The 57,671-nt window shown below is 41.7% G+C and carries 53 protein-coding genes (2 of these 53 cut by a window edge); 20 read left to right on the top strand and 33 right to left on the bottom strand.

Annotation, left to right across the window (positions count from 1 at the left end; translation table 11 throughout):
- From JIG37_RS15865 to JIG37_RS15850, 4 genes are all read right to left on the bottom strand, one after another.
- Window positions 1–680 carry the 5' portion of an IscS subfamily cysteine desulfurase gene (locus JIG37_RS15865; RefSeq protein ID WP_199529802.1) on the bottom strand. The gene continues 538 nt to the left of window position 1, outside the view, so the window shows 680 of its 1,218 coding nt (coding positions 1–680); the start codon lies at window positions 678–680; its stop codon lies beyond the left edge, outside the window.
- A gap of 22 nt (window positions 681–702) precedes the next feature.
- Window positions 703–1,194 carry a Fe-S cluster assembly transcriptional regulator IscR gene (gene iscR / locus JIG37_RS15860; protein WP_054552499.1) on the bottom strand — a complete coding sequence of 164 codons (492 nt, stop codon included), beginning with the start codon at window positions 1,192–1,194 and terminating at the stop codon, window positions 703–705.
- 192 nt (window positions 1,195–1,386) lie between these two features.
- A complete protein-coding gene (gene trmJ / locus JIG37_RS15855) occupies window positions 1,387–2,109 on the bottom strand; it encodes a tRNA (cytosine(32)/uridine(32)-2'-O)-methyltransferase TrmJ (RefSeq protein WP_062566066.1) in 723 nt (240 codons plus the stop codon).
- Window positions 2,110–2,209: 100 nt separating this feature from the next.
- Complete coding sequence (locus JIG37_RS15850; RefSeq protein ID WP_199529801.1) at window positions 2,210–2,557, bottom strand: four helix bundle protein; 348 nt, start codon at window positions 2,555–2,557, stop codon at window positions 2,210–2,212.
- A 278-nt stretch (window positions 2,558–2,835) separates the two neighbouring features.
- Between JIG37_RS15850 and suhB the strand changes: the two genes are divergently transcribed.
- Complete coding sequence (gene suhB, locus JIG37_RS15845; RefSeq protein ID WP_054552496.1) at window positions 2,836–3,639, top strand: inositol-1-monophosphatase; 804 nt, start codon at window positions 2,836–2,838, stop codon at window positions 3,637–3,639.
- Between the two features lie 33 nt (window positions 3,640–3,672).
- On the opposite strand, the gene JIG37_RS15840 is transcribed toward suhB, so the two are convergent.
- The 5 genes from JIG37_RS15840 to JIG37_RS15820 all read right to left on the bottom strand — a co-directional run bounded on the left by JIG37_RS15840 (window position 3,673) and on the right by JIG37_RS15820 (window position 9,675).
- Window positions 3,673–4,503 (bottom strand): transporter substrate-binding domain-containing protein, encoded by an 831-nt coding sequence (locus JIG37_RS15840; protein WP_199529800.1) that lies wholly within the window; start codon window positions 4,501–4,503, stop codon window positions 3,673–3,675.
- Window positions 4,504–4,586: 83 nt separating this feature from the next.
- The gene (locus tag JIG37_RS15835) at window positions 4,587–6,377 is read right to left on the bottom strand and encodes a GGDEF domain-containing protein (protein WP_054552494.1); all 1,791 of its coding nucleotides are present in this window, start codon (window positions 6,375–6,377) and stop codon (window positions 4,587–4,589) included.
- A gap of 87 nt (window positions 6,378–6,464) precedes the next feature.
- Window positions 6,465–7,013, bottom strand: coding sequence for a hypothetical protein (locus tag JIG37_RS15830; protein ID WP_199529799.1), 549 nt, complete (start codon window positions 7,011–7,013; stop codon window positions 6,465–6,467).
- Window positions 7,014–7,112: 99 nt separating this feature from the next.
- Entirely contained in the window at window positions 7,113–8,069 is a 957-nt protein-coding gene (locus tag JIG37_RS15825; protein ID WP_138616872.1) for a sugar-binding transcriptional regulator, read from the bottom strand.
- 256 nt (window positions 8,070–8,325) lie between these two features.
- Window positions 8,326–9,675: a carbohydrate porin gene (locus JIG37_RS15820; protein ID WP_199529798.1), complete on the bottom strand. Its 1,350-nt coding sequence runs from the start codon at window positions 9,673–9,675 to the stop codon at window positions 8,326–8,328.
- Window positions 9,676–10,271: 596 nt separating this feature from the next.
- On the opposite strand from JIG37_RS15820, the gene JIG37_RS15815 reads away from it, so the two are divergent.
- Together JIG37_RS15815 and JIG37_RS15810 are read left to right on the top strand one after the other, a co-directional pair.
- On the top strand, window positions 10,272–11,984 hold the full coding sequence (locus JIG37_RS15815; RefSeq protein ID WP_138600197.1) for a hypothetical protein: 1,713 nt from the start codon (window positions 10,272–10,274) through the stop codon (window positions 11,982–11,984).
- 17 nt (window positions 11,985–12,001) lie between these two features.
- Window positions 12,002–13,498, top strand: a complete 1,497-nt coding sequence (locus JIG37_RS15810; RefSeq protein ID WP_199529797.1) for a mannitol dehydrogenase family protein — start codon at window positions 12,002–12,004, stop codon at window positions 13,496–13,498.
- A gap of 65 nt (window positions 13,499–13,563) precedes the next feature.
- On the opposite strand, the gene secF is transcribed toward JIG37_RS15810, so the two are convergent.
- From secF to queA, 5 genes are all read right to left on the bottom strand, one after another.
- Complete coding sequence (secF, locus tag JIG37_RS15805; RefSeq protein ID WP_054552488.1) at window positions 13,564–14,511, bottom strand: protein translocase subunit SecF; 948 nt, start codon at window positions 14,509–14,511, stop codon at window positions 13,564–13,566.
- An 8-nt stretch (window positions 14,512–14,519) separates the two neighbouring features.
- Complete coding sequence (gene secD, locus JIG37_RS15800) at window positions 14,520–16,379, bottom strand: protein translocase subunit SecD (RefSeq protein ID WP_166339885.1); 1,860 nt, start codon at window positions 16,377–16,379, stop codon at window positions 14,520–14,522.
- Window positions 16,380–16,401: 22 nt separating this feature from the next.
- Entirely contained in the window at window positions 16,402–16,740 is a 339-nt protein-coding gene (gene yajC / locus JIG37_RS15795) for a preprotein translocase subunit YajC (RefSeq protein WP_036973302.1), read from the bottom strand.
- Window positions 16,741–16,769: 29 nt separating this feature from the next.
- Window positions 16,770–17,897: a tRNA guanosine(34) transglycosylase Tgt gene (tgt, locus tag JIG37_RS15790; RefSeq protein WP_058583935.1), complete on the bottom strand. Its 1,128-nt coding sequence runs from the start codon at window positions 17,895–17,897 to the stop codon at window positions 16,770–16,772.
- A gap of 138 nt (window positions 17,898–18,035) precedes the next feature.
- Window positions 18,036–19,067 carry a tRNA preQ1(34) S-adenosylmethionine ribosyltransferase-isomerase QueA gene (queA, locus tag JIG37_RS15785; RefSeq protein ID WP_054552485.1) on the bottom strand — a complete coding sequence of 344 codons (1,032 nt, stop codon included), beginning with the start codon at window positions 19,065–19,067 and terminating at the stop codon, window positions 18,036–18,038.
- Between the two features lie 214 nt (window positions 19,068–19,281).
- Between queA and JIG37_RS15780 the strand changes: the two genes are divergently transcribed.
- On the top strand, window positions 19,282–21,792 hold the full coding sequence (locus JIG37_RS15780) for an EAL domain-containing protein (RefSeq protein WP_199529796.1): 2,511 nt from the start codon (window positions 19,282–19,284) through the stop codon (window positions 21,790–21,792).
- A 233-nt stretch (window positions 21,793–22,025) separates the two neighbouring features.
- On the top strand, window positions 22,026–22,229 hold the full coding sequence (locus tag JIG37_RS15775; RefSeq protein WP_054552483.1) for a hypothetical protein: 204 nt from the start codon (window positions 22,026–22,028) through the stop codon (window positions 22,227–22,229).
- A 23-nt stretch (window positions 22,230–22,252) separates the two neighbouring features.
- Here JIG37_RS15775 and JIG37_RS15770 read toward each other — a convergent pair whose 3' ends face one another.
- From JIG37_RS15770 to JIG37_RS15725, 10 genes are all read right to left on the bottom strand, one after another.
- On the bottom strand, window positions 22,253–23,161 hold the full coding sequence (locus JIG37_RS15770) for a hypothetical protein (protein WP_199529795.1): 909 nt from the start codon (window positions 23,159–23,161) through the stop codon (window positions 22,253–22,255).
- A 1-nt stretch (window position 23,162) separates the two neighbouring features.
- Window positions 23,163–23,762 carry a hypothetical protein gene (locus JIG37_RS15765; protein WP_054552481.1) on the bottom strand — a complete coding sequence of 200 codons (600 nt, stop codon included), beginning with the start codon at window positions 23,760–23,762 and terminating at the stop codon, window positions 23,163–23,165.
- Entirely contained in the window at window positions 23,755–24,297 is a 543-nt protein-coding gene (locus JIG37_RS15760; RefSeq protein ID WP_166339876.1) for an RNA polymerase sigma factor, read from the bottom strand. The genes JIG37_RS15765 and JIG37_RS15760 overlap by 8 nt, the downstream gene beginning before the upstream one ends.
- Before the next feature lie 130 nt (window positions 24,298–24,427).
- Complete coding sequence (locus JIG37_RS15755; RefSeq protein ID WP_199529794.1) at window positions 24,428–25,357, bottom strand: hydrogen peroxide-inducible genes activator; 930 nt, start codon at window positions 25,355–25,357, stop codon at window positions 24,428–24,430.
- 76 nt (window positions 25,358–25,433) lie between these two features.
- The gene (locus tag JIG37_RS15750) at window positions 25,434–26,702 is read right to left on the bottom strand and encodes an inorganic phosphate transporter (protein WP_054552478.1); all 1,269 of its coding nucleotides are present in this window, start codon (window positions 26,700–26,702) and stop codon (window positions 25,434–25,436) included.
- A gap of 43 nt (window positions 26,703–26,745) precedes the next feature.
- Window positions 26,746–27,423 (bottom strand): TIGR00153 family protein, encoded by a 678-nt coding sequence (locus JIG37_RS15745; protein WP_054552477.1) that lies wholly within the window; start codon window positions 27,421–27,423, stop codon window positions 26,746–26,748.
- Window positions 27,424–27,573: 150 nt separating this feature from the next.
- Entirely contained in the window at window positions 27,574–28,275 is a 702-nt protein-coding gene (gene phoU, locus JIG37_RS15740) for a phosphate signaling complex protein PhoU (RefSeq protein WP_054552476.1), read from the bottom strand.
- A gap of 47 nt (window positions 28,276–28,322) precedes the next feature.
- Entirely contained in the window at window positions 28,323–29,150 is an 828-nt protein-coding gene (gene pstB / locus JIG37_RS15735; protein WP_054552475.1) for a phosphate ABC transporter ATP-binding protein PstB, read from the bottom strand.
- Between the two features lie 26 nt (window positions 29,151–29,176).
- On the bottom strand, window positions 29,177–30,826 hold the full coding sequence (pstA, locus tag JIG37_RS15730; protein ID WP_054552474.1) for a phosphate ABC transporter permease PstA: 1,650 nt from the start codon (window positions 30,824–30,826) through the stop codon (window positions 29,177–29,179).
- A gap of 15 nt (window positions 30,827–30,841) precedes the next feature.
- Window positions 30,842–33,076, bottom strand: coding sequence for an ABC transporter permease subunit (locus JIG37_RS15725; RefSeq protein WP_194442158.1), 2,235 nt, complete (start codon window positions 33,074–33,076; stop codon window positions 30,842–30,844).
- A 348-nt stretch (window positions 33,077–33,424) separates the two neighbouring features.
- Between JIG37_RS15725 and JIG37_RS15720 the strand changes: the two genes are divergently transcribed.
- The 3 genes from JIG37_RS15720 to ppx all read left to right on the top strand — a co-directional run bounded on the left by JIG37_RS15720 (window position 33,425) and on the right by ppx (window position 37,613).
- Window positions 33,425–33,931 (top strand): ACT domain-containing protein, encoded by a 507-nt coding sequence (locus JIG37_RS15720; RefSeq protein WP_187489490.1) that lies wholly within the window; start codon window positions 33,425–33,427, stop codon window positions 33,929–33,931.
- A 120-nt stretch (window positions 33,932–34,051) separates the two neighbouring features.
- A complete protein-coding gene (gene ppk1 / locus JIG37_RS15715; RefSeq protein ID WP_199529793.1) occupies window positions 34,052–36,133 on the top strand; it encodes a polyphosphate kinase 1 in 2,082 nt (693 codons plus the stop codon).
- Window positions 36,126–37,613, top strand: coding sequence for an exopolyphosphatase (gene ppx, locus JIG37_RS15710; RefSeq protein WP_187489492.1), 1,488 nt, complete (start codon window positions 36,126–36,128; stop codon window positions 37,611–37,613). Before ppk1 ends, ppx begins: the two co-directional genes overlap by 8 nt.
- A gap of 29 nt (window positions 37,614–37,642) precedes the next feature.
- Here the strand turns inward: ppx and JIG37_RS15705 are convergent, their stop codons facing one another.
- From JIG37_RS15705 to JIG37_RS15675, 7 genes are all read right to left on the bottom strand, one after another.
- A complete protein-coding gene (locus JIG37_RS15705) occupies window positions 37,643–38,098 on the bottom strand; it encodes a hypothetical protein (RefSeq protein WP_054563522.1) in 456 nt (151 codons plus the stop codon).
- Between the two features lie 142 nt (window positions 38,099–38,240).
- The gene (locus JIG37_RS15700) at window positions 38,241–41,345 is read right to left on the bottom strand and encodes an efflux RND transporter permease subunit (protein ID WP_199529792.1); all 3,105 of its coding nucleotides are present in this window, start codon (window positions 41,343–41,345) and stop codon (window positions 38,241–38,243) included.
- On the bottom strand, window positions 41,342–42,799 hold the full coding sequence (locus JIG37_RS15695; protein WP_199529791.1) for an efflux RND transporter periplasmic adaptor subunit: 1,458 nt from the start codon (window positions 42,797–42,799) through the stop codon (window positions 41,342–41,344). The genes JIG37_RS15700 and JIG37_RS15695 overlap by 4 nt, the downstream gene beginning before the upstream one ends.
- Window positions 42,792–44,114: a TolC family protein gene (locus tag JIG37_RS15690; protein ID WP_199529790.1), complete on the bottom strand. Its 1,323-nt coding sequence runs from the start codon at window positions 44,112–44,114 to the stop codon at window positions 42,792–42,794. Before JIG37_RS15690 ends, JIG37_RS15695 begins: the two co-directional genes overlap by 8 nt.
- Before the next feature lie 104 nt (window positions 44,115–44,218).
- Window positions 44,219–44,572 (bottom strand): hypothetical protein, encoded by a 354-nt coding sequence (locus tag JIG37_RS15685; RefSeq protein WP_199529789.1) that lies wholly within the window; start codon window positions 44,570–44,572, stop codon window positions 44,219–44,221.
- A gap of 43 nt (window positions 44,573–44,615) precedes the next feature.
- Entirely contained in the window at window positions 44,616–45,230 is a 615-nt protein-coding gene (locus JIG37_RS15680) for a paraquat-inducible protein A (protein WP_138600179.1), read from the bottom strand.
- Window positions 45,231–45,284: 54 nt separating this feature from the next.
- Window positions 45,285–46,562 carry an HDOD domain-containing protein gene (locus tag JIG37_RS15675; protein WP_228290600.1) on the bottom strand — a complete coding sequence of 426 codons (1,278 nt, stop codon included), beginning with the start codon at window positions 46,560–46,562 and terminating at the stop codon, window positions 45,285–45,287.
- 104 nt (window positions 46,563–46,666) lie between these two features.
- Between JIG37_RS15675 and JIG37_RS15670 the strand changes: the two genes are divergently transcribed.
- The 3 genes from JIG37_RS15670 (at window position 46,667) to JIG37_RS15660 (ending at window position 49,044) form a co-directional block, all read left to right on the top strand.
- A complete protein-coding gene (locus JIG37_RS15670) occupies window positions 46,667–47,431 on the top strand; it encodes a transporter substrate-binding domain-containing protein (RefSeq protein WP_199529788.1) in 765 nt (254 codons plus the stop codon).
- A gap of 80 nt (window positions 47,432–47,511) precedes the next feature.
- Entirely contained in the window at window positions 47,512–48,078 is a 567-nt protein-coding gene (locus JIG37_RS15665; protein WP_054552461.1) for an alkylphosphonate utilization protein, read from the top strand.
- 156 nt (window positions 48,079–48,234) lie between these two features.
- On the top strand, window positions 48,235–49,044 hold the full coding sequence (locus JIG37_RS15660; RefSeq protein ID WP_199529787.1) for an META domain-containing protein: 810 nt from the start codon (window positions 48,235–48,237) through the stop codon (window positions 49,042–49,044).
- A 55-nt stretch (window positions 49,045–49,099) separates the two neighbouring features.
- On the opposite strand, the gene rlmJ is transcribed toward JIG37_RS15660, so the two are convergent.
- Entirely contained in the window at window positions 49,100–49,939 is an 840-nt protein-coding gene (rlmJ, locus tag JIG37_RS15655; RefSeq protein WP_054552459.1) for a 23S rRNA (adenine(2030)-N(6))-methyltransferase RlmJ, read from the bottom strand.
- 240 nt (window positions 49,940–50,179) lie between these two features.
- On the opposite strand from rlmJ, the gene JIG37_RS15650 reads away from it, so the two are divergent.
- The 9 genes from JIG37_RS15650 (at window position 50,180) to JIG37_RS15610 (ending at window position 57,381) form a co-directional block, all read left to right on the top strand.
- On the top strand, window positions 50,180–50,410 hold the full coding sequence (locus JIG37_RS15650) for a hypothetical protein (RefSeq protein ID WP_054552458.1): 231 nt from the start codon (window positions 50,180–50,182) through the stop codon (window positions 50,408–50,410).
- Complete coding sequence (locus tag JIG37_RS15645; protein WP_054552457.1) at window positions 50,410–50,697, top strand: cell division protein ZapA; 288 nt, start codon at window positions 50,410–50,412, stop codon at window positions 50,695–50,697. The genes JIG37_RS15650 and JIG37_RS15645 overlap by 1 nt, the downstream gene beginning before the upstream one ends.
- Before the next feature lie 68 nt (window positions 50,698–50,765).
- Window positions 50,766–51,752, top strand: coding sequence for an MBL fold metallo-hydrolase (locus JIG37_RS15640; RefSeq protein WP_199529786.1), 987 nt, complete (start codon window positions 50,766–50,768; stop codon window positions 51,750–51,752).
- A gap of 28 nt (window positions 51,753–51,780) precedes the next feature.
- Window positions 51,781–53,277, top strand: a complete 1,497-nt coding sequence (locus tag JIG37_RS15635; protein WP_199529785.1) for a LysM peptidoglycan-binding domain-containing protein — start codon at window positions 51,781–51,783, stop codon at window positions 53,275–53,277.
- Window positions 53,278–53,340: 63 nt separating this feature from the next.
- Window positions 53,341–53,829, top strand: coding sequence for a peptidylprolyl isomerase (locus tag JIG37_RS15630; protein ID WP_054552455.1), 489 nt, complete (start codon window positions 53,341–53,343; stop codon window positions 53,827–53,829).
- 9 nt (window positions 53,830–53,838) lie between these two features.
- Window positions 53,839–54,564: an SDR family oxidoreductase gene (locus JIG37_RS15625; RefSeq protein ID WP_199529784.1), complete on the top strand. Its 726-nt coding sequence runs from the start codon at window positions 53,839–53,841 to the stop codon at window positions 54,562–54,564.
- A complete protein-coding gene (locus tag JIG37_RS15620; protein WP_199529783.1) occupies window positions 54,561–55,403 on the top strand; it encodes an amidohydrolase family protein in 843 nt (280 codons plus the stop codon). The genes JIG37_RS15625 and JIG37_RS15620 overlap by 4 nt, the downstream gene beginning before the upstream one ends.
- A gap of 46 nt (window positions 55,404–55,449) precedes the next feature.
- Window positions 55,450–56,997 carry a S41 family peptidase gene (locus JIG37_RS15615; RefSeq protein WP_199529782.1) on the top strand — a complete coding sequence of 516 codons (1,548 nt, stop codon included), beginning with the start codon at window positions 55,450–55,452 and terminating at the stop codon, window positions 56,995–56,997.
- Window positions 56,998–57,006: 9 nt separating this feature from the next.
- A complete protein-coding gene (locus JIG37_RS15610; protein WP_054552451.1) occupies window positions 57,007–57,381 on the top strand; it encodes a hypothetical protein in 375 nt (124 codons plus the stop codon).
- Between the two features lie 66 nt (window positions 57,382–57,447).
- Here JIG37_RS15610 and JIG37_RS15605 read toward each other — a convergent pair whose 3' ends face one another.
- On the bottom strand, window positions 57,448–57,671 hold the final stretch of the coding sequence (locus JIG37_RS15605) for a mandelate racemase/muconate lactonizing enzyme family protein (protein WP_054552450.1). The gene runs 952 nt beyond the window's last position; 224 of the gene's 1,176 nt are visible here — the last part of the coding sequence; its start codon lies beyond the right edge, outside the window; the stop codon is at window positions 57,448–57,450.

Here is a 57,671-nt window from a genome sequence, read left to right as displayed (position 1 = left end):
TCTAAACGTGCGCGAGGCTTACGACGAACATAAAGTGCGCCTACACCTTTCGGGCCATATACTTTGTGGCCAGAGAACGACATGAAATCTACTTTTAACTGTTGCACGTCGATAAGTACTTTACCTGCGCTTTGTGCAGCATCTACGTGGAACATAATTTTGCGCTCACGGCACATTTCGCCGATTGTCGCGATATCTTGGATAACACCTAGCTCGTTATTTACGTGCATTACGCTCACAAGTACTGTGTCGTCACGCATTGCAGCTTCAAGCTTTTTAAGGTCAAGTAAACCGTTTTCTTCAACTTCCATATAGGTTACTTCGAAACCTTGACGCTCTAGTTCACGACACGTATCAAGCACTGCTTTGTGCTCTGTTTTAACAGTGATAACGTGCTTGCCTTTCTTCTTATAGAACTGCGCAGCACCTTTAATTGCTAGGTTGTTTGATTCTGTAGCACCTGAAGTGAAAACAATTTCACGCGGGTCAGCGTTGATCAGATCAGCAATATCTGTACGCGCTTGATCAACTGCTTCTTCTGCTTGCCAACCAAAACGGTGTGAGCGTGATGCAGGGTTACCAAAATTACCGTCCATAGTCAGGCATTGCATCATTTCTTTTGCCACACGTTCATCAACAGGCGTGGTTGCTGCGTAATCTAAATAAATCGGTAACTTCATTTCTCTCTCCGCTTTCGTCAAGCTACAGTTGACAGCTTACTTGAATGTTTTCCAGTTGCTTAATTGCATTGTTGATGCTGTTATCTTGGCGCGATGCGACTTCTTTCACATCTGACTTTTCCACCAATTCAGCAAGGGTAATACTATTTAAAAACTCTTCGATACGTGCGCTTAAGTCCGACCATAAGGTATGAGTCAAACAACGCATGCCGCTTTGGCAGCCACCCGTTGCATTGTGGCAACGTGTTGCATCAACAGACTCATCAACGGCGTTAATCACATCGCCGACAGAAATTTCGTTCGCTTCTCGACCTAGTAAATATCCGCCACCTGGGCCACGCACAGAGGTCACAAGGCCGTTTTTACGTAAACGGGCGAATAGTTGTTCAAGGTAAGATAACGAAATCTCTTGGCGTTCAGAAATATCGGCAAGAGGCACTGCACCCACATTTGTATGTAGTGCAACATCCAACATGGCGGTTACTGCGTATCTGCCTTTTGATGTTAACTTCATGGAGCCCCCGATGTTACTGCACGCTAAGGTGTGCAAATTTTAATTACCAGACCAAAATAGTCAAGTATTATCACTTGATAAAAATTGATACTTGCCATTGATAAAACCGAATACTTGACAAAAACAGTCAAGTACTGGGTACATTGTAATTACCTGAGTAATTTAGTCAAGTATTATACTTATAACCTGTGATTATTTAATAGACTTATTAATAGAGGTAAGAATACCGCGTAAAATGTTCATCTCAGCTTCTTCTGGACGTGCGCGGTTAAATAAGCGACGTAGTTTAGTCATCACCATGCCAGGGTGTTGTTTGATGATAAAACCTGTGTCGTTTAGCGTTTGCTCTAAGTGCTCGTAGAACAGCTCAGTTTGCTTTGCATTTGGGTAGGTTGCTTCGTCTTCTTCTTGTACTTTTGGCTGTTTATTTAAATATGCCATACGTGTTTCATAACACAGTGTTTGCACGGCCATCGCGAGATTTAACGAGCTGTACTCAGGATTTGCAGGAATACATACGTGGTAGTTACATTGTTGTAGTTCTTCGTTCGTTAAACCACTATTTTCGCGACCAAATACGAGTGCAACAGGACCCTGTTCAGCCTCAGCCACTAACTTTTCACCACATTCACGCGGCTCAACCATTGGCCAAGATAAAGTACGTGAGCGTGCGCTAGTACCAATTGTTAAACCACAATCAGCAATCGCATCTGCCAGTGTATCAACAACCACTGTTTTACCTAAAACATCAGTTGCACCAGCTGCAAGCGCACTCGCATGACTGTCAATTTCACAAGCAGGATCAACAAGATATAAATTTGATAAGCCCATCGTTTTCATAGCACGTGCCGCTGAGCCAATATTACCAGAATGTGATGTGTTAACTAATACGATACGAATATCATCAAGTGTCATTGCGTTGTTACTTACTGAAAGTCAAAAATTGCCGGGATTATAACATAGCTATCAGCTATCAGCTATCAGCTATCAGCTATCAGCTATCAGCTATCAGCTATCAGCTATCAGCTTCGATCCTATGCATAAGAGATGTCAACATTTTTGATAGCTCTTCCGTTTCACTTACCCAAGCTCTACCTATGGCGGCATCGATATATTTAATCTCAATTCCGATATAAATTTGAGTTCGTGTTTCTGCTATTGACGATCTTGATATATCTAAAAAACGTACCCGCTCTTTTTTGCTGACTCTCGCCATACCTTCTGCGATATTACTCGGTATTGATAAACCAGAACGTGTGAGCTGATTGCGAAAGCCAAAATCATTTAGATCTGTCGTTTCTTTGTAGATGTCAGCACTTAATCTTGCTGAACGCTTCCATACCTCTAATTTTTCAAAATTCATACTTGCATCCTTTTAAGTATAAAAACTTTATATAGGCACGAATTTTTCAGAATGCAAATTTCAAACTGACGGCTGACGGCTCAACGATATCTAACTTCTGACAACTAACCACTTCTTCAGACCACTAACCCCTTCTTCTTAAATTAAATCAATAACAAAATCAGAATCGTACAAAAAACAACCTAATTTATTCGAGTTTATTGTTTACTTTACGCTAGAAATCGCTAGAATACGCCGGCTTAAATATATTCGTTCTTTTACAACCCAAAGGTAATGCTATGCATCCAATGTTAAACATTGCGGTTCGCGCTGCGCGTAACGCAGGCAAAATTTTACTTCGCGCAAGTGAAGACTTATCAAAAGTTGATGTACAACAAAAAGGCACTAACGACTTAGTGACTAACATCGACAAAGAAGCTGAAGCCGCAATTCGTGACACTATTTTAAAATCTTACCCAGATCACACTATCGTAGGTGAAGAGCTTGGTGAGCATAAAGGTAAAGATGCAGATTACCAATGGATTGTAGACCCACTTGATGGCACAACTAACTTCATCAAGGGTATCCCTCATTTCGCAGTATCTATTGCACTTAAAGTTAAAGGTCGTTTAGATCAAGCTGTTATCTATGATCCAATCCGCGGTGAATTATTCACGGCTTCTCGTGGTCAAGGCGCACAGCTTAACAGCAAGCGTTTACGCGTAACTAAAACTAACGAATTAGCAGGTTCTGTACTCGCAACTGGTTTCCCATTCAAACAAAAGCACCACTTAGACGCATACTCTGAAGCGTTTAAAGCACTTTTCGTGCACACTGCTGATATCCGCCGTGCAGGTTCTGCTGCATTAGATATGGCTTATGTTGCAGCGGGTCGTGTTGATGGTTTCTTTGAAATTGGCCTTAAGCCATGGGACACAGCAGCAGGCGAGCTTTTAGTTAAAGAAGCTGGCGGTATGGTTGTTGATTTCGCAGGTGGTATTAACTATAACCAAAGCGGCAACATCATTTGTGGTGCACCTAAGTTAACTCAAGCGATCATTCGTGAAATTCGCCCAGTGTTAACTGAGTCACTACTTCGCTAATAGCGGTTGTAATGTAAAAATGCAAAAAAGGAGCTAAGGCTCCTTTTTTTGTGGCTGAAAATAATCGTTGTCGAGTTTTATCTCTATGACTTCACCTTCTTTAAATGGCAACTTAGCTAAGTCTTCAGCAAAGTAACTGGCAAATAATTGCTCAAATTCGCCCGAGCTTTTCATCGTGTTGAGCCCTTTTAATAATACCTCAGCTAGTTCAGGCTTGTGGTTACTGACAAAAAAGTAAAATGCTGTTGGATAAGTAATATAAAGGTTAGGCACTATAACCAGCTCGTCACTTTTGATTTGTTCCATTTCAGACATGACTTCAATAAACGAACGTGGAAAATAATCTACTCGCCCTCTAATCACTAAGTTAAACATCGCTTGATAATTTGCCAGTGGCCTGACTGTTAAGCCGTTTTGCGCAAGGATTTTTGTATCAGGCCAATCATGGCCTTGAATGGCACTAAACTGCGCTAAATCTTGTTTCGTTTTTACATCTTTAAAACGCGGTAGAAACGCTCGTTTAGTGAGTAATGCGCGTTTACCAATGTAGCCTTTAAACAGAGGTACTTTGACTGCTATTGCAAGGTGTTCTCGCTCGGGGCTTGTCATACTCCAAAACACATCGGCCTGCTTTTCATCGAGCATCAGCAAAGTGCGCTGTTGATGAGGGTGAACCAGAACTTCGTTGATTTCTGCTTGATAATTACTGGCGCGTAAAGCCGCTGCCAGCAATTCATGAAGGTAATAATCGCGTTTATAAAGTGGGCGTTGTTCAATCGCTAAATTGACCACATTTTTAGCTTCTGTGGTAAGGCTGTATCCTAGGCTTAGCAATACTAGGATTGCACTACATAGTCGCTTCATTGTTATTTTGTTTATTGTGTTTTTTTTAAGCTACACCCAGTTAAACAGGGACACAAGTAAAATTAAGCAAACTTAAAATTTCTTCATGAGCGGGCAGATATCGCTTCATCTTTATGGCTGCTTAAACGTACCACTGCGGGGGCTGGTCGGCTACGTTTACATACAAACAAGTGGCTACTCTGATAACGTTTGGCCTCTTTTTTCGCATCAGTTGCCAGCGCTGCGACTTGGTGGCTGTTAATACATAGCTCTAAATCAGGCTTAACTAAACCGATTGATAATGTAAGCAGTGGCACAAACTGCTTTTTACCTTCTCGATTGCTTGCCCAATAACCCCCTTGCTCAATATGTTCTGGTGTGAAAAAGGCCCGAGACTGCAGCTCAAACTTACTAATAATGTTATGGCAAACTTGCTCTGCATCATTTTTATCAAACACCACCATAAAGTCATCACCGCCAATGTGCCCGACAAACCCTTTGCTAGTACTACAGGCCTCGACGATGACTTCAGCAAGTAATTTTATAACGCTGTCACCACTGGCATAACCGTACAGGTCATTGAATTGTTTGAAGTGGTTTAAATCAACGTATGCGAGTGAGAACGGATAGTTATTACGAAGTCTCAGCTCAATTGCTTCGTTAATCGCGACATTACCCGGCAGCATAGTCAGCGGGTTGGCATGTTGTGCATGGCGGATTTTTTCTTCGGTAATGTGTTTTAAGATATTACGCAATGGCGCCAAACCTAAGTATTCACCATTTCGAGTGATCACAATATGGCGTCGAATATCAAACTCAAACTCGGTAATTTGCTGACTCACCGTATCGAGTAACTCGTTTTCGTCAACGATTAACGGCTGTTTATCCATTAAAGAAGTAACTGGCTGCTTATCATAAAGTGCATGGCCATAGGGAGCAGCAAACACTTCAGTGAGTTGATCTCGGTGTAATAAACCAACAGGAATATTGTGCTCTAATACGGCAAGACTAGTTAGCGTTTTATCTTGCTCAAAGATACTGTGGGCATCTTTACAGCGGGTTGTTGCTTCTATGCTGGCGTGCTCGACCGCCAACCAACCAATCGCCATAGACTGCTCAAAAGTATTGCTATTATCTGATGACTCTAAGTGCTTTAAGCAGTGAATATTTATTTCGTAACTTGGCTGTAAGCTCGGCCTTTCAAGTAAAAAGCCTTGTGCATGTTGCACACCTAAGCTTTCGAGTAAACGAAGCTCCTCTGCCCGTTCTATGCCTTCTGCGATAACTTGCGTATTGGTGGCTTTTGCAAGCTCTATAATTGACTTTAAAAACTCTTTTTTAACCACACTCTGATCGCAGTGGTCGATAAAGTAGCGGTCTATTTTTACAAACTCAGGACATAACTCAGACCATTGCTTTAAGCCAGAATAGCCAGCCCCTAAGTCATCAATAGCAATCGAAAAACCTAACTCACGATAATGAGCAATGGTTTTTAACAATAAAAAACCATCATCGACTTTTTCTTGTTCTGTAACCTCAATAACGACCCGATTGGTTGCAAGGCCAAAGTGTTCAACTAGGTGTAATGTTTCACCTTTAGGGTGGCAAGGGTCGAGTAAGGTTTTAGGGCTTACATTTAAGAATAACTTGCCTTGTAAATTGAGTTTCACAAAGTTCTCAATTGCTCTACTGCGGCAAAGTAGCTCCAATTCAGAGATCTTATGGCAAGCAATTGCTGCGCTGAATAATGCACTCGGCATTTCTAATTCAGACCCTTTTGGGCCGCGGCTTAATGCCTCATAGCCCAAAATATGTTGATTAGAAATATCAAAGATAGGTTGAAACAAGGTCTCAATTGCACTGTTATCTAAGATCTGCTGTAGTTGTGCGTTCACCTTACACCTAGCGTTAGTAATACAAATAGGTGGGTAAATTATCAACCTTGTATGACAATTTTATGGCAAGGCTATTACGAGTGCAGACTACTCAATAGCGGTGATGAGCTCAAGTTGCTTAATGCGGGCAAAACTATCAGTCATTTTTAATTTAGCATTTTGGTAATCACTCGTAGCTAAATCAGCTTGTTGCGCTAATTTATAAACTGCAAGTGGATTAAGTAATAACTGCTGTGCGTGATAACAGCTTGGCGCCGCAAACTCAGGTAGTTCAGGATCTACATTTATTGTCATTTCATTCTGCAATGCATCTGCGTCATCACTTTGTTGTTGAAACTCAGTTGCGTCTGCCAGCGCATGCAAACTTGCCTCACACTCTGGCAATTGTGCTTTTAGGTTTAAAAACAAACCTGTTGATGAAGTAATTAACTTGAACGTCAGGTCTTGTAATTGCTGAGCAGCTGATTGGTTTTGTAGTGCCTCTACAACTTGCCAAGCTAAACCTTGGTAGCTGTCGAACTGCTGCTGAAGTGTTACCTCAGGTGTTTGCTGTACTTCTGTCTGTTCTGGCTCAAGCTTATCGTCACAAGCACTGAGCATTAAAAGTATAAACACGCTAAACATCAGGTGTTTCATAATGTCTCCGAGAGTATAGTTAGACTCGTTTTTAAAAATCATAAACAGCTGTAAAACTGTCACTTGTTACCAAATTAGTAAACTTAATAATACCAAGACTTACCTCAGCAACAGTGCTTCTGCTGTTAGTTCATTTGTAATGAGACTATTGATCATTCCTGATTCGATCGCTCCTGCAATGGCTGGCACTTTACTGTCACCCGCAGCAATCCCAATAACACGTTTATCATTTGATGGAGAAAGCACCGCACTCGTCACGCGATTATTTATTTCTGATTCGACGAGATGACCTTCACTATCGAAAATCCAGCTAATTACTTCACCTGTTGCACCAATAGCGTCAAGCGCAGCTAGTTCATGCCGAGTAACAAAGCCGTCTAAATGAAGGGGAGAATTTATTCCTAAATCTCCAACACCAACAAAAGAAACATCCGCTTGTGATGCCAGTTGATGTACATTTTTAACATGCGTTAATTGCTGCCAACCTGCTTTATCAGCTTCAGATTCTGCTATAACTGGAACTGGCATAGGGAAATGTTGCGCACCAACCCTTTCTGCAACATGAATAGCTACTTCATAGCGACTTGCTGAGCCATCCTGAGCAATATTTCCAACTAAAGATACAATACGATGGTGTGGGCATTGCATCGTAGGTAGCTCTTCTGCGCATGCGCGCAACACTCTTCCAGTACCAAACGCAATGATTTTTGCATGGCGCTGCTTTAGTTGTCTTTCAATTTCTGCGGCACCCGCTTGAGCCAAGCCAATGGTAGAATTAATATCGTTACTCTCGCTAGGCACCACTTCACAACTAAGCAAACCGTATCGATTTTGTAGCGCATCAGCAAGCTCCATACAGCGTCGAATTGGATGTTCTAATCGTACTTTTATTAACCCTTGAGATACTGCTAAAGCAACAAGCCTTTGCGCAGATTGGCGAGACGTATTAAGTTGCTTAGCTATTTCATCTTGTGTTTTACCAGCAACATAGTAGAGCCAGCCAGCCCTCGCTGCTTCCTCTAATTTTTGATTATCATTGCTAGGAATTGAAGCCATTTTATACGCCTGTTTGAACAATAAATGAGGTAAATGATTAGAAAAATCAGCTATTCAGCGGCTATTCTATACATAATCTGTCATGAATAACAATTTTAGGGTTCACACTCTAAACTAACAAGACACCTTACTAAATTTTGTTAAATATTAGTGAGGTGCCTATGTATTTCACAAAGAGACAATAACCGCAAGCCCTTCTCAGCGGCACAACAAAAGTCGTGCACTCGCTGCCAAATAACGTCGGTTTAAGCTTTAACTAAAAATTTAAACTTAGCTGCAAACCTGCAATCATTGCATTCTCAGCATCATTATCACCATTAGGGTCGATGATATACTGAATACTAGGCATTAACTGTATTGCTGGGGTAGCAACATAGTTATAATTTAACTCAATCGGGTACTCATGATCCCTTACGAGTACTTCATCATCTGAAAAATTCGTATTATAAAAGCGCTGAGCGTCACTAAGCTCATTACTGACACTGTTTCGGCCCACAGCAAAACCAATACGGTCGTGTGGTCTACTAACAAAAGGTGCATCAATATATCCGCCAAAAGCCAAAACTTCGCCTATAGCGCTGACACTTTGATCTGCGTGAATCATACTCGCAAAGATACGTAAGCCACCTCCAGAACTATTTCGAGTTAGCTGTTGTTCAATATTAAAATAAAATGCATTATCAGTATCTTCTATAGCGACCATATCACTTGTCGTGCCAGCAGGGTAACCCGCATTATTGACTAATTTAGTTTTATCTAAACTGCTGCGGACAACGCCAAATCGATAATCTCCATCTAACCCATTCTTGTATTGGCGTTTATATTCCAACTCACCTACCAAGGTCGTGCCCTTAACCTCTCCTGATGTTGTTAATTTCAATCCTTGATTTAATGACATAGTTGCAGGGTTTGCATCATAACTGCCTAGTTTAAAAAGCAAATTATCAGTGACTTTGTATGTTAGTTGCACACCTAGTGCACTAAGGGGGTCACCATACCAACTACTACTCAAATAATTGGATGAGCCACCACTGCAAAATGTCAGGTGCTGAAAGGCACAACTCATGGCAAAAAAATCAGCACTTGGGTAAATTCGACCCACTTTAATGCTAAGTTGATCTTCAAATAAATGCTGAGTTAGAGAGAATTGAGTTAAACGCGTTACATTGCCACGACCATAAATTTGTTGCGACTGCAGCAAAACTGGCAGGTTTGCTTTTTCATTAATAAGCTCGCCATTACGGTTGGTAAGCTCCACCTTAAATTCGGCACCCGACCAATTAAGCAATTTTTCTAAATTAAAGTAGCCACCGGCAAAAAACTGATCGGCATAAGCCGTTTCTGTACTTTCTCCCCCTTTTAAGTTGTGAGCTGTTTGACTAAAGTAGCCTAAGCGAACATCCACACCTTGCTCTGCTAGCTTATCTCTTGCCCCTAGCCATTCGCCACTTAGATGGCTGTGAACATCAAAACTATCATCTGCATAACCTGACTGAGAATACAGCAACATAATGGCTGCGATAGATTTAAGCCGAGCGACGTTTAAATAGCGTTCACTTTCCCCTTTCCATGTACGACAAAACTTTGGTTGTTGATTTGTGTTCATATGCGTGTTCTCCATTTTAATTTGCCCTAGCTGATCAACATCTTAGTATTCAACGCCCAGGAAAGAGCAAATGACGTAAACATGAGCATATTCCTAACACAAAATATATTTGTCAACATCAAAAAATAGAGCTCAAATTCTAATTAAAAGAAATTAGAATCTGTGAAAGAGAAATTAAAATGGATAAAACTAATCCTCTTTCATGTGAACACCATTTCAGGAAAAATTAACAACCCCCATAAACAGTTAAAAAATAACAACTTTATCAAGATTGATTTAATGAAGTTTTAATTTCAGAACAAGAGCAATTACTTCGACTTATTAATGACAATCAGCCGATTAAATAGACTGATTCATTAACATTGACAAACAGCAACCAAAATAGGATTATGCCCACGTACAACCCATTTGCCCAAGCAGGAAGATTTACTTTATGTAAATACTCAATGACAACAATCATGGGCGTGTTGATTTTTGAAATTTTCTATTTATCTAATAAAAAGTTTTAGTGTTAAACAATGAACACACAAATAAAGATGCAGTTAAGCTATTTGCTTACAAATCAGCATGCCTAAAAAGTACTGGGATCGTTACTTATGAATACTAATCATAAAGACCTAAACCATATAGAAGAAGAGCAATTACCTATTGCAAAACATAAGCTCAAAGGATGGAGACATTTTTTAGGTTTATACGCAGGAGAGCATGTTGCTGCTACTGAATTTGTATTTGGCGCAACCTTTGTCGCACTTGGCGCAACCATGACGGATATTCTGCTTGGCTTGCTAATTGGTAATATTCTCGCCGTGCTAAGCTGGACACTAATCACCACCCCAATTGCTGTTGAAACACGCCTGAGTCTATATACGTACCTTCAAAAAATAGCAGGAAACTCAATGACCCGGTTATATAACTGGGCGAACGTCATAATCTTTACGGTTATTTCTGCTGCTATGATCACCGTTTCTGCAACGGCTGTTCGCTTTGCACTTGATATTCCCGCGCAATTAAATTGGTATCCAACAAACGCATGGTTTGTCATGGTCGTTCTTGCCGTAGGCATTATCGTTGTATTGGTTGCTATGTATGGTTTTAACGCTGTATCGCAATTCTCAGGTATTTGTGCTCCGTGGTTATTTGTTATGTTCATCAGCGGTCCATTAGTACTCATGCCTGAACTTGCCAATTCGGTCATTGGTGAAACCTCTGTCTCGAGTTGGGGAGACTTCATGCACATTGGCAGTGTCTCTGTATGGACTGGGTTAGATGCCAATGGTGAGCCAGGCATAGGACTATTAGAAGTCATTGGTTTCTCTTGGGCAGCAAACACCATCACTCACTTTGGTTTAATAGACATGGCTCTGCTGCGTTACGCGAAGAAAAAAAGCTATGGCTTATGCACATCAGCCGGTATGTTATTTGGTCACTATATCGCTTGGATCTCTGCAGGCATTATGGGTGCGGGTACAGCAGTTTTGGTGAAAAAGTCGATTACTGAGCTAGATCCTGGCGATGTTGCGTTCCATGCACTTGGGTTATCTGGGTTAGTTATTGTTATTGTTGCAGGTTGGACTACAGCAAATGCAAACTTATACCGAGCTGGTCTTGCTGCACAAGCTATATTTAGTAACCTTTCGCGTACCAGAACGACATTTTTAGTGGGCATTGTTACTGTTTTAATTGCTTGCTTTCCATTTGTATTTACTAAGCTACTGCCACTTCTTACATACGCAGGACTTTTAGTCGTACCTGTTGGCGCTATCGTTTTTGCTGAACATTTTTTATTTCCAAAGATAGGTCTAACTCGTTATTGGGTCACCTACAAAAAGCTTGAGCATAGCTCTGCGGCTGTTATTGCGTGGGCACTTGGCCTAGTGTTCGGATTTACACTAAACGCGATCAATATAATCCCATTCTACTACCTTTTCTTACCAACTTGGGTATTCAGTATTGTCGTATATATTTTATTAGCAAAACGAAATGGCGCTGCGCAGAAGTATCCTGAAGAAGAAGCAGAGCTAGCTAATTTTGATAAAAAAGTAGAAAGATTTCACGCCGAACAAGCAGCCAATGAGCCAGCATTTATTCTTGATCAGCGCCTGTTAACCAAAGTACTCACTGCGGTTGCTTGGTTAAGTCTAGGTGTTACTGTGGTGCTAGCAGCAAATGCCATGTTCAACTCACCAGATGTTGCTTCCTATGAACACAATAGAACGTTATTTTTCAATAGTGGATTCGCTTGTACCATCATTTACTTCGCGAGTGCGTATTGGGCTATGCAGCGTAAAAAACAATTTTCAGCCGTTTAACTGCTCGGGGGCAAAACATGAGCGCACTTTCTTTAAATAACTCAACACTGAGCTCTTTTCCTACATCTATATCAGTGCCGCGTTATAACCGACAATCACTAAAAGCTGGGATTGTCCATGTTGGTGTGGGCGGGTTTCACCGCTCTCATCAAGCTTTCTATAATGATAACTACATCAACCATACTGGCGATCTAAGTTGGGGCATTTGCGGTATAGGCTTACGCGAGGCTGATCGGGCTATAAAGCAATCTTTAGAAGCACAAGATTATCTGTACTCCCTATTGGTAAAGCACCCAAATGGCAAAACTGATACGCAAATAATTGGCTGTTTAACCGATTTTCTCTTAGCGCCGGATGATCCAGAAGCTGTTATAAGTAAAATGGCCGCTGAAGAAACCCAGATTGTTTCATTAACAATAACCGAAGGCGGTTATAATTATGATCCATCTACCGGCGAGTTCGATTTTTCAAACCCAGATATACAACATGATTTAGCAAACCCAAACAAGCCAAAGCTGATTTTTGGCTACCTTGCTGCAGCTTTAGATCGCCGCAGAAAGAGTGGGCAAAAACCGTTTACAGTTCAGTCTTGTGATAATGTTCAACACAACGGTGATGTCATACGAAAAATGTTAGTTACTTACATTAGTTCATATGACTCAGAGCTTGCTGATTGGGTCGCAAATCAAGTTAGCTTTCCTAATGCAATGGTCGACCGTATTACGCCTGCAACCACAGATAAAGATATTGCTCTAGCAGAACAGCTGGGAGTGATTGATTCATGGCCTGTCACGTGTGAGCCTTTTCACCAATGGGTCATCGAGGATAAATTTTGTCAACAACGCCCAGCTTGGGAGAAAGTAGGTGCGCAAATAGTCAATGATGTAACGCCTTATGAAACCATGAAAATTCGCTTATTAAATGCAAGCCATACTGTTATGGGAATACTCGGATCTTTGCGTGGCTATCAAACCATAGAGCAAACAATTTCAGATCCCTTATTTGCTACAGTGGTAAGCAACTTCATGGATAACGAAGTAACACCGATTTTAGATGACGTACCTGGTATTGATCTAAGTGATTATAAGCGAACACTGATAGCTCGATTTGCAAACCCTAACATCAAGGATAGCCTTGCACGAATTTGCTCTCAAAGCGCAAGTAAAGTCTCCACCTTTTTAGTACCTACGATAGTAGAGAACCTTAAAATTGGTGGAAATAGTGCGATTGCTAATTTAATAATTGCAGCTTGGTGCTTATACAGCGACACGCATTCGTCTCAACAAGGTCAGCCTTTAGAGGTTATCGATGATATGGCTGAAACATTACAGCAGGCTGCTCATGCATCACGCATTTCACCACTTGCTTTTCTTGAGCAACCGAGCATTTTCGGCTCAATTATTGAGAACGAGTCATTTTGTAATGAATATAAATATTACATCAGCCAACTCTATGCGGGAGTGGCAATTGAGCAGATTATGGAGGCGGTGTTAAGTAGTTATAAGGCCAAGTAGTATCAGGCAGAGTAAGTTTAAAAATAAAAAAACCGCCCTAGGGCGGTTTCTTTTTGTATCACTGATTAAGGCATAGGATCGAGATCCGCGCCTTCTTTTTCAATTACTTCAGGAATTAAGTCTTCTTTACTTACACCCATTGCAATTGCAACAGCTGAAGCAACATAAACAGATGAATAAGTACCGATGAACACACCAAATAGTAATGCAGTTGCGAAACCGTGGATCGTTTGACCACCCCAGCCAAATAACGCAATCAATACTAGGATAGTGGTGATTGATGTTACTAGGGTACGGTTTAACGTTTGCGTTAATGAAATATCGATAATTTCAATCGTGTCATCAATGCGCACTTTACGGAAGTTTTCACGGATACGGTCAGATACAACGATGGTATCGTTGAGTGAGTAACCTATTACCGCCAAAATCGCCGCAAGAATCGTTAAGTCAAACTCTAGGCCTAGTACTGAGAATAGGCCTAATGTAATGATAACGTCGTGTAATAGTGCTGATACAGCACCTACCGCAAAACGCCATTCAAAACGAAACGCAACGTAAATTAAGATACAGATAAGCGCAGTTAACATGGCAAGGCCACCCTGCTCTTTTAGATCTTCACCAACACTTGGGCCAACAAATTCGATACGACGCATTTCTACTGTCGACTCAACTTTTTGTAATGCCGTAATGATTTGGTTGCCAATTACTTCTGCTTTTACGCCAGCACCTTGCGGAGCAAGACGCACTAGAATTTCTTTACTTGAGCCAAACAGTTGCACTGAGAAATCTTCAAAGCCACTTTCAGTGATTGCATCACGTACTTCTTTAAGATCAGGTGCTTGTGTAAAGCCTACCTCAACAGCGGTACCGCCAGTGAAGTCGAGACCAAAATTTAAGCCTTTAGTAAAAAACGACACGAAAGAAGCCAAAATCAACAAAGTTGATAATGTCATGGCAAACTTTCTTAACTTCATAAACGGGAGTGTTTTACCACCGAGTTTTAAAATTTGCATGCTGACTCCTAAATCGACAACTTATCAATACGCTTACCGCCAATGAATAAGTTGATTACCGCACGGGTACCAACAATGGCTGTAAACATAGAGGTGATAATACCAATCGCTAGCGTTACTGCGAAACCAGCAATAGGACCAGTACCCACTGCAAATAGGATCACTGCTGCGATAAGTGTTGTGATATTAGCATCTAAAATGGTGCTAAACGCGCTGTCGTAACCAAAATGAACGGCTTGTTGTGGACTACGGCCATCAGCAAGTTCTTCACGAATACGTTCGAAGATAAGTACATTGGCATCAACCGCCATACCGACGGTTAATACGATACCTGCAATACCCGGTAACGTTAACGCAGCACCCGGAATAAGCGACATCACACCAACAATTAATACTAGGTTGGCACCCAGAGCGATATTCGCCACCATGCCGAAACCTTTGTAGTAAATAAGCATAAATACCAGTACAAACACGAAACCAAGCACAACGGCAGTCATACCCGCTTCGATGTTCTCTTGACCTAGGCTTGGACCTACCGTGCGCTCTTCAACGATTTGAATTGGCGCAACCAGTGCACCAGCACGAAGTAATAGGCTAAGGTTATGTGCTTCAGCTGGGTTATCGATACCTGTAATACGGAATGAACGGTCAAGACGCGCTTGAATGGTCGCCACGTTAATCACTTCTTCCACTTTAATTGGCGGAAGTGCTTTACCGTTTTCATCTGTTTTACCTGATGGCTTGTATTCGATAAATACTGTAGCCATGCGTTTACCGATAGCACGCTTAGTGAACGCATTCATTTTTGCGCCACCTTTGCTATCTAGCGTAATACTAACTTGTGGACGTTGATACTCATCCATACCTGATTGCGCGCCAGTGATGTGGCTACCTTCAAGAATGATGCGCTGCTTAAGAACCACTGGGTAACCTTCACGCGCCATGATCATTTCTGTACCAGGCGGTAAACGGCCTTGAAGCGCTGCACTTGCATCTGCGTTTTCGTCAACTTCACGGAATTCTAGAGTTGCTGTTGCACCTAGAATCTCTTTAGCACGCGCTGTATCTTGTACACCCGGAAGTTGCACGATGATACGCTCAGCACCTTGGCGCTGTACGTTAGGCTCTGCAACACCGATTTGGTTAATACGGTTACGGATAATCGTTTCGTTTTGCTTGATAGCGTAGTCACGAATTTCTTTTAGCTTTTGCTCGCTCATGCTGGCATAAAAAGCATTGTCGCTGCTGCTATCATCAACGTAAACGTTTAATGGGTAACGAGTTGATAAGAAACGCTCTGCTGCGTCTTTATCTTCTTCGTTACGCATTTCAACACGTAATCGCTCGCTGTTCGCTACACGGCGAATAGTGCGATAACGTAGTTTTTCTTCACGTAAGTCACTTTTGAAATCTTGTTCCATTTGCTCAAGCTGAGTATCAACCGCCGTCGCCATGTCGATTTCCATAGTAAAGTGAACACCACCGCTTAAATCTAGGCCTAGTTTCATTGGGTTACCACCCAGTGACTTTAACCACTCTGGTTGAGCAGGTGCCATATTGATTGCAGAGATATAATCTTCACTAAGGGAATCACGCAGTAGATCTTGCGCTTTTAGTTGGTCTTCAACATTCTTAAAACGAACGAGGATTTGTCCATCTTCAAGTTTGCTTGATTTAACAGTAACGTTATGTTCTTTGAGAGTCGCATTTACTTTATCGAGTACGCTGAGGTCAGCATCAGTACCTTTAGTGCCCGATACTTGTATGGCCGGGTCTCGGCCATACAAGTTAGGAGAGGCATATAAAATACCAACGACTAACACTACAAGAACAAGTAAATACTTCCATAATGGAAACTTGTTTAACACGTGTGAGTCCTTATTTTTATTGTTATAGCGACTTCATAGTGCCTTTTGGCAATACTGCAGAAACAGCTGATTTTTGTACTGTTACTTCTGCTTGGTCGTTTAATGAAATCACGATGAAGTCTTTGTCATCAGCGATTTTAGCAATCTTACCTACTAAACCACCTTGCGTTAGTACTTCGTCGCCTTTCGCCATTGCGCTCATTAGGGCTTTATGCTCTTTTACACGCTTAGCTTGTGGACGGTAGATTAAGAAATAAAATACCAGACCGAAAATACCCAACATGATTAGCATTTCCATGCCACCACCTGCTGGTGCTGCACCTGCCGCACTTGCGTGGGCGTTTGAGATGAATAAACTCATTTCACTTCCTCTTTAATTTTTCTAAAAATTTAATCTGATGTATCTGCAAGCTCTGGCACTTCTTGGCCGCGGCGTGCATAAAAATCTGCAACAAATTCGTCTAGTTTGCCATTACTGATGGCATTACGTAAGCCTTCCATCACGCGTTGATAATAACGTAAGTTGTGAATCGTGTTTAGACGTGCGCCTAAGATTTCATTACATTTATCAAGATGATGCAAGTATGCACGTGAATAGTTTTTACACGTATGACAATCACACTCAGGATCCAATGGACCGGTGTCTGTTTTATGTACTGCATTACGAATTTTAACAATGCCGCCAGTTACGAATAAATGACCATTACGGGCGTTACGCGTAGGCATCACACAGTCAAACATATCGATACCACGGCGAACCGCTTCAACTAAGTCTTCTGGTTTACCAACGCCCATTAAGTAACGAGGCTTGTCTTCAGGCATTTTGTAAGCACAGTGGTCAAGAATGTTGATCATCTCGTTTTTCGGCTCACCAACCGATAAACCACCTAATGCATAACCATCAAAGCCGATTTCTTCTAGGCCTTTTTGCGATTGTGCACGAAGCTCAGGGTACATACCACCTTGGATAATACCAAACAGCGCAGCTGGGTTATCACCATGACCTTCTTTTGAGCGTTTAGCCCAACGAAGTGACAACTCCATAGAATCTTTCGCTTCTTTTTCAGTCGCAGGGTATGGCGTACATTCGTCAAAGATCATCACGATGTCAGAGCCTAGATCACGCTGAACTTGCATCGCTTTTTCTGGCGAAAGCATGATTTTTTCACCATTAACTGGTGAGCTGAACATCACGCCTTCTTCTGTGATTTTACGCATTGCGCCTAAGCTGAATACTTGGAAACCGCCTGAATCAGTTAGGATTGGACGATCCCAATTCATAAAGTCGTGTAAGTCACCGTGCTGCTTAATGATTTCTGTACCAGGACGCAGCATTAAGTGGAAAGTGTTACCTAGGCAAATTTGTGCACCAGTATCTTTCACTTCGTCAGGCGTCATACCTTTTACAGTACCGTAAGTACCTACCGGCATAAATGCTGGCGTTTCTACAACACCACGTTCAAAAATCAAGCGGCCACGGCGCGCTTTACCGTCAGTGCGGTCTAATTCAAATTTCATATTATCCTCAGTGTCGGAAAAACAGTCCAACAAGCTATAATTTAACCGCTCGATTCTACCCTGTTTGCAGGTTTATTACTATTAATTGAGCTAAATTCGAAAATAAAAAGCCCAGTTCAAAAACTGGGCTTTTTAACGTTATTTGCGCGTTAAGAACATCGCATCACCATAACTAAAGAAGCGATACTTCTGCTCAATAGCCGTATGGTAAGCACCCATTATGTTCTCTTGACCTGCAAAGGCACTTACTAACATGATTAACGTTGATTCAGGTAAATGGAAGTTTGTCACCATGGCATCAACCACATTGAACTGATAACCCGGATAAATAAAGATATCGGTATCGCCAAAGTAAGTATCTAGTTTGCCGCCGTGCACTTTAGCTGCTGACTCTAATGAGCGGACTGATGTAGTCCCTACAGCGATTACACGACCACCTTTTGCTTTCGTTTCGGCTACCGCTTTAACCACTTCATCTGGTACTTCGATGTACTCTGAGTGCATAACATGCTCATCAACTGAGTCAACGCGCACAGGCTGGAATGTACCAGCGCCCACGTGCAAGGTCACAAAGGCCATGTTAATGCCCTTGTCTTTTAAGGCTGCCATTAATTTATCATCAAAATGCAGGCCAGCTGTTGGCGCGGCTACGGCACCTGGCTTTTCACCATAAACAGTTTGATAACGCTCACGATCTGACTCATTATCAGGGCGGTCAATATAAGGTGGTAATGGCATATGACCGATGTCGTTTAGGATATCGAGTACATTTTCGTCTTTGGCAAATTCAAGCTCAAAAAGCTCGCCATGACGCGCAACCATGGTTGCTTCTGCTTTACCTTCTAGAATGATTTTTGAGCCTGGTTTTGGCGATTTACTAGCTCGTACATGCGCAAGCACACGGTGTTCGTCAAGTACACGCTCTACTAACACCTCAAGCTTACCGCCTGATTCTTTTTGCCCAAACATGCGAGCAGGGATCACTTTGGTGTTATTGAAAACTAATAAGTCATTTTCATTAACGAGCGATAAAATATCACTAAATACTTTATGCTCAACTTGCCCTGATGGGCCATCAAGCGTCAGTAAACGACTGCTAGTTCGATCTGCTTTCGGAAAACGAGCAATTAATTCATCAGGAAGGTCAAAGCTAAAATCAGCTACGCGCATAGAGCATATCTCTCATTAATAAAAACGCGCCAAGTTTACTCTGATACGCCTACTACCTCAAGCAAAGCCCTAGACCAAGTTAATGGCCGTTTACAGGTTTACACACTTAAGTGCTTATTAACCGCTTTTAGGTAAAGTTTGCTTGTAGATTAGGCAAAATGTCATTATTCTAGCCTATTCAATAAACATGGGTTAGGTAAGAGGTAGTAGCGCCATGGCAAAGCAGTTGAAACTGCTAATTTTAAACGCAAGCGTTGCTGAGCGTGAAACAATTAAGACCACATTAAACAAACTTAATGTCTTCACGTTTATCGAAGCCAGTGACTCTCAAGATGCGCTAAAAATTCTTAAAAGCCACCCAGTGGATATTATCATTACCGGTCTTGAGGTTGGTAAGATTGATGGTTGGCGTTTTTCGCGCATGATCCGTTCAGGGTTATTAAAAACACCAAAAAACACACCTATTTTACTTACTCCACCAATTTATTGTGAACGTATAGCCGAAACCACGGCTCGCAGCTATGGCATTGATGCCGTATTGCCATTTGAGCGCCAAGATATGCTGCCGCAAATGTTAGCCAACGTGTTATCAACCCATCTTGAAAAAAGTAGCCGCCTCAATTTATTGCTACTTGAAACCGATAGTCGCAAAGCAAAAGATATTAGCGAGCAGCTTAAACTCAGTTTTGCTATTACTCACACCACGTCTACAAAAGCGACGCTAGCTACTTTTTTACAACAAAAATTTGCCATTGTATTGATTGACGCCACCGAGTCTCATTCTGATACCGCAGCTGGGTTAATTAGCGAAATATTACAACACAACCCAAAACAAGCGATTGTAACCATCATTGATAACAATGATGCAGATTACGCGGAGCAGTTGTTACTTTCTGGCGTTACTGATTTTATTCGCGCCCCTTACGATCACTCGTTATTAAGCAAAGTGTGTGACCACGCTGCTCGTCGTGAAGATTTCATGGTGAGCTACGCAGAGTTTGCACAAAAAGTAGAACAACTAAGCCAAAGTCAAAGCCGTTATAAAGAGCTGTTTTCTGCCCACCAACGTATTTTATTACACCTAAATACGGTGGTGCTTGAGTTTAACCAAGAGGGTAATATTCGCTTTATTAACCCAGCTTGGGAGCATTTAACGGGCTATGGCATAAAATCTAGTTTAGCAAAGTCACTAACAGACTTTTGCTTACCGGAGTGCAAAACAAAGCTACAAGATACCATTCAGCGTATTTTGCTTGGTGGTGAGCAACAGCAACAGGTAGAGATCCAGCTAAAACATAAAAATGGTAATGCCATTTGGGTTGAATGTCGCTTACAACTAATAAAAAATAGCCAAAACTCAGCGACTATTACCGCCACTATCGATAACATTCATGAGCGTAAACAGGCAGAGCTACAACTTCGTCATTTAGCCTTGCACGATACGCTCACAGAGCTGCATAACCGTTATTACTTTGACCAACAATTACAACGTATTTGTAAAGCCAAGTACACCAGTAACGATACAGAGCATGCCCTGATTTATATCGACTTAGATCACTTTAAAATCATCAACGACAGTAAAGGTCACCAACAAGGCGACATCGTTCTAAAAGAAGTTGCTCAGTTATTTACAGCGAATATCAGTGATGAGCACTTAGTGTGCCGCATCGGTGGTGATGAATTCGCCGTGATCTTAAAAAATACGAACCTACTCGATGCACACTTGGTTGCAGAAAGCATTTGCATGGCGATTGAAAAACACCGTTTTCATTCAGAAGGCCAAGAGTACTCAATTAGCTGTTCAATTGGTTTAACACAAATCACTGAGCAAAATAACGATCCAAGTGAATGCTTAAAACAAGCTGATATCGCTCTTTATGTAGCAAAAAGCTTAGGACGTAACCTCGTTCATTGCTACTCTAAAGAAGACTCCAGCCACAATAGCTTACAAGCGGGTTTAGAGTGGGGGCACAGTATTCGTCAGGCATTACAGCACGATGCTATCGAGCTTCACTATCAGCCTATTTGGGACTTTAAGCGCGGCCATGTTGCCTATTTTGAAGCGCTATTACGCTTAAAATTAAACGATGAAATTGTTTACCCAAATCAATTTATCCCAGCTCTTGAACTTCTAAACGATACATTTTTAATGGATCAATGTGTTATTCGTAATGCAATTAAGAGTGTTGCCGAGTACCCGGAGCTCAATCAAATAGCAATTAACTTATCAGCACAGTCGTTTTTAGATGAACGCTTACTGCCTCATATAGAGTCGAGCTTAAAAGAATATGCTGTTGAACCAACACGTATCATTTTTGAGATCACAGAGTCTGCGAGTATTAATAACCTCGTTGCAACCCGTGCCATGATCGAGCGTTTGAACGGCTTAGGGTGTCACTTCTCAATTGATGACTTTGGTACAGGCTTTAGTACCTTCAACTACCTTAAACAATTACCGGCTCAACATGTAAAAATTGATGGTTCATTTGTTCGCGACATGCTGAACGACCCAATCGATTTAGCGCTTGTAAAAGCGATTAATGATATTAGCCGTTCGCTTGATAAGCGCTCTGTTGCTGAATATGTTGAAAACAAAGAAATATTCTTAGCACTAAAAGATATCGGCGTAGATTATGGGCAAGGTTACTTCATTGCTCGCCCGATGCCTGTTGAAAAAATAACGGCTGAACTTAAAAAAATATCTGAAAATAATCTGTTTAACTAACAATTATCTAGCCTATTTAGAGCAAAGCTTGATACATTTTTAAACATTTTTTCTAAGAAATTTTGCTTCCATACTGACAATACTCATCTATACTTAAATCCATAGCAAGGTTAAATGTCGTGTTTTTATGGTGATTATCTATAATAAACATGACATTACTTATTATATTAAACATACTAAGCATAGCTTAACATCGTTAAGTCCATGTATTGGCGGTATAATGGAGAAAAGTGATGACACAACTAATCGTTTTGTTGCTGATTGTAAATCTAGGGATAGCGTATCAATGTTACCGTAATGCGAGCTTAAAAGGGTATCCGGTAAAAACCTTTACAGGGTTAGGTTTAGTACCTTACTTTAACTTAGTCGTGTGGGTTTACTTGTTGTTTTTACCCGACTTAAAACCATTTTCAATGAATGAAAAGCAGCCACTTTAGGCTGCTTTTTTAGTTGGGAGAATTTAAAAACTATAACTTGATGCTTTTTCGAGTAATTGCGCGGCTTTTATATCGCCAACCACACACTTTTTAATGTCAGACTTTTTAAACACTTTTACTTGTTCAGTTTTACCTTCGCTAACACCACGGATGATAAAGCTCACATGTTCATCGTTAGGTAAACTTCTTAAACCGCTACCATAATCACATAGAGTCAGAGATAAGCTTTTATCTACTTGCTGTGCTAGGGCTGCTAGCTGTTGCTTTTGCTCTTTTACGCGGGCTTGTTTTTTCTCAGCTAACTCTTTGCGCATTTGCTGCTGCTTTTGTGATAACTTTAGCTGTTGCTTTTCAAGCTCTTTAATCGATGCTTGTAATGCTTGTTTACGTTTTTCGAGCTCTTGCTCTTTGGCATCTTTATCGTGGCGACGATCAAATTCAAGGTCGCGCTTTTCACGTTCAAGATCACGAATTTCACGGCTTACATCGCGCTCTTGCTCAGCCACTTCACGTACTCGCTCTGCACTTTCGCGCATCACTTCCATAGCTTGTTGGTAGGCTTCTTGCGTTTTCACGACTACTGCATCGCTGATCACTTGCACATGCTCGCCTAGTACTTCAATTTCAGTGAGTTCTTCAAAATCAATATCAGGCATTGGTGGCAACGGCGCATCGGGCACAGAGGCAAACACTGTAGACCAGCGTGAACTGCCTCGTACATCAAAACTAAACACCACGCCTTGATGCTGCAAATAACTCGAAGAGACATTCCTTACCTTGTTATCAGTATCTTGTTTTAACGCCGCTGAGAGAATCTTTTCCATAATCCCGACTTCACGCTGGATTTTATCCAATTCATCATTTGCTTGTGCTTGCACACTTACTGCTGCGCAAAGCAATAATGCAGTCGTAGTTGATTTGTATTTTGACATCTTAATACTCCAAATTGTTGGCAACGGTTGGCAATGGTCCGCCTTCCACTTGCTCTGCTAAATCATTTAACTGCATACGTAAGTACGCTTGGTCTTGGGCACGCTGTGTTTTGATATAAGCCAGCACGCTGGCAATATCTTCTTGGCGCTCTACTCGCCCGGTTTTAATCGCTTCTTTGGCCAGTTGGTACATCTGCTGTTGCTGCACTTCGTTTTGCGCAGTAATGATATTTTGTAACTGATCAATTTGCTTTTGTTGTGACTCTAATAAATTGGTTTGCTTGGCCACTTGCTCTAGTAACTGCTGGTTTCCTTGCTGTGGATTACTAACAAAAACCCACGCGCAAAATACTATTGACGCAGCCACTGCCCACACCCCAGCACCAAAAAACAGACTTTGTTTTTGTACTTTGGGCATCGTAGATTCTCGATCCCAATTTGGTACGGGTACCGTTTCATAATGTTGACTTTGTTGTTGCCACTGCATTGCATTGTTCATCATTGATGCATACTCAGCATTGGCTTGTAGCAACGCAATTTGCTCATCAGTTAGGCTTTCGCCCTCTAACCATGCGGTAAATAATGAATCTAAATTAGCCATCTAGGGCCTCCAAATGCACTTTTAACTTGCCTAGAGCACTGTATAGTCTTGATTTAGCTGTATTGGTCGAAATACCTAATTGCTCAGCGATTTCTTCAAATGTACAGTGCTGAAAAAACTTTAACTCCACCACCAAGCGTTGCTCCCAGGGTAAATTGTTCATCATTGCTTTGAGTTCATGATGCTGCTCAGATTGCAGTTGATTGGTTTCTAACTCACTATGCTCGCAGCTTTCTTCTGGTATATCGTCTAAACCTTGATGCAGCTTACGGCGGCGGTAATATTCAACACTACGCCGGTGCACAATTTGATAGAGCCAAGTATTAAAACTCGATTCACCACGAAAGCTCGGTAAGCTTTTATAAACAGAAATAAACACTTCTTGCATTAAATCCATTGCATCATCAGGGTGACTTAACATCCTTAGGCAATAGTTATATACCTGTGTTTCGTGCTGCTTGACTAATTTCAACCACGCCCGTTTATTGCCCTGTTGCGCTTTAGCAATTAGTGTTTCAAGTGATTGAAAAAACAAACTAGCCTCGTCATCTGATCTGCCTTTAATGGTTTTGTTATTATGTTAGTCGAGGGAAGGAAAAAAATAGTTTGCTTAAATAATAAAAAACCCCAAATATTTTTTATTTGGGGTTCTTTATTTAGAGGTTTTATTCGTTGTCACACTGACCGTCTAAGCTACATTGCTTATTGAGAAACAGCTCTAGCTGCTGGCTAAATAGCCTAAAGTCTCTGATCCGGCCCGTGGTTTTACGCCACACGATACCAATATCTCGATATGCATCATTTTGCGATGGTGTTGCGACCATCTCTTTTTTATCTAAAATGCCTGCATTGATAGCCATTTGTGGTAAAAAAGTAACACCAAGCTGGTGTTCAACCATACTTAATAGCGTATGTAAGCTTGCCGCTTCAAATGGGTTAATACAACTTGAGCGATTCAAGTGGCAAGCACTTAGTGCATGGCCAGTCATGCAGTGCTCACGTTCTAGTAAGAACACACTCGCATCCGGTAAAAGATTAAAATCTTCCACACCATCTGCTGGAGTATAATCTTTATGATGCACTAGGCTGAAGTGATCTTTAGCAAGTACTTGTGTATGAAACTTTTCCGTGTCATACGGTAAAGCGAGTAATGCCATATCAATTTGGCCATGTTCAAGTTTGTCGAGCAGTTTGTCACTGGTGTCTTCAACTAGCACTAGCTCTAACTCGGTAAAGGTCTGTTTGCAGAAATGATATAAAGGCGCAGCAATAAAGCTGGCAATCGTCGGGATCACACCAAGCGTGAGAGTGCCACTCAAAGGCGTTAAAAAACTCTTTGTCAGCTCTTTAAGGCTAAGGGTGTCGTCAATAATCTTACGTGCTTTTTCGACAACCTCTTCACCAATTGCGGTAAACATTAAGCTGCGGTTTTCACGCTCTATAAGTTGGCAACCTAAGGTTTCTTCTAAGTTTTGAATTGCACTACTTAAGGTTGATTGACCGATAAAACAGGCGCTTGCTGCGCGGCCAAAGTGTTGATGTTGGTGGACTGCTAATAAATACTGTAGTTGTTTAATACTTGGTAAGTTATTCATTCTCTACCTGCAAATAAAAAGACCCCAATACCTAAGGCATTGAGATCTTTTCAAGCTAAAAGTCTTTTAGTACTTTTTATACCCCGAAGGCAGTTCTCAGTACATAGAAAATAACAATAGCAAGGGCTGCGCCAACTGGCAATGTAATTACCCAAGAAACTACAATGTTTCTTACAACACCCATGTTAAGAGCCGCAATACCGCGTGCCATACCAACACCTAGTACCGCACCTACAAGTGTTTGCGTAGTAGAAATAGGTAAACCAGTACCTGATGCGATAACAACTGTTGAAGCAGCAGCAAGTTCAGCAGCAAAACCACGGCTTGGTGTTAAGTGCGTGATGCCTTCACCGATTGTTTTAATTACTTTCTTACCTAAGATAGCAAGACCAGCAACGATACCTAAACCACCTAGTGGTAAAATCCACCATGCAATAGCCGCTTTCTTAGCGATTTCACCGTTGTGCTCAACAATGTTTACAACAGCAGCTAGTGGACCAATCGCGTTAGCAACGTCGTTTGAACCGTGTGCGAATGCCATACAACATGCTGTTAGTACCATAAGTACTGCGAACACTTTCTCAACGTTGTTGAACTGCATTTTCTTATCAGCTTTAGGATCGATTTTAAGGCGAGCAATCGCAATCTTACCGATGATAGCAACTACAACAGCAATCGCGATAGAAAGCGCATAACCTTCAACAGCACCTAAGTTAATACCGATATGCTTCAAGCCTTTCTTGATTGTTACAAGTGACATGATGAAGCCCGCTAGACCCATATAGATAGGCACGTAACGCTTAGCATTTTTAAGTGGTGCATCAGTGTCAAAAATTAGCTTTTGCGCACTCATGAAAATCAAATAAGCAATAAAACCAGAGATAGCAGGGGTAACAATCCAGCTACCTACGATACCCATTACCTTGTTCCATTGGATTGCTTCACTACCTACTGCAACCAATGCGAAACCAATGATGGCACCAATGATTGAGTGAGTCGTAGATACTGGCCAGCCTAAGAAAGAGGCAATTAATAACCAGCTACCTGCAGCGAATAATGCGGCAATCATACCGAGTATCATTAACTCAGGTATGTCCATAAATGGCGTGGCATCGATAATCCCTTTACGGATTGTAGATGTAACCTCACCACCGGCAAGGTATGCGCCAGCGAATTCAAACACCATCGCGATGATGATTGCTTGTTTAATTGTAAGTGCTTTTGAGCCTACTGATGTACCCATGGCATTGGCAACGTCATTTGCACCAATACCATAAGCCATAAAGAAACCGACTGCGGCGGCAGTTAAAACCAATAACGTGCCGTAATTTGCAATGATATCCATTGTGTGAACCTTTAATTTTTTTCGTGTTTGAACTGATTTTTAATTAACGAGCTAACATCAGCTCAAGACGAGAACCTACGCGCTCTGCAATATCTGCAAGCTCGCCCACCCACTCAATGATCTTGTATAAGAACATCACGTCGACTGGGTTAAGTTCATTTTCGATGGCGCGCAATTGACGGCGAATTTTGATCTGCATGTCATCCGTGTCTTGTTCAATAGCGTCCAATTCAACGAGCATTTTTTCAACTAAAGTCACTTCGCGACCTTTGAAGCCCGTTTCAAGCAGCTCATCTAGCTCATTGATTGCTTTTGACGCTTGTTTAGTCGCATCAACACAACGAGTTACATAAGCAAGGAAATCTGTTTGGATTTCGGTAGGTATGATCATCTCACGACCAACTACACGACCTGCGATATCTTTTGCTTTGTTAGCAATTTTGTCTTGTTGAGTAACAAGCTCTAGCAAATCGGTACGCTCAACTGGCATGAATAAGCCACGAGGTAGTTGAAGGCGGATGTTACGTTTCATTTCATCAGCTTCACGCTCTAAATTACGAATGTTTAAACGGATTTCTTCCGCTTCTTGCCATTCTTCTTTAAACACGTGATTAAAGAAAGGGATCAATGCTTTACTTGCTTGATGTACTTTCTTAATGTGATCTTCCATAGGCTTAATAGGTGATTTAGCAAAAACCCCTAAAAATGCATTTGTAGGCATAACTGACCCTTTATAAATTAGTATGCTTTGGCAGCTGCGAATTTTACAGCATTGTGTTCGATTGTGAACGCTTTTTCTGCCTTACATCAGCAATAAAACACAAAGCGGCCCTAGGGCCGCTCGATTTAATAATGAAAAGTAGCGGCTTAATTACAGCGACTTTTCTATATCTGCTTGAGATGTATGACGAATATCTTTACCGTTAACAAAATAGATGATGTATTCAGCAATATTCTGGCAACGGTCGCCAATACGCTCTAATGAACGTACTGACCACACTAAATCCATAATTTTCGGGATTGAGCGTGGATCTTCCATCATATATGTCATGATTTGACGAGTAATTGCTTCATATTCACGATCAACTTTAGCGTCTTCTTTATGTACTTCAAACGCACATTGCACATCCATACGTGCAAATGCATCGAGTACATCATGAAGCATTTTCGATACTTGGCGACCCATGTTTTCAATGTTTACCAATAAGTCTTGCTGATCTTTAGTAAATGAGTCTAGCGCAACTTTAGCAATACGCTCAGCTTCATCACCAATACGCTCTAAATCGGCAATTGTTTTTGCAATGGCAATGACAAGACGTAAGTCACTCGCTGCCGGCTGACGACGAGCAATAATGCGTGTACATTCTTCGTCAATATTCACTTCCATTGCATTTACTTTATAGTCGTTTTCACGAACTTTTTGTGCAAGATCTGCATCACCATTGCTAACAGCATCCAGTGCACTGTTTAGTTGTTGTTCAACTAAACCACCCATGTTTAATACATGGTTACGCACATTTTCAAGCTCTTCATTAAAGCGGCCCGAAATGTGTTTATTGATATTATGTTCCATTGTCTACCTCTATAAATTTCGTTTACGGTACCAAGTAACTTTATTAACTAACCGTAACGGCCTGTAATGTAGTCTTCTGTTTTCTTCTTGCTTGGTGTTGTAAATAACGTATTGGTATCTGAATACTCAATCAACTCACCCATGTACATAAACGCAGTTTGGTCTGATACACGAGCAGCCTGTTGCATGTTGTGAGTAACGATTACCACGGTAAACTTATTCTTTAAGTCGTTAATTAGCTCTTCGATAACTAAAGTAGAAATTGGATCTAGTGCCGATGTAGGCTCATCCAGAAGTAGTACTTCAGGCTCGATAGCAATTGAGCGAGCAATTACAAGACGCTGTTGCTGACCACCCGATAGGCCAAATGCACTATCGTGTAAACGGTCTTTAACTTCATCCCATAACGCCGCGCCACGTAAAGATTGTTCAACCACTTCGTCTAGTTTACGCTTTTCTTTAATACCTTGTAAGCGTAGGCCATAAACGACATTTTCGTAGATTGATTTTGGAAATGGATTAGGACGTTGGAATACCATCCCGACATTTCTTCGTAGTGCAGCAACATCTACATTCTTATCATAGATATTGTGACCATGTAGTAAGATTTCACCATCGATACGACAGCTATCAACAAGGTCGTTCATACGGTTGATACAACGTAAAAGTGTTGATTTACCACAACCCGATGGACCGATAAATGCTGTTACCTGACCTTTTGGGATGTTCATATTTACGCCGCTAAGCGCTTGTTTATCACCGTAGTATAGATCTAAGTTTTTAATCTCTAACGCTGTTTGCTCTGCAGTTAGGTTATCTAAATCTAGCTTTGCCGCGCTTTTCGCTTGGTTTACTTGTGGTGCAACTGTAATCATCTCTGTCTACCTATAAAAATTCTGTATTAATGCTCAAGAGCTCTAAACTTTTCGCGTAAGTGGTTACGAATACCAATCGCGGTGATATTCAGGGCGATAATTACTGATACCAGTAAGAATGCCGTGGCATATACCAGCGGACGAGCCGCTTCTACGTTAGGGCTTTGGAAACCAACATCGTAAATATGGAAACCTAAGTGCATAAATTTTCTATCTAAATGTATGTATGGGAAGTTACCGTCAAGAGGCAGTGTTGGTGCCATCTTAACAACACCAACAAGCATGAGTGGTGCTACTTCACCGGCTGCACGTGCAACCGCTAGGATTAAACCTGTCATAATCGCAGGGCTTGCCATCGGAATGATGATGCGCCATAGCGTTTCTGCTTTTGTTGCGCCAAGTGCTAATGAACCATGACGAACCGTACTTGGTATACGTGATAAACCTTCTTCTGTCGAAACAATAACAACAGGCAGCGTTAAAATTGCGAGCGTTAATGCAGACCAAATCACACCTGGCGTACCAAATACTGGGCTTGGCGACGACTCAGGGTAGAATAATTGGTCAATGCTGCCACCGAGCATGTATACAAAGAAACCTAGACCAAATACACCGTATACAATCGAAGGTACACCCGCAAGGTTGATTACCGCGATACGGATCATCTTAGTCACGGCATTTTTTGCTGCATATTCATGCAAGTAAATCGCTGCAACCACACCAAATGGCGTCACAATCACTGCCATTAGTAATACCATGAATACAGTACCGAAAATTGCCGGGAATACACCACCTTCAGTGTTTGCTTCACGTGGGTCATCCGCTACAAACTTACCAAGTTGTACAAAATAGTGACCAAGCTTAGCAAAGAAGCCCATGTCATTAGGGAACCACACATCAAGAACTTGATACAGAGGTAAAGTAACCACTTCACCGCGCATGTCTCTCACAGTTACTTGGTCACGCTTTGCTTCTTTACGAAGTGCAAATAACTGCTTTTCTAACACTGTGTATTCAGCACGTAACTCAGCACGAGTTTGTGCAAGCTCAGCAACACGCTCATCGGTTAGTTCGTTATCAAGCTGGTATGCTTTTTCTTTTAAGCGTAAACGCTCAAGTTCATAGTTAATATGACCAATATCACCATTTTGTAAGTCTAACGCTTGGTCATTTAGGTCAACAGCACGCTCTACAAGATCATAAAGCACATCGATTTTGTTATCTGTGATAACTTCACCGTCTTTAATAACCTGCTCAACATAACCGTAAAAGTTACCGTTTTTGCTACGTTCGAATACTGCAAGCTCTGCTGGCGCAGTACGCGATGTAATGTCTGTCTCTAGTACCCAGCGGAAATCGAGATCAACATACTCACGGTTACCGGTTTTGATTAATAAGCGCTCTAGCTGCTCTTTGTCGTAATGAGATAAATCAACGCCCGTCGCCTCAATACGTGATTTTGCAACTAGTTCACGGTCATAAATTTCACCGATCACTGTTTGTTTTGCAACTGAACCTTGCAGCTCAAATTGCACTACTTCTGATGGCCAGAAAAAGCTTAAACCTTTCCAAGCAATCATGGCTAGTAAGCCAAGAACCGAGATTAAACTGATGCTTACCGCACCGCCGGTCATCCAAATCCAAGGAGAACCAGACTTAAACCACTGCTTTACCATGTCGTGTCTCTCCACCTACATTGAACTGTATTTTTCACGCAGTTGCTGACGAACAAACTCAGCCACTGTGTTGAAAACGAATGTGAATATGAATAATACAAATGCTGCTAAGAATAGGATGCGATAATGCGAGCTACCTACCTCAGACTCTGGCATTTCTACCGCGATATTCGCTGCAAGTGTTCTCATACCCTGGAAGATACTCCAGTCCATAATAGGTGTATTACCTGTTGCCATTAGTACAATCATTGTTTCACCGACCGCACGACCTAGGCCCATCATTACTGCTGAGAAGATACCCGGGCTTGCTGTTAGTAGTACTACGCGAACCAATGTTTGCCATTGCGTTGCACCAAGTGCTAATGAACCGTTTGATAAGTGCTTAGGAACACTGAATACCGCATCTTCAGCAATTGAGAAGATAGTTGGGATAACAGCAAAGCCCATCGCAATACCAACAACTAGTGAGTTACGTTGGTCGAATGTCATACCTAATTCATTGGTTAGGTACTGACGCACATTACCGTCAAACATCCAAAGCTCAATTGAGTTACTCATCGCAAACGATAACCAGCCAATAAAGATAACCACTGGGATAAGTAAAATTGAATGCGAACCTTCAGGAATACGGTGACGAATTGACGCCGGTAGTTTGTTCCAGCCGAATGCAGTTAATAAGATACCAATTGGCAGCAACACCAATAATCCGACAATCGCTGGTAAATGTTCTTCAATTAATGGTGCTAACCAAAGACCTGCTAAGAAACCTAAGATTACCGTTGGTAATGCTTCCATAATTTCTACAGTCGGCTTAACCACTTTACGTAATTCACTCGACATAAAGTACGCCGTGTAAATTGCCGCTGAAAGCGCAATGGGGACCGCAAATAACATTGCGTACATTGCAGCTTTAATCGTACCGAATGAAATTGGCACTAACGAGAACTTAGATTCAAAGTCATCACTCGCAGACGTTGACTGCCAGATGTAACCCGGCTCTGGATAGCCTTCGTACCACACTTCTTGCCATAATGCAGACCAGGTTACTTCTGGGTGCTCGTTATGGATTTCAATCACTTTTAACGCGTCATCAGCAAGAATCAGTGCCGCATTTGAACGTGGTGAAATAGCAAAGTTTTGAATTGGACCTTCGCTTACTTTACCTTGCCACAGTTTTGCATCACTGGTTGTGTAATAAATACCAAGCTCACCGTTAGCACCCGCTGTGAAGAAGGTACGACGATAGAACTCAGTAAAAATATTTAGTTTCGATTGCTTGCTGGTTTCAAATGCACGAATCTTTTGGAACTCACGGCCATTTTCAGTGTTTACTTCAAACCACTGTGATACTTCGCCATTATCGTTAGCAAGCATCAGTGAGTTGGCACCCGCTAATAGCTGAGTTGAAACTAGGTTCGCGTTTTCTTCGTTAGCTGCAAGCAGTTGGATTTGCTCAACTTCAGAAGGGTAACGGGTATCATATACGTAAATTTGATTTGCTGAACGCACGAATGTACGTGTTGTATCAGGTGAAATTAATAGCTCATCAACACGACCTTCGATATCAAGCTCAGTACGCTCAACAACCCACTCTACTTCGCCGGTGAACATGTTTTCTTCACCCACAAAGCTGCTAAATAAAACGCGCTTGTCAGCGGTTAAAGCAACAACAGCTGTTTTATCTTCGTAGTGGCTAAATGCAAATTTAGTGATTGCCGCACCTTGATCGTCAACCTCAAGCGCCATATCACCCAACGGGTAATCTAAACGCGGTGTTAATTGGCGTTGGTTGTTCGGGAATGTCACTAAGAATTTTGGCGCAACCACAACAACAGAGCCATTCTCTAGGCCGTATGCGTATTGCCCCTGAAACGGTGCAGAGCTTGCAAAGCTGCTTACATCGCTTGGTAATTCTGTATTAAGAGTGGTGATCTTTTTACCAAATTGCTCTTTTTCAACATTGTAAAAGTCCACATTACCTTTTTCACCGAGTAAAAAGGCAACTTCTGTTTGCTCTTCAATGCCAAGTCCAACAACTTCTGACGCATTTTGTAGTTTTACACTATTACGTGTTTCTACTTTTGCTGATTCAAAAATAGGTTGAACAACATAAAGAAGGTAAAAGAATATGAGTAGCAGTGCTACAAGCACCATTACGCCACCCGCGGAAATACCCCACTTGGCAAACCTGTCTTTAAATAGACGGCTTCTATCCGTATGAAAGGTAGGTTTATTCGGATTGGAAGTCATCAAAACACCCTTAAAACTTAACGTTGCGCGAATTATATTTCACCAAGATGACAGTAATGTTACAAACGTCATAATTCAGTGTAATAAAGCGAGTATTTCAGGGACGTATTTTAAAGTTAAAGAATGACCAAAATAAGTCATTGTGGAGCACTTTTATTACAGTACCACAATCAAGCTAACAAATTGTTATAACTAATTTTTTATAACTACAGTGAAAAAATTGGACAAACATTAAAACAGCATCAATACTCAATGAGACTTATTTTTTTCAACAATAAGAATCATTTTTAACCAACGCCTCCTCCCTTTTATTGCATTTTTCTGAGGCTTTTTTATAGAGATTTAAGTATGAAGCAGTTAGTAATTACTATTTTAGGGCCAGACAAACCCGGCCTAGTTGAAGATATTTCTGCCACAATTTTAAACCATCATGGTAACTGGCTGACAAGTAATTTGAGCCACCTTGCAGGTCATTTTGCCGGAATTATCGAAGCCGCAGTACCCGAAGAACATTTGCAAGAATTACAAGATGCTCTTCACAGCTTACCTTATCTTGAAGTTCGAATTGAACGTGGAACTGATACCTTGCCTGATGTTCCGTCTGAGGAAATTAATTTCGTGATTACTGGTAATGACAGACCAGGCATTGTACAAGAGCTAGCCAGCGTTATTCGTCACAAAGGGGCGAATATCACTCACCTAAATTCAAAACAACAAAGTGCACCTAACTGGGGCGTGCCAATTTTTAGTGCTGTTGCGACCGTTGCTTTGCCAATAGGCATGAACAAAGACGAAGTGATTAGCGCACTTGAGTCTATTACCACAGACCTAATTGTTGATATTGAGGATGCTTAAACCAAGTACCACTTCTACAACTAAAGTTAGATTAAGCGTGTCACAAAACTGACACGCTTGTCATACTTGTGTCATCTGCATCCTCTACATTCTAACTAGCTATAAACGTTGGAAAACCAGATGAACGCATCACATTCTTCTTCTCAAGCCGTTAATTACTTTGCCAAAGAGCTAAGTTGGCTGTCTTTTAATGAACGCGTGCTGCAAGAAGCCAAAGACAAATCGAACCCGATTATTGAGCGCATGCGCTTTTTAGGTATTTACTCAAACAACATGGATGAGTTTTTCCGTGTCCGTGTTGCCGATGTAAAACGCCGCATATTACTTAATAAAATTCCTGATGCGAACTTTGAAGAAGACGAAATATTACTTCATCAGATCCAAAGTAAAGTGCTCCAGCTTGGTAAAAAGTTTAACCAAATTCATAAAGATATTTTAAATGACTTAAACGAGCATAATATTCATGTTGAACAACCAGAAGAGTTGTCTGAATTTCATTTGAGTTGGCTGAAAAAATTCTTCCACGACAATGTGCTACAACACATATTGCCGATTTTACTCTCTGAAAAGAAAGACTACTCAGATCAGATCAACGACACCATGACCTATTTGTTCGTCGAGATGACCAATCAAAAAAGTCATTATGCCATGATGGAAGTGCCTACTGACCGCGTATCTCGCTTTGTTATTTTGCCACCAGAGAAAACACGCCGTCACAAAACCATCGTGATGCTAGATGACATCATCGCCTACTTTATTCGCGATGTGTTTAGCAGCTTTTTTAGCTTTGATGATATTCAATGCTACGCCATCAAACTCACCCGTGATGCCGAGTACAATTTGGATGATGAGCTAGAAGAAGGCTTGCTCGATAAAATGTCAAAGGGTCTTAAGCAACGTATTTCTGCTGAGCCTGTGCGCCTTGTTTATGACGAGAGCATGCCAGCTGAAATGCTTAAAGTGATGAAAAAGCGTCTTAATATTAGTCAACATGATGCGTTGATCCCCGGCGGTCGTTACCGTAATTTCCGCGATTTTATTGCGTTTCCGAATGTTGGTCGTCAGTATTTAGAAAACAAACCACTGCCTGCATTACAAAGCACGGCTTTTAACAATCACTCAAGTGTGTTTGATGCCATTTCAGAGCAAGATATTTTACTGTATTACCCTTATCACACCTTTAATCATTTACTTGAGTTTGTGCGCCAAGCTGCTTTTGACCCAGATGTAACTCAGATTAAGGTCAATATTTATCGCGTTGCGAGTCAATCTCGCCTTGTTTCTACGCTAATTAATGCGGCAAAAAATGGCAAACACGTCACCGTTATGGTTGAGCTGAAAGCGCGCTTTGATGAACAAAACAATATTGAATGGGCAAAGACCCTGAGTAATGCTGGTGTTAAAGTAATTTTTGGTATTCCTGCATTGAAAGTGCACAGTAAGTTATGCGTTATTCACCGTAAAGAAAAGAACAACATAGTGAAATATGCCCATATAGGCACGGGTAACTTCCATGAGAAAACTGCCAAAATTTATACTGACTTTAGTTTATTTACCAGACATGAAGGTATTAGCGAAGAGTGCGATAGCGTTTTTAGATTCATCGAAAGTAGCTATAAACCATTTCAGTTTGATCACTTGATGCTATCACCAGTCAACGCAAGACAAACTATTATGTCGCTAATTGATGCTGAAATAACCAATGTAGAGCATGGTAAGGCTGGCCGAATTACGCTAAAAATAAACAACCTTGTTGATAAAGAGCTGGTTGATCACCTCTACTTTGCCGCAAGACGCGGCGTAAAAATTCGCATTATTGTGCGTGGCATGTGTTCGTTAGTGCCCTCTGCCGTTAACGATAATATTCGTATCATCAGTATCGTTGACCGCTTTTTAGAGCACCCTCGGGTGATGGTGTTTCATAATAATGGCAACGAAAAAGTGTATATTTCATCAGCGGATTGGATGACCCGAAATCTTGATCACCGTGTTGAAGTCGCCACACCGATTTATGATGAAAAATTAAAACAGCTTATTATTGATATTCTTGAGCTACAGTTTAAAGATAGATCAAAAGCGCGCATAATCGATAGCGAACAAAAAAACAGCTATGTGCGCCGTGGCAATCGTAAAAAAATTCGCTCGCAAATTGCCATTTATGACCATCTTAAGAAATGGGAAAGTAACTATAATAATGAATGATTACCCCTCAATTGCTGCCGTTGATTTAGGCTCAAACAGTTTTCATTTAGTGGTGGCAAGAGAGGTCGATGGCTCTTTGCAAATCTTACACAAAGAAAAGCAGCGCGTTTATTTAGCTGATGGTTTAGATGATAAAAATCACTTAAGCCAAGAAGCTATAGAGCGCGCGCTGGCGATTCTTAAGCAATTTGCTACTACCTTACAGGACTTCCCCCTTGAGAATGTCAAAGTGGCTGCTACTTACACATTGCGCCGCGCGAAAAACATTCATTCGTTCTTAACTCAAGCTAGTAAGGTGTTTCCTTACCCAGTTGAAGTAATATCAGGGCAAGAAGAAGCACGTTTAATTTACCAAGGTGTAGCTCACTACATTCATCACGATGAAAACCGCTTAGTTATTGATATCGGTGGCGGCAGTACTGAACTCATCATTGGTAAACACTTTAAGCACAAGCTACTTGCTAGTCGCAACATGGGCTGTGTTAGCTATACCAAGCAGTTTTTTGCAGATGGACAAATCACTGCTAAGCGCTTTGCCAAAGCTGAGGTACGCGCAGAACAAGAACTCGAAGTAATTTTTGCTAATTACTTATCGGCTGGCTGGCAATCTGTGGTGGGAACATCTGGCACAATTAAATCTATCCTTGCCATGATCAATGCCAATGATGCAGAGCAAGAGCTAATTACTTTAGAGCGGTTATTAGAACTAAAAACCCAGTTTATTGCATCTAAACAAATACAAGCGCTGCAAATTGAAGGTCTTACGCCTGAGCGGCAAGTGAGTATTTGTGGTGGTTTAGCCATTTTAATCGCGGTATTTAGGCTGTTTAAAATCGAAGCGATGCAGTACAGCGACTTTTCACTGCGTGAAGGCCTGCTTCATGAAATGCAGCAAAAGCTCGCCCATAAGGATATTCGCACAAATACCATCGCGAACCTATCTGAGCGTAATGCCATAGATAAAGAGCATGCTAATCGTGTCTCGACAACTGCAAAGTGGCTGTTTGAACAAGTAAGAGAAACATGGCATCTGACCGACTCAGATTACATAAATTTATTGGATTGGGCTGCGCAGCTGCATGAAATTGGCTTAGGGGTTAATTCATCAGGGATACATAAGCACAGCGCGTATATCGTGGCGAATAGCCAATTACCTGGCTTTACGCAGCAACAACAAACCTTGCTTAGTTGCATGATCCGTTTTTATCGGAAAAAGATCCGCTTAGAAGAGTTTCCGGCACTGCATACCATGCAGCATTATGAAATATTGCAGCTTATTGTGATTTTGCGCTTAGCGGTACTACTGAATCAAAAGCGTATTACCGATCAAGGTTTTAAACTTGAGGTAACAGCCAAGCAAAATAGTATGTTCTTAAAGTTTCACAATAAGTGGCTTAAAGAACATACCTTGCTTTTAGCTGACTTACAGCAAGAGCAAAAATACCTTAAAAAAGTCGGCTTCTTACTCGATTTTCATTAAGCTGATTAATAGATTAATAGATTAATCGATTACATATCCATATGGCGGTTAGAGCTTTGCATCATTTGCTTAAGGCCTTGATGTTCAAGCTCAAGTAAACGTTCGAGCTTTTCTTTACTTTGCTCTGTATCAGCTCGCGATACCAAGTATTCGTATAAGTCGATTACTTTTTGGTGTTGCGTGGTTAAGTAAACCTGAATCGCCTTTTCATCAATTTGCTGATCTGTGCTGATATCGTTAAAAGTAATTAGCTCTGGGTTTTCAGCAAAATACTCATAGCAATAGGTATCAAGCGTGTTTATTTCTGTAATGGCTTTAAAGCCAACGAGATCTTCTGCCAGTTTCTTCTCATATTGCAGGTAATAATCCACCAGCATTTGATTGTGCTCGTCCAGTAAGTCTTTAACACTGTGGAAATTGGCTGCCATTTGAGTATGAAATAACACGGTCCAATCATAAACTTGTTGTATTGTTTTAACTTGCATGTGCATTCCTTATCAAAATCAATTTAATATGACTTTGCATAAATTACACCAGCAACAAAAACAATAAATATCAATAAGTTAAAAACAAAATGTGTAACTTGCAGCCAGTAAAAGCGTACAAGTTACACACTGGCTGTAAAATTTATAGGTCGCGTTTACGCCATATAAAATAAAGCGCAGGTAGCACAAGTAGTGTTAAAACTATGGCACTGAGCATCCCGCCGACCATAGGGGCGGCAATTCGGCTCATCACTTCACTACCCGTTCCAGTGCCATAGAGCACTGGCAGTAACCCTATGATAATAGTGGCAACTGTCATCATCACTGGCCTAACCCGAAGGCCCGCACCATTGATGATTGCTTGGCGCAGCTCTGTAACCGTGAACTGCGACGATTGCGCTTTCGCATCTTGATAAGCTTGGTTGAGATAAACCAGCATGATCACGCCAATTTCCACAGCAACCCCAGCTAAGGCAATAAAACCAACCCCAACTGCAACCGAGAAGTTAAAGCCTTCAAGGTACATCAGCCAAATACCGCCTATCATCGCAAGCGGTAAGGTCAGCATGATCATTGCCACCTCAATAAAGCTTCTAAAATTGAGGTATAACAGCACCACAATAATTGCCAAGGTAAGTGGCAATACATAACTGAGTTTAGCTTTTGCGCGCTCCATGTATTCATATTGCCCCGCCCACGTAATTGAGTAACCAGCAGGTAGCTCGAGTTGCTCATGCAGCGCTTGTTGCGCACGCTCAACATAACTGCCGATATCACTGCCTTCAATGTCGATTAAGCTCCAGCCATTAATACGTGCATTTTCACTTTTAATACCCGGCGGGCCATCTTCGATAAAGACATGGGCAACATCAGCCAATGCGATACGCTGTCCGTTTGGTGTCACTATCGGTAACAACTTAAGCTCTTCTGGCGAGTCGCGATAATCTTGCGGGTAGCGCAAGTTAACTGGGTAACGCTCTTGCCCTTCAACCGTTTCTGTCACATTCATACCACCGATAGCGGTGGCAACTACCTGTTGCACATCAGCAATGTTCAAACCGTACCGTGCTGCTTTTTCACGGTTGATATCAACTTTGATGTAGCGACCACCGGCAACACGCTCTGAGTAAACCGACGCTGTGCCTGGTAAATCTTTTAAGATGACTTCTATTTGCTCACCGATTTTTTGAATTTCACTCAGCTTTGGACCTGCAACTTTGATCCCCACAGGCGTTTTAATACCAGTGGCAAGCATGTCGATTCGGGTTTTGATTGGCATAACCCACGCATTGGTGAGCCCAGGGAACTTAACCAGATTATCGAGCTCTTTTTTCAGTTTCTCGGTTGTCATACCCTCTCGCCACTGCGACTTTGGCTTTAACTGAATAAAGGTTTCGATCATAGTAAGCGGCGCAGGATCTGTGGCAGTGTCTGCACGACCTACCTTACCAAATACCGACTCGACCTCTGGCACACTGGCAATTAACTTATCGGTCTGTTGTAAGATTTCACGGGCCTTACCAATGGAAATACCTGGATAAGTCGTTGGCATGTACATTAAGTCGCCCTCATCGAGAGGAGGAATAAACTCACTGCCAATTTTATTAACCGGATAAAAGCCGATAGCAGCCAACACCAAGGCCAGTACCAATGTTGTTTTCGGCGCTTTTAACACCGCACTTAATAAAGGTTTATAGGCTGCCACCAATAAGCGGTTTACAGGGTTTTTCTGCTCAGAAATAACCCTACCGCGAATGAAGTAGCCCATTAATACCGGCACCAGTGTAATCGCTAAACCCGCCGAAGCTGCCATCGCATACGTTTTTGTATAAGCCAGTGGCGAGAACATGCGCCCTTCTTGTGCTTCAAGAATAAACACGGGCATAAAGCTGACTGTAATAATCAATAAACTAAAGAATAACGCAGGCCCGACTTCTGCGGCTGAGTCCATCACCACTTGCCAGCGATTCTCGTCGGTCAGTGGGGTTTTCTCCATATGCTTGTGCATATTTTCTATCATCACGATAGCACCATCTGTCATTGCACCAATAGCAATCGCTATCCCGCCAAGCGACATGATATTGGCGTTTATACCTTGCCAATACATCACCACAAAAGCCGTTAAAATACCCATTGGCAACGTGATAATGGCTACAATCGATGAGCGTATATGGAATAAAAACACCACACACACTAAGGCCACCACGATTAATTCTTCAATTAACTTTGAGCTTAAGTTATCAAGTGCTTGGGTAATTAGGTTTGAACGGTCGTACACAGGGATGATTTCAACGCCCTCAGGCAGGCCTTTTTTGAGCGACTCTAGCTTTTCCTTTACCAGTTTGATGGTTGCTTCGGCATTTTCTCCAAAGCGCATCACTACCACCCCACCGGTTACTTCACCCTCGCCGTTTAGTTCGGCAATACCACGGCGCATTTGCGGCCCAAGTTTTATATCAGCCACATCACGTAATTGCAGTGGCGTACCATTGGCATTAGTACCCAGCGGAATGGCTTCTAAATCTGCGACACTTTTAATATAACCTGTGCTCGATACCATGTATTCGGCTTCAGCCATTTCTACCACTGAGGCACCGCGCTCTTGGTTACCTTGCCTAATTGCTGTTTGAATTAAACTTAGCGGAATACCATAAGCACGCAATTTATCGGGGTCGACATTAACCTGATACTGCTTAACCATACCGCCAACAGACGCTACTTCTGATACGCCCGGCACCGTTTGCAGCTCAAACTTTAAAAACCAATCTTGCAAGCTTCGTAGCTGGCTAATATCGTGCTTACCGGTTTTATCCACCAGCGCATACAAGTAAATCCAGCCTACCCCTGTTGCATCAGGGCCAAGTTCAGGCCTCGCTGAATCCGGTAAGCGAGCACTTACTTGACTCAAATATTCTTGCACCCGACTACGGGCCCAGTAAAGGTCGGTGTCTTCATTAAAAATAACGTATACATAAGAGTCACCAAAAAACGAAAAGCCCCTTACCGTTTCAGCACCCGGCACCGACAACATGGCTGTAGTGATAGGAAACGTTACTTGGTCTTGCACCACTTGTGGCGCTTGTCCTGGGTAAGATGTTTTTACAATAACCTGTATATCAGATAAGTCAGGCAAGGCATCAACTGGGGTATTCTTTAAAGAAAACATCCCAAAACCTGCCAACATTAAAGACAGCAGTAATACAAAGAAGCGATTACCGACTGACCAACGGATCACGGCAGCTATCATTGCATTTCTCCTTGCATAGGGTGGCTCATGGTCATGATGTCAAAAATCACAAACTCACCTTCCACCAATTTAAAGGTAAAATGCACTTCATCATCGCTTTGTAAACTAGACATATCGATGCGCGGCGAAAAGTGAAACTCCATAGTTGCAGCCCCGCGCCCCCACTTAGGGATGGCTTCGCGACTAATCACGGCAGTACGGGCTTCGCGATCAATGCTGTTGATCACGCCATTCACCATTGCGCTGTCACTATCCGGTTCTTGCATACGCATAAAGTCAGAACTCTTACTTGATTCTGAATCTATTAAGAACTGCGCTGAAACCACAACGTTATCGTCTTTCAGTAAGCCTGATAAAATTTCGACATCATGATTATCACTACGGCCTAGCGTCACTGCGACTGACTTAAAGCGCCCTTCACCTAAATCAATCACGACACGGTCTTGACTACCTGTGCGGATCACCGCTTCTTTGGCTATCACTAATTGCGGCTCAGTTGGCTTAGTAGTAATGCTCACTTCAGCAAACATATTCGGTTTTAATAAGCCATCTTGGTTAGCAAAGCGTAAACGCACGCGCAGGGTACGGTTTTTCTCATCAAGGGTTGGATAAATATAATCGACCTTGCCTTGCCAGCGTTTGCCCGGTAAGTAGTCTAAGCTCATCGTCACTGGCAAGCCTTTATGAATAAGCCCGGCTTGACGCTCAAAAACTTCAGCCTCAACCCAAACCTCTTCTAGGTGAGCAATACTCATCATGGTTGTGCCTGGCTTCACAAAGAAGCCTTCGCGGATATTTAGCTCATCCAATACGCCACTTTGCTTGGCATAAAAGGTAATGTTCTGTCTGACCTTTTGGCTTTGCTCTAATCGCACAATAAAATCGTCAGAAACATTCAGTGAGGCTAAGCGTGCTTTTGCCGCACGTATAAGCACCGCATTGTTACGTTTTAGGGCAAGCAGTAGCTCTTCTTGCGCATTCACTAGCTGTGGAGAATACAAGGTATAAAGTGGCTCGCCTTGCTTAACTTGGTCACCTGCGGCTTTTACATATAAGGTTTCTATCCAACCTTCGACACGAGGGTGAATATGCACGAGTTGGTCTTGGTCGTATTGCACATAACCAACCGTATCAACCGTCGTTTGTAATGATTTAAACCTTACGGGCGCTGTTCTTACTCCTAAGTTATTAACGACTGCTGGTGAGATCCTCACAGTACCCGGACTGTCTTCAGCGCTACTTTGCTCCTCATAGACAGGGACTAATTCCATACCCATTGGCGATAACCCCGGTTCATCACGGCGGTAATTGCTGTCCATGGGCGCCACCCAATATAGCGGCTTTTTCTCAGCGCTTGGCATTTGTGCATGCTCTGGCTCAGCTAGTTTATTTACAGCCGTTGCCAATGCCGCACCTACCGCCAAGGCGATAACTAATTTCACTGTGTTATTCATTGCTAGCTCCTTGGCTTTGTGCTGCATTTATTTGGTTATCTTTTGCTGCTGCGTAATAGTTAAGGCGAGCGAGGGTAATTTGTTTATCAATTTCGATGTTTAATGCATCAATTTTCGCGTTAAGTTCGCTAATGCGAGCACGCATCACTTCTGAAAAGTCACCATCATCATTGGTGTAAGCATTTAACGTCGCCTCCGCTTGCTCTGCCATTTGCGGTAATAGCTGCTGTTGATACAGCGCTTTGCGTTGAGCAAGTCGGCTTAATTGGCTAAGCTCTTTAAAATACTGACCTTGCAGTTTTTGCAGGGTAATAAGCTTGTTGGTTTTTACCGCCTCGGCATTAGCTATTGCCGCATTGACTTGTTGATCTTGACGGTTATCAGTAAACAGCGGTAAATCAACACTCACCCCAATAGAGAATAAGTCAGCGCGAGAGTCACCCATCGGGGTATCATCACGATAGCCATAACCAAGGTTCATACCAAATTGCGGCTTATACGCTTCTTTCGCCACTTGCACTTGAGTATTTTTAGCACGCATAGCATGATCAATAGCGATAATTGCCGGGTGGCTCATCAGCACTTCAGTCACCCCCGATGATGCAAGCTCTTGATAAGCCATTACTGCGGCCACCTTGGTGTTTTCATCGCTCACTGCACCGTTTAGCATTTCAATAGGTAGCCATTGTGCTAGTCGCTTTTTGGCACTATCAAACTGTTGTTCTAACATCACCAGCTTATCTTCAAGCCGAGTCAGCTCTAGCTGGGCGCGAATAATATCCTGCTGGCGAGTCGCACCAAGTGTATTGGCATAGCTTGCTTCTGTAATATCAATAAGTTGATTAAATAAGGCTTTATCTTGGTTGATCAGTTGAATGCTTTTTTGTGCGCGATAGGCATTTAGCCATGCTTCGCTAACAATAGCTTTAACCTGTGCTTGGCGGTCTGCTCTAAGCCAAGGGTATTGCTCAGCCGATTGTTTTAAAGCTTGTTGCTGTAAGGCAAGACTATCACCTCGGCTAAATTGTTGTGACAAGCCCACTTTGAATTGCGTCATACCCTCTTGGTCAAAGGCAAAGCCATCGGTTGGTAAGTTCATGAGTCCAACGGTTAACACTGGATCCGGCAAGGTACCTGCCGCAATGCTTTGCGCTTCTATCGCCTGTTGCTGGTATTTATTTGCCTGTAACCAAGGCTCGTGAGTCAATGCATAATCAATCACCTGATTGAGTGCCAACGGCTCTGCTTTCACTAAACTTGAGGTTATCAATACTGCGCCTAGAGAAAGCGCCTTAATCAATTTGCTGTGAATCATCACATGCTCCAAAAATCTTAAAAATGGTTAAAAAACAATAGATTTTGGGTGCAGAATGAGGTGTACTTCAGCGTTTTACTGAACTTTAGACAGACCTATCCTGCTTAAGCAGTAATAGGTGGACGATATAAAGAACTGACGTGAAAACTAAGCTGGCTGGCGCCTAACATGGTGACTTTTTCTGATTGCTTTATTGATTTAACAACTAAATCATTTAACGGCAGGAGTGAGTGAGCTGTACAGGCATTGAACGGACACGCACAATCGCTGTTATCCAATACGTCTTCATGGCAACAATCCATATCACTCATGTCGCTGTCAGCATTCATATTAGCATGATGATCCATTTGCATGCTGGCATGTGGCATATCACATATCATAGCAACAGACGCAACTGACTGACCCACAAAAGTGAGCAGCATCATAGCTATCAATAAGTAGCTTGAAAGTCGCGTCATCATCATACCTTAAAAATTAAGTGCCCAAATTGTAGCCCGAAATTTACGAACTCGACAAGGGTTTATCTATTTTTATGCTACTGCTGGCAGCAATAGCAAACAAGCAATAACCTGTAAAATACCAAAATCCATCACCCAATTCAGCATGCATTTTTATCAACTCGCCCATTTGCCCATCGGCATTACCTGCTAAATAAGACACGATCAATGCAATCACAAACACATCGACCATGCTCCATTTACTTAGGCCTTGTATGAGTTGACCGAGCAAATACTTAAACCTATTCACTGGTAAGAAACAATAAAGCAATTGCATCAGGAGTTTTAAGGTGGGAATGACAATCGAGAACACTGCTACAAGCGCGGCAACAAGGTAGTTTTTGTTATTAGCAAGCTCATTCACGGTGCCCCAAATGCTGCGTGTTTTTTTGTAGGCATCGATTTCTCCTTCAAGCTTATCAAGCCCCAGCATGCTTGATGCCATCATTAACACGCTACGGGTATTGCGATCGCCTTCATCGGCAATCATTTCAATACCTGTTTTGGCAAGCTTAGATTTATCAATTTTTCCTTCAAGGGTGAGCACTGGCTGGGTTACACCGGGAATAAGTAACACTAAGGCAATTAAAATAGCCAGTATAGGAAAAACAACACGCATTAGTTACAAACCTTTTTAATACTCAGAGTCTGCATCATAACGAACTCTGCGCTCTTAGTCTGTAACCGATGATAAGCTTGCGAATACTTCATCTGCGTATGCGCGGGCATCATACATAGCTTGAAAAACCACATCCATTTTTGAGGCTGGGCGGATCATCTTGAGTAGTTCAAGGGCTGTGTGCCACTGCTCTTCTTCCATTGCTTTAGCAAGTTGTAAGCTCGCCCCTTGCATGCCATTAAAGTTTAACAGTGCACTCGAAAGCTCACTACCCAATGAAAACTCTTTGGCAATGATATTAAGCTCCATATCTAAAATAGCGTCTAAAACAGAGAGTAAGCCGACTAAATAACCTTGTTCAGCTAGGTCTTTACCTCCGGGTTCAAGCATCAAAGCAATAAATTTAGCTCTTGTTAAACCAAGTTTGGTCAGCTCTTGCGGTTTGTCATTGCCTAATTCGCTTAGCGCTAATACCCGCACAAATTGTCTAATCGCATCTTCACCAAGGTAAATAACCGCTTGTGAAATCGAACGAATTGTTTGCCGGCTATTACTTATACGCGCATTAACTAATTTTAAAATGCGTGCAGTAAGGCCAATATCTTTAGCAACACGTTGTTGAATTGCATCAAAATTTAAATCTGTTTGCGCAGTACAGTTAAGTAATTCAAGCACAGCAATTTTTGATGGTTCAACATTACCAAAACTCAAAAGCTCCGGCTTGGCAAAAAAGTAGCCCTGAAACAGGTCGCAACCTGCTGCTTTTAGTTGTTGAAAGTCTTCATAATTTTCAATGCGTTCCACTATGATAGTGGTTTCTGGGAAGCTGCGTTTAAGCTTTTTGATCATCATGTTGGTTTTGATAATCGGCTGCGTAACTTCAAGCTTAATAAAATCCATCAAAGGCAAAATATCTTGCCATTTCTCTGTGCCATCATAATCATCAAGCGCGAACAAATAGCCTTCTTGTTTTAATTGTTTAACGCGGTTCACTACTTTTGGAATGCTAGTAGCCCGCTCCACTATTTCGATAACCGCACTGCGTGGCTGCAACAGCTTAGGAAAGTCATCCAAAATAGCGTCAGTCGATAGATTAATAAACGCAGGTTGAAAACCTGTTAGCTTCTCGAGTCCCATCAACATTAACGCGTTAAAAAACAGCCGCCCCGTTGCTTGGCCATCACTCGTTCCTACCGGAAAGACATTATCGCTCGATTCTCTATACAATAATTCGTAAGCATATAAACTTCTATCAGCATTAAATATTGGCTGCCGGGCTATATACTGAGTCATGCTCTGACTTTTATTACCTTCCATACTTAATTCTGACATTCAACTTCTCACTAAAATGTGGCTAACTCCACATTACTATTGTTATAAGTATAGTGAAAGATGTTTGCCTTGCTAAAAAACAAAAACCCAACCAAACTAGGTACATGAAAACGAATTCAATCAGACCATTGCGCTTCTCTAACTCGATTTTCTTACTGTTACTTTTTCTTACTCAAGCAGTTTTGGCTGAGCAGCAGCCTGTACTGAAATATAATGTAACCGGCTCTGGGAACTACTATCCTTATTATATTGATGACAAAAGCAATCCAGGGATCCTCCCCGAACTGATCAAGCAAGTTATGCAGCTTGCTGATGTTCAAGTAAAGCATGTCGAGCTTCCTGCAAAACGAACCGTCAAATACCTTCACCAAGGGAATATTGATTTTGATGTCATAAGCCCCGAGTGGCTGAGCCAGACAGAAAAACAAAACCGACAATTTAGTTACTCAGACACCCTGTTTGCAGTTGAGGAGTATCTCGTGAGTTTAAAAAGCTCGGTGGCTCAATGGCAGCAACTCAACAGTATTCGTAATCAACCCGTAGGGACTGTTTTAGGCTATTACTATTATGACGATAACCGCTTTAAACGGGTTGATTTTCACTCTGAACAACAGCTCATTCAGGCACTAAAAATACACCGAATTGAGGTCGTCATAATAGATAAACTGCCAGCATTATATTGGGCTGAGCAATTTGATGCAGATATCAGCTTTGGCGCATTACATTCGCTAGGTAATCTAAAAATTCGCCTGCGCAGTGAGCATCAATCATTGTTACCAAAAATAAATACAGCAATCAAAGAACTTAAAAATTCTGGCCGCTTAGATGCCATAATCAAAAAATACACAAAAAGCATACCCCTACAATAATTAGGGATATTCCGCTTCAGTCCCTCTTTTGCTATAATGCGTGCTGTTTTTCTTACCTTGTAAACTTAAAAGAGCCTCCTATGAGCATTGAACAAGCCCTAATCGAACGCAGTAATAACCAATGTGAACTTTGTGCCGCTACAGATAACCTATCTGTATACGAAGTGCCGCCTGTTACAGAGGCTCATTCTGATAAATGCATTTATGTCTGCCAAACTTGTAAAGATCAAATCGAAAACAATGCTGATTTAACTGCAAACCATTGGCACTGTTTGAATGACAGTATGTGGAGTCAAACTCCAGCGGTACAAGTTGTCGCTTACCGCATGCTGAAACGCTTAGCTACTGATAACGGCTGGGCACAAGATGCACTCGATATGATTTATCTTGAAGAAGACACATTAAAATGGGCGCAAACAGCGCTAGCTGAAGATGACGACATTAAACACATCGACAGTAATGGTGTTGTGCTGCAGGCGGGTGATACAGTGACACTTATTAAAGATCTTGATGTGAAAGGCAGCAGCCTTGTTGCTAAGCGTGGCACAGCAGTAAGAAACATTGGCTTAACGAGCAACCCAGAACACATTGAAGGCCGTGTTGATGGTCAACGTATTGTTATTCTTACCAAATACGTGAAAAAATAACGTTTATTCTTATGCGCTTTATGTTCTTAAAGCGATTCGTTATTACGAAAATGGGCTTAGTGCCCATTTTTTGTTAATTAAGCTATGATTAAGACAGCGAACTTTATGCTAGGCAATTAAATATGATGCATAACCCTAAACGCAAGGAAAATAATCATGGCTTCGGATACCTTTTCATCTTTCAAACGCGCTTCTCTATGCAGTTTAATGATTTTAGGGAGCAGCTTGGTTTTAACAGGCTGTGGTGAAGACTCTAGTGCACCACAAGCTGAGCAATCATCAATGAAAACCCTGAATACTCAAATCACCTATTTAGATCGTAGTATGCTACCTCCGGGTTCAGTATTAAAAGTACAGCTCGCTGATGTTTCTAAAATGGATGTCAAGGCTGAAGTAATTAGCGAACAAGAAATCCAATTAGATGGTGCACCACCATATGATGTAGCACTTGAATATGACGAAAGCAAAATTGCTGACCGTCACCGCTACAGTGTAAGTGCACGCATTGAGAATCAAGGTAAATTACTTTACATCAGCACCACTCACAATAATCCATTTGCCGAAGATGCCGCTGGCGATCTGTACAAGGTAACGGTGACTAAAGTATCAGCGAAAAAGCCAGACGTGACTTTGACCAATACCTATTGGAAAGCAGTTACCATCAGCGGTGAGGCTATCACCGTTGAAAATAAAGAACCTTTCGTACAGTTTAAAGACGATGGTTCAACCAATGGTCACTTAGGTTGTAATAACTTCTCAGGCAGTTACGAGGTTAATGAGCAGGCGCTCACATTCAAGCCATTAGCAAGCACCAAAAAAATGTGTGTATCACAAATGGATATTGAAGCGGCCATGTCGGCAGCACTTGCAGCCACGGCTAAGTACTCAATCAATGGTGAGCAGTTAACCTTGTTAGATGATAGTGATGAGCCACTTGCGACCTTCGTAGCGACTTATATGAATTAACAACAGTTAAATTAACAACGCCCAGCAATTGCTGGGCGTTTTTGTTTTGAAGAAATTACTCTTCAACTAATTGTTCACTGCGATAAAAACCACTGCTATCGCTTAGTATGGAAACAAGTTCTGGTAATACAGCATCCATCGTTTGCTTTAATTTCCATGGCGGGTTGATCACTATCATACCCGATGCAGTCATACCATGAACGTCGGTATCGGCCTCTGTTGCAAGCTCGAAAAGCTGAATGTTACGCATACCCGATGCGATTAAACCCGCCTCCATTCTGTCAATTCGTTCACGGTCTACAACCGGATACCAAATCATGTACGTCCCCGTAGCAAAGCGTTTATGCGCCTTAACAAGAGTATTAACGACCGTATCGTAATCGTTTTTTATTTCGTAAGGAGGGTCAATAAGCACGCAAGCTCGACGTGATGCTGGTGGTAATAAACCTATTAAGCCTTGAAAGCCGTTTTCACCACGTACGCGGATAGAGCGCTTACCTTTCATGTTGTCTTGCAGTAACTGTAAGTCACGTGGATGCAACTCAAAGAACCAACCGTTATCTTGGCGACGTAAAAAGTGCTCTGCAATTTTTGGCGAACCTGGGTAAAAATCTAAATTACCATTTGAATTAAATGATTTAATCAGCTCAATATACTCATTAAGTGCATCATGCTCACTGTTGTGCTGCCAAAGCTTAGCAATCCCATCTAAATACTCTTGTGTTTTTTGTGCATCACTGCCTGCAAGTTCAAAAAAGCCAGCACCTGAGTGGGTGTCCACATAATCAAGTGGTTTGTCTTTAATTGTTTGGTACTTAAGAACTTCAGCTAGAACAAGATGTTTTAGCACATCAGCAGGGTTACCTGCATGAAAGGAGTGTCGATAACTAAGCATATTTATAAATCGCCAAATGCAAAACTGCATTAAAAATGAATAGCCATATTGTACATGATAAACAGAAAATGATCCTAGCATCTGGCGCTTTGGTGAATCATAAATGAATAAAAAAGCCGCTACGCTGAATTACACCTTAATAATAAATAAAAATCCCCTAAAACGGCCGTAAATGCTGGCATATCTAGACACTTTCCTTTACATTTGCATGACAATAATCACAGTTTTATGAGCGCATTTATGAATAACGAAACTCTTTCCCAACTCGAACAACTGATCGACAAATTAATCCTTCGCAACAGCGAACTTGAAAGTGAAGTTAAAAGCTTACAAGAACAAACCGCTAAGCTTTTAGATGAGAACGAAACTCTGCAACTAGAAGTACTCGAAAACGAAGAGAAACAAAAAGATACAAGCAGCACATTGACAGGCCTGCTTGAGAAATTACAAAGCGTTCAACAGGCTAGCTAATGAGCAGCCCACAAAGTCAGCGGGTCACCGTAGAGCTACTAGGTAAAGAACATGAGTTTTCTTGCCCTCCTGGGCAAGAGCATGCCCTAGTTGCTGCTGCACAAAATTTGAATGACTTAGTGGAGCAAATGAAACAACGCTCATCGGTTCGCAATGACCAAAAAGCGTTGCTGATGGCAGCATTACATCTAAGTCATGAATTGCTTGAAGTAAAATCGCAACAAGCAGAACAAGAGCAACAACATGACAGCTTAATAGATAAGCTCAGCCAACACCTTAGTATTTAGAAAAAAGCGCATCTGGCGCTTTTTTTGTTTACAATCAACAGCACTGACACCTATTCGAGCGAAACACCATGCGATTTTGTGCTTTTTTAATCTGTCTTTTCGTAAGTTATAGCGCCAAAGCAAGCGTTAGCTGGCATAGCATCACTCCCGAAATCCAATTTCTACAACAACAAAATAAGCTGCGTTTTTACGATTCGAATCAAGTGCTGATAGAGGGTAAAGAATGTGCCTTAATGTTTGATGCCAGTGGTAACTTTGCCGAAGTAGAAAAGCTCGCAGAGCAGCTAAAAAAACGCTTAAAAACACCATTATGTTATTTAGTGGCGAGTCATTATCATGATGATCATCTACTAGGCTTGGCCGTTTTACAGGCTGAGTTCCCTGAAGCTAAGCTCATCGTACATCAGCAAGTAGCGACTGAGTTTGTTGCAATGCAGCAAGCATTGACTGATAAATTAGATGGTTATGAAAAAAGCATAGAACTGAGCTATCAACGCCTTGCCAATCAACCTAAAGATCAGCAAGCAGTTTGGCGCGACAAACTAGAACTTGCTAAAAAACGCTTATTTCGCTGGCGAGAGCTCACCCTGAACCCACCAGCTATTAACATTACTGAATCAACACAGCTAGACCTTGGTAACTACCCCATCGTTATTACACCCTACCAAGCGCATACTAAGGGTGATCTGACCCTTAGTGCCTATCAAGGTCGCGTGCTATTGGGTGGCGATATAGTCGACAGCTTACCCTACCCAGGACATGGCTCGTTTTCTAGCTGGATAAGTGCGCTGCAAGATATTCAAAAAAATACCACACTGACAACTATTTTACCGGGTCACGGTAAGCCACTGACACCTGCTGAACTTGCACTCCCTTTAAGGTTTTTAAAAACCATTCAAGAGATGACAAACTCCTCACCAGATAAGCCCGTTAGTGAATTAATTCCGCTTTTTCCTACTGAGATAAAACAGCAATACCAGCTAGATGAAGTGGGTGAAAGAGCGTTTTCTATGTTTTTAGAAGCTGGACTTAAACAAAGCAAATTGTCAAAATAGGGCTAAAATAGTAAAAGGATTTTATTATATGGCTCAAGTAAGTTTGAAATATTTACTTTTGCTGAGTTTGTTTATTGGCTTACAAGGATGCCAAGTAACTCAGCAAGAAACAGAACAGCAACGGGCAAGGCCGGAGATTTTTAGCCATTACGAGCCCGATTTAACAACCCAACAAGCACCTAGTGAGTTTGTCGATTCAACAGCTGTTGAACCTCGCCCTATTGCTGCGCCCATAGCAGTCAATAATATTCCACTAGCAAAGCCTCGCGCGAAAGATCTATGGCAGCATATCGCCAACAATTTAACGCTGGTATTTCAAACCAATAAACATACATCTGCACGAGTAAAATGGTATTTAAAACAACCCAATTACCTAATTAAAGTGAATAAACGTGCTGCACCCTATTTGTACCATATCGTCACACGCATCGAACAACAAAAGCTACCGATGGAATTGGCCTTATTACCCTTTGTTGAAAGTGATTTTAGACCAACAATACGATCATCAGAGCAAGCGGTAGGTGTTTGGCAGCTAGTCGGCGCGACAGCTTATCATTTTGGTGTGCAAAGCGACCAATGGTATGACGGCCGCCAAGACATACTTGCTTCAACCGATGCCGCATTAGCTTATTTAAGTTACTTACATAAACGCTTTGATGGTGATTGGCTGCATGCCCTTGCCGCCTATAACAGTGGTGAAGGACGCGTTAAAAAAGCGATCGAAAAAAATAAAAAGCTTGGCAAGAAAACTGATTATTGGTCGTTATCGTTACCAAAAGAAACCGCTGAATATATTCCTAAACTTTTGGCGCTTAGCTATTTACTAAAGCACCCAGAAAAAGGTTTAAAACGCCCGAAATTAGCGAATAAAGCACTCACCACAGAGTTTGATGTAGGCCAACAATTTGATTTTTCAGTGATCGCTAATTTATCTGGCATCGGCCATAATCAGCTCCATAAATTAAATCCAGGGTATTTAAAAAACCAAAGTTCCCCGAATGGCCCACATACTTTACTTCTGCCAATAGAGCGCCGTACGCTGTTACAAAGCAAACTGTTTCGCAACAATTTTGCTGGAGAATACACAGTACAAAAAGACGATACCCTCTACAGTATTTCAAGGCGTTTTAAAATGTCTGTAAAAGATCTAAAAACTCTCAACGATAAAACAACAAATTTGATTAAGGTAGGTGAACAATTGCGCTTATCACAACCACAAACCATGCCGGAATCATTATTGGTTGATTACAATATAAGTCCCTACCTTGAGCAACATGAAGAAGTCATTTCTACAATCGCTATCGACTATCAGGTTAAACCTGGAGACTCAATTTGGAGTATTAGTCAACTTTATGATGTACCGCATAAAGATATTGCAACGTGGAATAAGCTCAGCGCTACCAGCATTTTAAAACCCGGTACTATTTTAACATTACACTTACCACAAGCTAAGCCAACTGAGCCACAAGTGCCAGCAACTGAAACCATGTTGTCAGGGATTGAAAGCTCATTGAAAAAGCCTTGATTGCTCAGCACTTGTGGTTAGCGTAAAATCAGTGCCTATATTTAAATTCTAAAGAGAAATAACATGCAGATCAGTAAAGACGCAGCGGTTGAGTTTCACTACACACTTAGTGAAGCAGGCGAGCAAATCGAATCAAGTAAAGATGGCGAGCCACTTTCATATATCCATGGTACTGAAGGCATGCTTCCTGGTCTTGAGAAAGCCCTTGAAGGTAAAGCGGCTGGCGATAATTTTAGCGTAACACTTGAGCCTAGCGAATCTTACGGCGAACGCGTTGATAACCTAATTCAACGTATTCCACTTAAGCACTTACAAGGCAACACAAAAGTGTGGAAGCCAGGTATGACTGCTATCGTTCATTCAAATCAAGGTCGTCACCAAGTAACTATCGTTAAAGTAGGTCGTTTCAATGCAGATTGTGACTTAAACCATCCATTTGCAGGTAAAACGCTGACATTTGACGTTGAAGTAATTAATGTTCGCCAAGCGACAGCTGAAGAATTATCTCACGGCCACGTGCACGGTGAAGGCGGTTGTGGCCACAGCCACTAAGGGTAAATAATGACAAACGTTGCAATTGTCACCGGTGGCAGTAAAGGTATTGGCAAAGCGATAGTCGAGCGTTTAGAACGTGAAGCCTACACAGTTTATAACTTAGATATTACCCCATCAGAGGGCAATTATCGCCACTGTGATGTCAGTGATACTCAGCAAGTGAAGTCGGCTATCACCGATATTGTTGCAGAAGAGGGTCGTGTCGATGCTTTAATTTCTAATGCAGGTCGTCATTTAAGTGCCAACATTGAAAACACCGACGAAGCAACGTTTGATGCCCTATTTGCGCTCAATGTGAAAGGTGCCTATGCCGCAATTCAAGCTGTATTACCTAGCATGAAAAGTCAGCAAGGCGGCAGTATCGTATTGGTTGCCTCTGATCAGGCAATTATCGGCAAACCAAACTCGTTTGCTTATAACCTGACCAAGCATGCACTGGCTTCAATGGCAAAAACGACAGCACTGGATTATGCCGCGTTTAACATTCGTGCTAACGCTGTATGCCCAGGTACAATAGAAACACCACTGTTTCATAATGCGATTGATGCCTACTGTCAGCGCAGTGGTGCAGATAAAGCAGAGATTGTTGCTGAAGAAGCCGCGCTGCAGCCGTTAGGCCGTTTAGGGCAACCCGAAGAAATTGCTGCTTTGGTTAATTTTTTAATAAGCCCAGAAGGGAGCTTTATTACTGGCAGCTTACAAAGTATTGATGGTGGATACACCACGCAATGAGCGACAAAATTATTGACCCTCATGTGCACTTTTTTAACCTCACTGAGGGTCAATACACTTGGCTACAAGGTAGTAATCCCCCCGCTTGGCCAAATCTAGATAAAATTAAAAAGCAAATTGTCGATTCTGAACTTAAAGCTGCTTGTCCATTTCAACTAGAAGCCTTGGTGCATATTGAAGCTGGCTTTGATAATCAAGCACCAATTAATGAGCTCAATTGGCTTGCAACGCATTTAGACGACATTCCGTATCGCGCAATCAGCTACAGCCCGATTGACGCATCTCCCAAGCAATTTGAAGCGTCACTCAATAAGTTAGAACATCCATCTTTAGTTGGTATTCGCGATATAACAGAAGGTGATGAAGCTAGGCGCTTATTAACTCCCCACTGCCTAGATAATCTAGCTTTTATCGCAGCCGAAAACTTACACTTTGAAGCACAGTTTGAAATTGAAAACATACAGGTAACTGAGCAGCTTATTAAGTATTGCACAGCACTACCATCACTACGTGTGGTGATTAATCATTTAGGCTTTATTAGTGATGAGCAAAGATGGCTTGAAGCAATCATTAAACTCAGCCGCTGCGATAATATCGCGATAAAGTTCTCAGGGTTGGAGTTCACACAAATTGCCACAAACAAACACCTATGGCTGGTTAATAATTTAGTTAAGTACTTTGGTGAGCATCGCGTTATGTTTGCCAGTAACTTTCCTGTATGCCAAATAAATACCAGTTACGAAAACTGCTGGCAACACTATCACTCACTGTGCTCGCTGCCAAGTTTATGGCATCAACTTAGCTATAAAAACGCCTACGAAATCTATCTAATTGCTTAAAAACTAGCTATATTCAAATAAGTTAATTTATCTGGAACTCTGTTTTATGTTTAATGCTTTAAAAAAACCTATGGCAAGTAGTGCCTTTATTTGCTCACTGATTTTAGTTGGTTGCGGTGGTTCCGGCAGTTCAGATTCAGACGTAATTGCTAGTGAAGACATCACTTGGACTCAAGGTGTATTTGAGCCATCAAGCAAATTTGATCAACAATGCCAAGCACTCAATGAGAAGCATTGGTTACGAGCTTGGAGTCATGAAACTTATCTGTGGTATGACGAAATAGTTGATCGAGACCCTGCGCTAACTGAAGGGGTATTAAATTATTTCGCTTTATTAAAAACTGAAAACACTACAGATTCAGGTGCTAAAAAAGATAATTTCCACAGTAGTTTACCCACAGCTGAATGGCAAGCTCAAAGCCAATCAGGGCAATCTTTTGGTTATGGTTTCAAACTTAGATTGATAAGTGCGGGCGCCCCCCGCCAAGGCATTATTTCCTATACTGAGCCAAACTCTCCTGCATCAAACTTGAATCTTGGCCGAGGATTAGAAGTAATCGAAGTGGATGGTGTCGACTTTGTAAATGCAACGACCCAAGCAGAGGTTGATATATTGAATGCAGGCCTATTTCCATCTGAGTCCGGCAAAGTTACTTCATTTGTATTTCGAGATATAAATACCAGTGAAATTCGTGAAGTGAGCATGACTGCACAAACTATTACTGGCCAAGCAGTTAGTAACGTTAAAACATTTGCGGATGGTGAAGTGGGTTATTTCCAGTTTAATCGCCATAATGCAGTTGCAGAAAAACCTCTGTACGACGCATTTAACAGCTTAGCAGCAAGTAATGTTAAAGATTTAATTATTGATATGCGTTACAACCCAGGCGGATTCCTTCAAATGGCAAGTCAGGTTGCTTATATGGTGGCAGGCGAGAGTAATACCAGTGGCAAAATATTTGAACAGACTATTTTTAATGATCAACACCCAACTTTTAACCCTATTACTGGGGAGCGCTTAGAGCCTGTTCAGTTTACTAATGAGTTTTTAGGTTTTGCAGACAATCCTGCGATTACGCCTGGTACTTCGTTACCATCTCTAAATTTAGAGCGAGTCTTCGTGCTTACAACAGACAGCACCTGCTCAGCAAGTGAAGCTGTGATCAATGGCCTTAGGGGCGCTAATATAGAAGTAATTCAAATAGGCGAAACAACTTGCGGTAAACCCTATGGTTTTTATCCAACTGATAATTGCGATACCACATACTTCAGTATTCAATTTACTGGCGTCAATAATAAAGGGTTTGGTGAGTATGCTGATGGTTTTTCACCACAAAACAGCAACGATAGTGAATTTCAACCTGTAAAAATCCCAGGCTGTGCAATTGCTGATGATTTCACTCACCAACTAGGCGATGAAAATGAAGCAATGCTCAGTGCTGCACTTAGCTATCGAGAGAATGGACGCTGTCCAGTAGCTACTTCAACAGTCAGTGAGCAAGGCTTTGCACCTGCTACTTATAACGATACGCCGCAAGTACGTGATATACGAACTTCAACCTTGCTTCAACAAAGTAAAATATTGAAGCAATAGGAGCGAATCATGAGAGTTCAATTAGCTAGCTTATTAATGCTTTTGACCTTACTAGGCTGTAGTGCTCAAAGCCAAGAGCCTACACCTAAATTGCAACATGCACGGCTTACTGAGCCGCAAAGTGAACTAATAGCGCAAGGCATCGCAAGGTTGATGCACAGCAAGCCAATTGCTGTTGCTGATGATGCTTTTATGAATACCAGTGTGCTTGTCACTGACAGTATGAATGTAATGGATGGGCAAGGTAACCTTATAATGGGCAAGCAACTGTCAATGCCAGAACGCTTTGAGCTACTTATTAAAAACCAAATATGCTTTGTGCGCCATTTAGATAGTAAAGCGACCGAGCCTCTTCCTTTGGTGAAATGCAAACCAGTTGATTAATTCAAAGCTAAAAAGTAGATATAAAAAAAGCCCTTGCGGGCTTTTTTTATAATATGTTGGTGAATATTACTTAATCTCAACACGTTGAGATCGCATAACGACTTCATCATTTAATTCAATACCGATACCTGGCTCTTCTGATACTTGGAAGAAACCATTTTTAGGTTGTGGATCTTGAATGCACAATTCACGGTTCCATTTCTTAATCGCGTAGGTGTGATGCTCGTGAATTAAGAAGTTAGGAATCGCAGTTTCTAAGTGTAACGAAGCTGCAGTTGCTACTGGGCCGC

Source organism: Pseudoalteromonas sp. bablab_jr010 (assembly GCF_016464105.1).
Taxonomy (GTDB): domain Bacteria; phylum Pseudomonadota; class Gammaproteobacteria; order Enterobacterales; family Alteromonadaceae; genus Pseudoalteromonas; species Pseudoalteromonas simplex.
The sequence above is the reverse complement of the archived record's forward strand: the minus strand, read 5'-3'. Positions and strand labels throughout refer to the sequence as shown.

Coding starts and splice junctions, on each gene's coding strand:
- iscR (WP_054552499.1), bottom strand. CDS start 1,194: ATGAAGTTAACATCAAAAGGCAGATACGCAGTAACCGCCATGTTGGAT.
- JIG37_RS15645 (WP_054552457.1), top strand. CDS start 50,410: ATGAGCAGCCCACAAAGTCAGCGGGTCACCGTAGAGCTACTAGGTAAA.
- JIG37_RS15635 (WP_199529785.1), top strand. CDS start 51,781: ATGGCTCAAGTAAGTTTGAAATATTTACTTTTGCTGAGTTTGTTTATT.
- JIG37_RS15615 (WP_199529782.1), top strand. CDS start 55,450: ATGTTTAATGCTTTAAAAAAACCTATGGCAAGTAGTGCCTTTATTTGC.
- pstA (WP_054552474.1), bottom strand. CDS start 30,826: ATGGTAAAGCAGTGGTTTAAGTCTGGTTCTCCTTGGATTTGGATGACC.
- JIG37_RS15700 (WP_199529792.1), bottom strand. CDS start 41,345: ATGATAGCTGCCGTGATCCGTTGGTCAGTCGGTAATCGCTTCTTTGTA.
- JIG37_RS15720 (WP_187489490.1), top strand. CDS start 33,425: ATGAAGCAGTTAGTAATTACTATTTTAGGGCCAGACAAACCCGGCCTA.
- JIG37_RS15610 (WP_054552451.1), top strand. CDS start 57,007: ATGAGAGTTCAATTAGCTAGCTTATTAATGCTTTTGACCTTACTAGGC.
- JIG37_RS15680 (WP_138600179.1), bottom strand. CDS start 45,230: ATGCGTGTTGTTTTTCCTATACTGGCTATTTTAATTGCCTTAGTGTTA.
- JIG37_RS15675 (WP_228290600.1), bottom strand. CDS start 46,562: ATGTCAGAATTAAGTATGGAAGGTAATAAAAGTCAGAGCATGACTCAG.
- suhB (WP_054552496.1), top strand. CDS start 2,836: ATGCATCCAATGTTAAACATTGCGGTTCGCGCTGCGCGTAACGCAGGC.
- JIG37_RS15650 (WP_054552458.1), top strand. CDS start 50,180: ATGAATAACGAAACTCTTTCCCAACTCGAACAACTGATCGACAAATTA.
- JIG37_RS15830 (WP_199529799.1), bottom strand. CDS start 7,013: ATGAAACACCTGATGTTTAGCGTGTTTATACTTTTAATGCTCAGTGCT.
- secF (WP_054552488.1), bottom strand. CDS start 14,511: ATGCAAATTTTAAAACTCGGTGGTAAAACACTCCCGTTTATGAAGTTA.
- JIG37_RS15815 (WP_138600197.1), top strand. CDS start 10,272: ATGAATACTAATCATAAAGACCTAAACCATATAGAAGAAGAGCAATTA.
- JIG37_RS15695 (WP_199529791.1), bottom strand. CDS start 42,799: ATGAATAACACAGTGAAATTAGTTATCGCCTTGGCGGTAGGTGCGGCA.
- JIG37_RS15690 (WP_199529790.1), bottom strand. CDS start 44,114: ATGATTCACAGCAAATTGATTAAGGCGCTTTCTCTAGGCGCAGTATTG.
- rlmJ (WP_054552459.1), bottom strand. CDS start 49,939: ATGCTTAGTTATCGACACTCCTTTCATGCAGGTAACCCTGCTGATGTG.
- JIG37_RS15625 (WP_199529784.1), top strand. CDS start 53,839: ATGACAAACGTTGCAATTGTCACCGGTGGCAGTAAAGGTATTGGCAAA.
- JIG37_RS15820 (WP_199529798.1), bottom strand. CDS start 9,675: ATGAACACAAATCAACAACCAAAGTTTTGTCGTACATGGAAAGGGGAA.
- queA (WP_054552485.1), bottom strand. CDS start 19,067: ATGCGCGTAGCTGATTTTAGCTTTGACCTTCCTGATGAATTAATTGCT.
- JIG37_RS15840 (WP_199529800.1), bottom strand. CDS start 4,503: ATGAAGCGACTATGTAGTGCAATCCTAGTATTGCTAAGCCTAGGATAC.
- JIG37_RS15620 (WP_199529783.1), top strand. CDS start 54,561: ATGAGCGACAAAATTATTGACCCTCATGTGCACTTTTTTAACCTCACT.
- JIG37_RS15660 (WP_199529787.1), top strand. CDS start 48,235: ATGGCTTCGGATACCTTTTCATCTTTCAAACGCGCTTCTCTATGCAGT.
- yajC (WP_036973302.1), bottom strand. CDS start 16,740: ATGAGTTTATTCATCTCAAACGCCCACGCAAGTGCGGCAGGTGCAGCA.
- JIG37_RS15750 (WP_054552478.1), bottom strand. CDS start 26,702: ATGGATATCATTGCAAATTACGGCACGTTATTGGTTTTAACTGCCGCC.
- JIG37_RS15770 (WP_199529795.1), bottom strand. CDS start 23,161: ATGTCAAAATACAAATCAACTACGACTGCATTATTGCTTTGCGCAGCA.
- trmJ (WP_062566066.1), bottom strand. CDS start 2,109: ATGACACTTGATGATATTCGTATCGTATTAGTTAACACATCACATTCT.
- JIG37_RS15640 (WP_199529786.1), top strand. CDS start 50,766: ATGCGATTTTGTGCTTTTTTAATCTGTCTTTTCGTAAGTTATAGCGCC.
- ppk1 (WP_199529793.1), top strand. CDS start 34,052: ATGAACGCATCACATTCTTCTTCTCAAGCCGTTAATTACTTTGCCAAA.
- ppx (WP_187489492.1), top strand. CDS start 36,126: ATGAATGATTACCCCTCAATTGCTGCCGTTGATTTAGGCTCAAACAGT.
- JIG37_RS15765 (WP_054552481.1), bottom strand. CDS start 23,762: ATGGCTAATTTAGATTCATTATTTACCGCATGGTTAGAGGGCGAAAGC.
- tgt (WP_058583935.1), bottom strand. CDS start 17,897: ATGAAATTTGAATTAGACCGCACTGACGGTAAAGCGCGCCGTGGCCGC.
- JIG37_RS15850 (WP_199529801.1), bottom strand. CDS start 2,557: ATGAATTTTGAAAAATTAGAGGTATGGAAGCGTTCAGCAAGATTAAGT.
- JIG37_RS15810 (WP_199529797.1), top strand. CDS start 12,002: ATGAGCGCACTTTCTTTAAATAACTCAACACTGAGCTCTTTTCCTACA.
- JIG37_RS15725 (WP_194442158.1), bottom strand. CDS start 33,076: ATGACTTCCAATCCGAATAAACCTACCTTTCATACGGATAGAAGCCGT.
- JIG37_RS15755 (WP_199529794.1), bottom strand. CDS start 25,357: ATGAATAACTTACCAAGTATTAAACAACTACAGTATTTATTAGCAGTC.
- JIG37_RS15630 (WP_054552455.1), top strand. CDS start 53,341: ATGCAGATCAGTAAAGACGCAGCGGTTGAGTTTCACTACACACTTAGT.
- JIG37_RS15705 (WP_054563522.1), bottom strand. CDS start 38,098: ATGCAAGTTAAAACAATACAACAAGTTTATGATTGGACCGTGTTATTT.
- JIG37_RS15745 (WP_054552477.1), bottom strand. CDS start 27,423: ATGCCTACAAATGCATTTTTAGGGGTTTTTGCTAAATCACCTATTAAG.
- JIG37_RS15665 (WP_054552461.1), top strand. CDS start 47,512: ATGAGCATTGAACAAGCCCTAATCGAACGCAGTAATAACCAATGTGAA.
- pstB (WP_054552475.1), bottom strand. CDS start 29,150: ATGATTACAGTTGCACCACAAGTAAACCAAGCGAAAAGCGCGGCAAAG.
- JIG37_RS15825 (WP_138616872.1), bottom strand. CDS start 8,069: ATGGCTTCAATTCCTAGCAATGATAATCAAAAATTAGAGGAAGCAGCG.
- phoU (WP_054552476.1), bottom strand. CDS start 28,275: ATGGAACATAATATCAATAAACACATTTCGGGCCGCTTTAATGAAGAG.
- JIG37_RS15780 (WP_199529796.1), top strand. CDS start 19,282: ATGGCAAAGCAGTTGAAACTGCTAATTTTAAACGCAAGCGTTGCTGAG.
- JIG37_RS15775 (WP_054552483.1), top strand. CDS start 22,026: ATGACACAACTAATCGTTTTGTTGCTGATTGTAAATCTAGGGATAGCG.
- JIG37_RS15685 (WP_199529789.1), bottom strand. CDS start 44,572: ATGACGCGACTTTCAAGCTACTTATTGATAGCTATGATGCTGCTCACT.
- JIG37_RS15670 (WP_199529788.1), top strand. CDS start 46,667: ATGAAAACGAATTCAATCAGACCATTGCGCTTCTCTAACTCGATTTTC.